Raw genomic sequence first — 57,671 nt, forward strand, 5'->3', positions numbered from 1 at the left:
TGCCACACTTCCACATTAGGAGAATTTTTTTTACTTGGGAAGACCAAATCCTGGAAAGTGCTTGAACTTTTTCGTTCCCTTTAATTCCTAACGTTTCATGTTAGATTTTACGCATGGCTAGTGCAGAGTATTGAAAAAAATGAAACCTAAGAACCAAAAAACTCGTAATATGTGGTAATATGTAGAAAAGGGGGAGTAGAGTTTTGAGAAAAACTAGTTTGGGAATTTTACTTTTGGCAATGTTATTACTGGTTACTGCATGTGGAGGTGCTGCGCCTACATCAACGGGAACGCAGAATGCTAATACTTCTGCAAAGGATCAAGGCACTGCAGAGAACGTAAATAATGAGCAAAAAGGTGACGCTGATACATCAGAACCGGCTAAGGAGCCTGAAGAGCCGAAAGAGGTTGTTTACAAAGTAGGGGACAAGTTCAATTTGGGCAATTGGGAAGTTGTGCTGGACTCCTTTGAATTCAATCAAAAAGTCAGTGATGAGTACTTTTCTTCTAGTGCTGACGAGGGCAATAAGTTTTTAATTTTAAATTATACGGTTTCCAATGAAGGAACGGAAGCAGACAACTTTACGTCAATGATTGGCGGAGTCGAAATGAAGGCAATATTTAAGGACAAATATGAGTATACATATACGATCACGATGATAGATAAGGACCTTAGCAATGAAAGTATTAAGCCACTATCTTCAAAGAGCGGATTTGTTGTAATGGAAGTTCCTGACGAAGTAGCTAAATCAGAAGATGGATTGATTCTAAACCTGGCAAAAGATAAAGACAAGGCCACTATTAATTTAAGATAGCCGAAGTTGCCACTATTATGAAAGAAACCGCAAGCGTAAGGGATTTCTCCCCGGGGCTTGCGGTTTTTTGGAGTTCCATCGTTTTAAGGAAACCTGCATCCCTCTTTCGTTCGTTAGTGAATCTACCCCCAACCCTAGCCTAAAGTCCAGGTTCAGACACCCCCTAAGACGGTTATGCCGGGCAAATAAGGTAGTTATAATGGGGTTATAACTCAGAGCGTGACTTATGAAGCCAAAGGAGTGTTTGAATTGAAGGCAGTAGAAGCGACGACAATGGCGCGGGCGGGTAAGGTGAATTGGGTGCTTTTTAATCCTAAAACCTATGCGACGATTCTCTATTTATTGCTGTCCCTCCCGTTAGGGATAATCTATTTGACACTAGCGATCACGGGGCTTGCCCTATCCATCGGTTTGACTCCGATATTTATCGGGATACCGCTGTTTTTTGGAATAGCTAAGCTGTTGAATGGGATTGTAAATTTTGAACAAAGCCTAATTCGGCATATTTTAGGTTTACCGGTCCCTCCTGTTTCGGTTCCAAACCATCTACAGTCTGAAGTTGGGCAGAATTGGTTGAAGCGAATGGTGAAGGGGTTTGACGGTGGACTATTCATTAGAAATCTGATGCTCGTATTACTAAGATTTATAACAGGTATTGTCTTCTTCGTTGTGATGGTGACGGTAATTGCACTAGGACTCGGACTTATTGCTCTTCCCGTCGTGCATATCATTTTGATGAATGAGATGCAACTGGATATTCTAGAGAATAACTTGTTTCGTTATTTTCATATCGATTGGACCTATAATCAGCAATATCTGCTATACGTAGGCGTTGGTCTTGTACTTTTTTGGATTGCGCTTCGCGTCGTGAATGGGCTCATGCAAATTCAGCGTAGAATCATGTATGTGGACGAGTCCTATCAGCCGTCGCCAATGCCAGTTGAAGCACAATTCCATGCGCCCGATCAGTTGCATTATGATGCGTATCATGGAGATCAGCCCACGCAAGAGAAGGTGTGGCTCGCTTAAAGAGAGCTTTAGAAGCTAGTAATAAGACTCAACGAGTTCTGTCACGATGACAGGACTCATTTTTCTATTACATGCTGCAGCCGCGCCGCTGTATCCGCTCAATATGGATGGATGTGAACTTGGATATCAAACTTGCTTGCGGTAAGTGACCGTTACCTTAGATGTGCTATAATCATATGTAGACAACAGATCGATTTCTATCTGGAAGTGTGGGATGGCGCTGTTGACTTCCATTTGAGGAGACGTCCTTATGAATAGGCAAGAGTTGCGCTTTTGAGCGACACTACACCACCCATTATGTGGCGAACAGGCATAAAATGCCGCCGCAGTTGCCGGCGGCTCTAGGGAACCTGCAGCAAAATGACGATTTATGATAAGAAAGGGAAGTGTTTATGTTCCATCCTGAACAAGTAAAGAGTTATATCTTGCATCCGGAGCATATTGTAAGCAATACCGCTCTTAAATATTTTGAAGACAGCTTTTTATATGAAAATGATACTGCTTTAATGCCGCTTTTGTTAGAAAAACTGAAGCAATCTAAGCAGGCCCAAATTCATTTGTTCCGTGGATATAAGTTCCCGCAAACCGAAGAGACGATCCGCGAGTTGCTGGCATTGTGTCAGTCAACGGCATACGATGATAATACGAAATTCCACTTGAAGAATATGTTGTATCATAGCGATCCCCAGTTGTTGGACCCCTTTGTGGAGTTCATCGATAAAGATCCGCTTTGGAAAAAACGGGTGCAGCAAAAGCGCAATCTTTCGATTATGGACGATCAGGAACTAGTAAGCGCCTTCCAATTGTTTATTGAGCAAACCACCGATAAATTTGTAAATGAGTTTGATACAACGTATGGTGACGAAATCGTGAATGAGTTGTCTCGTCGGACGTGTATCGATCCCGATGCTGTACTGCAGAAGCTGGATGCTTATAATCCGGATGACTTAAGTTATGAAACCGCCTATTTTGTTCAGCTGGCGGGTGCAATGAAGCTGGAAGCGGCCATTCCTTTGCTGTGCGGTTTATTGGGAGCGGAGGATGATTGGCTTCCAGAGAAGGCTGTAGAGGCGCTTGTTCATATCGGGACAACCTCGGTTGTGACGACGCTGGCCGACCGGTATTTTGCTGCTAACGGGGAATATTTCCGGTTGTATGCTTCCGATGTGTTCGGTAAAATCAAGCTGCCCGCCTCGGAAGAGGCATTGCTAACGCTGCTGCCGGAAGAACAGAATCTTACCTATGCGACCAGGTTGGCGGATGGTCTATGCGAGCTAGGATCAAGCAAGGGCCTTCCGTTAGTCCAGGCGATGGTGGAAGGAGGTTACGACCGGGGACTAATGAGCCTTACGGAGTCGATTTATGCTTACTGCGTAATCTCAAACACGCCGCATCCTTCATTACCGCAATGGAAGAAGGAGCTTGATATGGAAGAAGCGCGGCTGGCCAGGCGTAAGAAGGAACTGGAACAAATGTTCACCATCCCCGGACTCCAAGGTGGTCTGAACACACCTTATACTAATCCGAATAAAGTAGGACGCAACGACCCCTGTCCTTGCGGAAGCGGGAAGAAGTACAAGAAATGCTGCGGTGCGTAGGCGGATACTAATCGAACCTATGGAGATGCGAATTGGAGGAAACATCCAAGTAAAATAGTTCCCTGTGGCGAATTATGGATTTGCCAAGCCGTGGTTCGCCTCCATATGCAGTATTAGAAAAGCGACCTTAACAGGTCGCTATTTTCTACTCTAAAAACATGTAAATGACACAATGCTTCTTAGATCTACTCCAGAAAACACCCATCTTCGACCGGTCCATCTAAAACCTGCAACGGATGTACGCCCTACAAAGGTTGGGAAGAACCAGAATGCGCTCCCATTTCTCAGCCACACAAATGTGTTGCGAAATAAACAACCGGAAATAGCTCCGGGGTCGATGGCGAATGCTGTAGCAGCGGGCTGCGGTGGTGTGAATGCTGGAGGAGGGGAGGATGGTGGCCGTTGTGTTCCTTGGGGTCCAAAAGGCGGCGTAAAAGCCATAAGATTTCACTCCTTAATTAGAAGGTTAGGCTTGATCAGGCCTATAATAATGAAATGGCGAGTAAGTTGAACAGCACCAGGGGTAAAACGGAATCATTGTAGAAACCAGGAACAAAACCTCGACTAGTCTCATGGCTGGGTAGTCTTAAGTAAAGAATCCCCCTTTCGCATTGGATAAGCAACCCTTCAAACACATCGCCATCTACGGTCTCCACTCGAACAAGTGTATTAACATGGTTGTTACATATATTTGCTATATGATCTTGAATGGATTTTAAGTTATGCATAGTAATTGGATCCATTCGATACAGTGTTTGTTCTTTTTGCCCCTGCTGTTGCAAGTTCATGGTCGTGACCTCCTTTTAGATTCATTCATTTTCTCCATCGTATGCAGAAGCCTATAGGGGTGTGATTACCCGTTATAGCTTTTAGCTATAGCTAGTTATGACTTTTGAGTGTTACGTACAAAATCCTCTTCCATGCTACAATCAAAGCATTACGATTTAACATGAGACAGATCGAGGAGGTTTTTTGGATGAGCAGTAAATTCCAAATCGTAGGTAGCTTGTTGCGACCGTCTGAACTATTAAAATACAAAACACAAATAGAACATCGTGATGATATCAGCTATCCATTTTATCAAGATTTTGAGGGATATGAACAGTGTGAAACGGAGGCAATTCAGGCTGTCATTGAAAAAGAAATCGAGCATGATTTGTCAATTATTACTGATGGTGAATATTCTAAATCCATGTGGCATCTGGATTTTGTTTGGGGATTTCAAGGAATTAACCGCTATATTGCGGATCATGGATATTTTTTCCGTGACGTTGATGGAAGTTCGAAATATGAGACACGAAAAGATATTGGTTTGCGCATTACAGGTGAATTGAGCGGAAAGAACCATCACTTCATTGGAATATTCAAAAAATTCCAAGCTCTTGCTGGCGACCGTGAAACGAAGCTGTGCGTACCTTCTCCATCACATATTTTTGGTGAGTTGTCCTGGTCGGATAACATTGGCGGCAAAGATGCGGTTTATAAAAATAGACATGAGCTTAAAAATGGCCTCGTCAAGGCATATAAGGAATTTGTTGAGGAATTTGCTGCTGCTGGCGGGAAAATTCTGCAATTTGACGATTGCTTATGGGAACTGTTTGCGGATGACAACCCGAATTCTCCGTATACCGGTGAAAATATCAACCAAGAGGAAGTACAAGCTCTTGCTACAGAATTTATCGACATTAACAATACATTGATTGATTTTGGCCATAGTTTAGGGTTGAAAATGTGGACGCACAACTGCCGTGGCAACTATGATTCCCGTAATATGGGGGGCGGCTCCTATGTGAAAATTGCTAATCTGTTCTTGAAGCAGCTTAAATATGACCGTTTCTTCCTTGAATGGGATGATGAACGTGCAGGTTCACTTGAGGCGCTTGCAGTCTTCAAGGATAAGCCGGAAACGGAAATTGTACTTGGCTTGTTGTCATCTAAAACGAATACGCTTGACGATGAAGAGCGTGTATTTAGATTGCTTGATGAAGCATCGAGCATTATAGACAAGGATAGATTGTTGCTATCCCATCAATGTGGATTTGCCTCTTGTGATGGTGGTAATGAATTAACCGAGGCTGAGCAGTGGGCAAAAATTAATCAAGGACAAAGAATTGCCCAGCAATATTGGAACAAATAATGTTTGTCGTTAGAAGCCTGTGTGGCGTTGCCTTCGGACAGGGGTTCTTCTTGGTTCTAAGCATGACCGTTTCTTATGGTTATGCTTTTTGTATGATATAATATTTTGCAAAAAGCAGATGATAACGATTGAGTAGGGGTACTAGTAGGAATATTGTCATTATAAGGGGGGAATATATGACCTTCACTTGTGTTCTTTGTAACGGTGATTTAAAGAAAGATGAAGTTGGTATTTACTGTTTTGATTGTGGAGAAGAATACGTTATGGTTGATTCTTTAGAGAAACTCAAAAAGTGTGTTCTTCCTAATGAAAGTATTGACTATATACATACTACCAGAATTGGTAGATTTCCTTGTAACATGAGTCCTGTTATAGTTCAAAAGTGTAAACTCAAAAAATACAAAGTAAGGTCAGCTGAAGAAAGAGCGAAGTTAGATGCAAGAAATGAGCAGGCACGTCAAAAACGTGCAGAAAAACGGCCCCTTCCCGAATTCTCCAAATTGCTGACCTCCCATAAGAACATCAAGCTACCTCGTCAAACAACCTAAGCATCACGCGGCGGCGAATTGTGGTTTTGAATAGCCACGTTTCGCCTCTACCATGTAAATCCACAACCGCATGGGGTTGTGGATTTTTGCTGTGGGAGAACAGAAAACAAGCCAGATGACCTCGACGAATGTGACGATACAGGACGCGTGTGACTCAATCTATTCTTATTCCAATATTACCGAATTGATCCCCCTGTTGCATTCGCTGAAAGGCGCGAAAGGTGTCTTGTAAAGGATACACACTATCAATGATAGGGCGTATCGAGTGAAGTTCCATAAATTGAAGCATAGCCATAAACTCTTCGCTGCTGCCCATTGAGGTGCCGATGATACTGATTTGGGGGTAAAATATGGACCGTACCGCTAATTCCACTCGGTCACCTGAGCTTGCGCCAAACGTGACGATCCGGCCATTCGGCTTAATGATATCAAAGTACTGTTGGAACGTAGCCGGCCCGATGCTGTCCAGGATGAGATCCACTTTTTCGCCTTTCATACTTTCCTTCCAATCACTATGACTGTCAAAGGCATGATCTGCCCCAAGTGCAAGAGCGGCTTGCCTTTTTGTTTGACTGCGTGATGTGACACTGACGCGTGCACCCGCCGCTGAAGCCATAAGCATGGCATAGGTTGCCACACCGCCACCAATCCCTGGAATAAGGATATGTTCGCCTCGCTGTAAGCGGCCTCTCGTGAACAAAGCCCGATAGGCCGTCAAGGCAGACAAGGGCAACACCCCAGCTTCTTCCCAAGACAAGTAAGCGGGTTTGCGGACGGCATTTTGTTCATGGATGATGATAGACTCGGCGAGTGTACCATTCGAAGGACCGCCTACTATAGCTGGAACGGTCGGGACATTGTGGGTGAATTCCCATCCGATACACGGATTAATGATTACATCGGAACCTACTGTAAGGTTCGTTACGCCTTCACCTACCGCTTCAATTCTTCCCGCGCCGTCAGAACCCATAATCAAGGGAGCATCCTCATTTGTTCGATCCGCCATGAGAAATAAGTCTCGATGATTCAACCCTGCAGTTTTCAGCTTTACTTTTACTTCACCGCAGCCTGGCTGTTTGTCAATAACATCATCATATGTCAAACCCTTTAAGCCGTTCATCCCAGCATGTACGATTGCTTTCATCCTTAATCCTCCAGTAATTCGTATTTTGATAAATCTATATATTTTGAATTGTACAGAGTGGGAATCATACAGTAAAATGAACAAAACCGAATGTGAGTATCATAACTGATCATACCAAGCAGGTGACATAGAAATGGAAAGCGGAGACTTAAGAATATTTCAAGCTGTAGCTCGAGAGGGGAGCATAACCAAGGCTGCGCAAATGTTGAACTACGTACAGTCTAGTGTGACGACTCGTATTCAGTACCTTGAGGCTCAACTGAGAATCCCTCTTTTTCGGCGATCCAATCGAGGGATGACGCTAACTCCGGCTGGCGAGAATTTACTGGGATATGCGGATAAAATACTGACTCTGCTGGACGAAGCTGTGAAAACTACACAATACTCCGACCATCCTGCAGGGCCTCTTCGGATAGGTTCTATTGAAACGGCTGCAGCCATTCATCTGATCCCTCTATTAGCCGAATATCGATTACAATACCCGGATGTGAATTTATCGCTCACTACGGGTGTTACACATGCTCTCGTGCAAAAAGTGTTGAATTACGAGCTTGATGGAGCGTTTGTCTATGGTCCGGTTGACGATCCGGATATAGAACATGCAGCGGCCTTCGAAGAGGAGTTGGTGCTGATCTCGGAGCCGGGAAAAAGCGACTTGCACGAGTTGCTTTCGAAGCCGATGTTGTTTTTCGATGTTGGTTGTACGCATCGGGCAAAAGCAGAGAGCTTTCTGAGAGAGACTGGTCTGACCACCTATCAGATTATGGAGTTTGGAACATTAGCAGTTATTCTAGATGGGGTTTCCGCGGGGCTCGGCGTGTCTATGTTGCCACGATCGTCGATTGCTAAAGCGGAAGAGGCAGGCAAAATCGCTTTCCACAGTTTACCTGAAGAGTACCGAAATTTGGAGGTATGGTTTGTGTATAGACATGGCTCAATATACTCTAGTGCGTTGTCAAGATTAATACAATTTATTGAAACGAAGCAGTAATAGTTAACCCACAACGATCAATAGCGCCTAGTGTACCAAAATTGAGAAAGCAGCTGTCGCAGAGTCTCCTCTGTGATGGCAGCTTTTTATAGTTTCTTTTCCAATTAAACCCAGGAAATATTTTGGAACACATGCTACAATTTAGGATGTTGAAAGGAGGCGGATATTGACGAAAGCTGACGAATTAGTTTGAATGAATTGATTACACGGGGGAGGCGAATTATTAAGAAACTTGACGGTAACAAATCAAATTTGGGAGGATTATAAATGAAGAATCGGGCTACAAAAGTATTGAGTATGGTTTTATTTTTTTCTCTTGCCATATCTTTAATATCGGGAGGACTGCAAAATACTAAAACTTATGCTGCCGGTCTTTCGATCATCGGCGGTGGAGGCTGGAATGAAACGGCGTATGTAGAATGGTCTCCTGTTAGCAATGCGGAAGGATATAATGTATATGTTAAACCTGAAAGTGCAGCGGATTCTTCCTATCAACAAATTGACAATGAATTGATCCGTAAATACCCTTCCTATTGGAGAGCTGATGCTGTTGGTCTTGCAGCCGGAGATTATGTAATGAAAGTTGAAGCCAAGCTAACGGACGGTTCAAAAGTTAGTGCTGTTTCCAATGAGCTATCCGTAGCGTCACATGATAGATCGGGGTTTGCTTTCTCAACAGATTCGCAATATGGCACAGGCTCAGGTGCGTATAATGATGATGGAACACTAAAGAGTGGTGCCCAAGTTCTTTACGTAACATCCGAGACCGCACAAACCGTGACCCTTGATGTGAAAATCAATAGCTCAGGCCGTGTTCAAACCGGTGTTGGTCTTGGTGAGATTTTGGCTCTAAGACAAAAAGGCTATGATACGACCCCGCTTGCCATCCGATTTATTGGAAAAGTTACGGATGATGACATGAAAGGACAACTAAATAGCAGCGGCTATCTTCAAGTAAAAGGCAAAAAAAATTATGCGGAAATGAATATGACGGTTGAGGGGATCGGAGACGACGCTTATGCTTACGGATGGGGCATACTGCTTAGATATACCGGAAATGTGGAAGTAAGAAACCTGGGGCTGATGTTGTTCCCTGACGACGGGATTTCGTTGGATACAGGCAATGCCAATGTTTGGGTGCATAACAATGATTTATTCTATGGAACTGCAGGTGGAGATGCTGACCAAGCAAAAGGCGATGGTTCCACAGACCTTAAAAAGGGATCGACAAATATTACGATCTCGTATAATCACTACTGGGATTCAGGAAAAGCCGCTCTGGTCGGCTTGAGTGAATCGGCGGAATTTTTTGTCACCTTCCATCATAACTGGTTTGATCATTCAGACTCTCGTCATCCGCGGATCAGAGTGGCATCCGTTCATATCTATAATAACTTCTATGATGGAGTCTCAAAATATGGTGTCGGGGTTACAACGGGAGCTTCGGCCTTTGTTGAATCCAATTATTTTAGACATGCTAAATATCCCATGTTGAGTTCCTTGCAAGGTACGGATGCTTTAGGGGAAGGTATATTTTCAGGCGAAACCGGCGGTGTGATCAAGGCCTACAACAATAGTATAGTTGATGCGGCCAGTCTGATTTATGCCAACTCCAATAACGGGACAGCTGCGGCAAATGAAAAATCATTTGATGCGTACTTAGCTTCGTCGAGAAATGAAACCGTACCAGGCTCCTACAAAGCATTAAAAGGTGGAACAGCTTATAACAACTTTGATACAAGCGTCGATACGGGAGTAAATGTTGCAGACATCGATGACGCAAGCGATGTTGAACAAATGGTTACTGCCAAAGCGGGGCGCTTGAATAACGGTGACTTTACATGGAAATTTGATAATTCCGTGGATGACACGTCGCATGCGCTCAATTCAGCTCTAATGGCCAAAATAAGAAGCTACACAACTCAACTTGTATCTGTAGGGGGAAATTCAACTTCACCGGAACCGACACCAGAGCCCACGCCAGAACCAACACCAACACCGGAACCAACACCAACACCGGAACCAACACCAACACCGGAACCTACGCCAGAGCCGACACCAGAGCCGACACCAGAGCCGACACCAGAACCCACACCAACGCCAGAACCTACACCCGAGCCAACACCGACACCCGTTCCGGAACCAACAACTGGAGAACAAGTTCATAACTTTACCGTAGCTGGAACCGACAGTAACTTCTTTGATATTGAAGGGAATCTTTCGGCAAGCAAGGGAACTGTGGAGTATAATGGTCTGACTCTAACTCATTGTTTAAAAATCGAGACCTCAACCCGTATTGGTTTCACTACTACGGAAGATTCAACATTAACGTTAGTGTTTAATTCAGCAGACGGAAAGAAGATCAAGATCGATGGAAACAGTTATCCGATCACTGATGGTATTGTCAGCGTATCACTTGCTCCTGGCGCACATACCATTACAAAAGATAATCCTGTAAATCTTTACTACATGGAATTGAAATAGATGATCTGATGTTTTATGTGACCAGTTGCCGGAATTAAACCGGCTACTGGTTTTTTAGTTTTGTTTAAATATGAATTGATTGTAGCCGACCGCATAAGATTCATGATCGAGGGGCCCGCTTATCAACGCTCTATTTTGCATTCTTATCCGGCTGATGAACACCAAAAATATTCCCCTCAGTGTCAATATAATACCCCTGCCACGCCATTCCTGGTAGTGCATACTTTGGCAATGCGACCTTGCCTCCAAGATTAAGAACTTTTGCTTCAGTAGCATCATAGTCCTCTACTCCCATAGTACATGCATAACCATTCATAGCCTGACCGGGTTGGGGAGAAGCACCTTGACGTTGCATCAAAGCCCCGTTGATTCCGGGTTCATTTGCATCGCCTGTCACAGCTCCGAAATAAGGCATTCCAGCATAACCGCTCCAATCCTCAAATGTCCAGCCAAATACCTCACCATAAAATTTCCTAGCACGTTCCATGTCATCTACATGAATTTCGAAATGAACTAGTCGGGCCATGATTTCCTCCTATGTTTTGACTTCCTGCATGGTTATTAATTATACTTTCCTTTTTCGCTAAATATATAAAAATTTAATTAAAAATTCTTCAATCCTTGCAGCTGCCAAAGTAAGATATTGACAAAGTTAATATGTCGGAATATTATATACCTAAACAACATATATCTAAACAACATATGTGGAGGATCAAATGTTAGAGAACATTATCTTAGGCTTTTTAATGTACGGTGAAATGAGTGGTTATGACCTAAAGCAGCGTATGGTAAAGAGTACATCAAACTTTTTTGATGCAAGCTTTGGAACTATTTATACTGCGCTAAAAAGAATGGAGGTTAAGGGCGCCATAAGTTCACGCGAGGTTGTTGATGGAGGGAAGTTAAAAAAGTTGTATTCCATAAGTGAGAATGGAAAATCTGAATTTATGAATTGGCTGGAACAGCCGGTAGAGTTTACAAGGACAAAACCCGACCATCTCATCAAGGTTTTCTTTTTGGGATTTCTGCCCAAGGATAAGGCCATAGAGAAGCTGAGAGCCTTTATCGAAGAGGTTGAGAAAGTCTACCTTAGTCTAAAAAAACATGAAAACCAAGTAAAGGAGGTGTATGATACTTATCAGTTTTCTACGTTGGTTTTCGGAATTAACTATTATAAATACGTAATTGACTGGAGCAATAATCTGTTGAGCGACTTGGAGAATAGATAAACAAAGAGGTGTGCGATGTGAAGATTGTGGTATTGAATGGAAGTCCCAAGGGCGATGATAGTGTAACTGTACATTACGTAAAATATATTGAGAAGAAATTTCCGCAACATGAATTTACTTACTTGAATATAGCACATTCTATAAAAAAGCTTGAAAATAAATTAACATTTTTTGATGAGGTTATTGAGAGTGTGAAAAGTGCTGATGGAGTAATATGGGCATTCCCTCTATATTTTTGCCTGGTGCATTCGAATTACAAACGCTTTATCGAATTAATCTGGGAGAGGGGCGTGCAGGAGACGTTCAGGGGTAAGTATGCTGCATCTATTGTTACATCCCTGCATTTTCATGATAACACTGCAATAAGTTATATTCATTCGATATGTGATGATTTGGGAATGAGGTATATTGATTTCTTCTCTGCTCATATGAATGATTTGACAAAAGAAGCGGTGCGAAATAGCTTGATCCTTTTTGCGGAAAACTATTTTGAAAGTATAGATAAAAAAATAAAGACATTGAGAACGTACATGCCAATTGAGTACAACATAGGAGAATATATACCTTCGGAAGTGAACTCTACAGTAGAAAAGGAAGGACAAAAAATTGTTATAGTAACCGATTCCGTTGATCAGACGAAAAATATCGGTAGAATGGTTGAGCGTTTCAGAAAGCTTACTCAAGCAGAACTAATTGACATATCTACAATAGACATAAAGGGTGGCTGTGCAGGATGCATTAAGTGCGGATTTGATAATCAATGTATGTACGAAAAAAGTGACGACGTCCAAAAGATATACGAAAAAATAAGGGGGTTTGACATCATTGTCTTTGCGGGGGCCATGAAGGACAGATATTTATCTGCCAGATGGAAAATGTTTATTGATCGCAGCTTTTTTCGAACTCACCAGCCCCAGTTTATAGGCAAGCAAATGGGATATCTGATTTCCGGGCATTTACGCCAGAACAACAATTTAAGCGAGATTCTGCATGCGATCACAGAGTATGATGGAGCGAATCTTGTGGGAATTCTTACAGATGAGTACGAAAATTCAAAAGAAATCAATGCAATGATGGAAGCCTTCGCACAAAACCTTGTTCAATTCTCTATTAAGCATTACATCAGGCCTCAGACCTTTCTCGGGATTGGTGGTATGAAAATACTCAGGGATGATATATGGGGGAACCTCAGATTTGTATTTCAAGGCGATCATAGATATTACAAAAAGCATGGATTGTACGATTTTCCCCAAAAAAAGTATGGGATGAGAATGGTTAATTCCATAATGATGATTCTAACAAAGCTGCCGCCAGTAAAGAAAACCATTCGACAAAACATCAAGAGGTTTATGGTCATCCCCCATAAAAATGTCTTGAAGAATAAGTAATCTGATATCGTTGAAGGGAGATCTTTATGAATATACTAACCATTTCAGGGAGTCCCAAAAAAAGTGGCAAAACTATGAAGACACTTAACATGCTTGAAGAAAATCTCATCTGTCAAGGACATGAAGTGCAAAGGATACAGATTAGTACACATCATATAAAGGGATGCATCGGGTGTTACTCCTGCATGGCAAATAACGATGGACCTAGCTGTATTTTAAAAGATGATGCAAAATCTATATTCGAGCGAATGATAACTGCGGACGCCATTGTATATGCTTCACCAATATATTTTTTTGATTTTACCTCCCAGTTTAAAACCTTTCTGGATAGGCATTATTGCCTTACGAATGATTTCGGCACTCCTAACCAGACATCATTGCTTGCTGGCAAGAATGTTGCGCTTTTAATTACTTGCATGGGTTCGGAAGAAGGAAATGCAGACCTTGCTCAGGATATCTTTGACAGGTCCATAGGTGGTGTACTTCAGTGTAATATTGTTGGCAAGTACATCCTCCCATTGAGCGAGACACCTGATTTTAACTTGAGGGCTAAAGAAGCGGCTGATCAATTGGCAAAAGAAATTATCGCGTGAAGGTCCATGTTGACGCTTTCAAAATTATGATATATAATTCAAGTAATCAAATAAACCCATTAGACATGTGACTGGTAAAGCAGGCAGGATCTAAAATGACAAATCTTTTATTTGTCGTTTTAGGTCCTTTTTTATTTGCATAAAAGCCTGCCTCCTTTCACAAATTTACAAAAGGAAGGGGCATTGGACATGGATTACAAACATACCGCCGCAGAAGTTCTGAAGCATGTGGGCGGCAAGGAAAACATCGCCCATTTTGAACACTGCTCGACAAGATTGCGGTTTTCTCTGATCGACAACAGTAAAGCCGATGTCAAACGGCTCGAAAGCATTCCCGGCGTGATCGCCGTAAAAATGACCGGCCAGTGCCAGGTTGTCATTGGGAATGAAGTTGTTGAAGTTTATGATGCGGTCAACCAATTGCTGGGCTCGCCGAACCCGAACTCGGAATCCGCTGCTGCGGCATCCGAGGCTAAACCGAAAGAAAAGAGAAAGCTCGGCAGCGTTATTTTGGATTTTATAGTCGGTGTGTTTCAGCCGCTGATTCCGGCGATTGCCGGGGCCGGGATGTTAAAGTCGCTGTTGCTGCTGCTTGGGTTGATGAATGTTTTGGACCCGGACGGCCACACTTATAAAATCTTGGTGCAAATTGGCGACGCGGCTCTGTACTTTCTTCCATTACTAGTGGCCGTTACCACCGCCAACAAACTGAAAGTAAATACTTTGGTAGCCCTGGCTGCCGTCGGCGCTTTGCTTCTGCCGAACATGACGGCCATGCTCGGGGAAGGCGCCCAGTTGTTCGGCCTTCAGGTCAAAAGCATCGCCTATGCCTATCAGGTCTTTCCGGCGATTCTGACCGTATTGCTCTACGCTCAAATGGAGAAATGGTTTACGCGAATATCGCCGAAAGTGATCCGGATCTTTTTTGTCCCGATGATGTCGCTGCTTATTACCGTTCCGGTTTCGCTGCTCATTTTGGGCCCGCTCGGTTATACGCTCGGCGAAGGTTTCTCAGCCATCATTTTAGCCTTGTTCGCTAAGGTGGGCTGGATTGCCGTAGCGCTCTTGGCCGCCGTATTGCCGCTGATGGTATCCGTCGGCATGCACAAAGCGCTCATTCCTTACGCTCTCTCCGCGATGGGAAGCACCGGCAAGGAATTGCTCTATATGCCCGCTTCGCTGGCCCACAATATCGCCGAAAGCGGCGCCTGCTTCGCCGTTGCGGTGCGGACCAAGGATAAAGCGCTAAGAGCCACGGCCATCTCCGCGGGAATTTCCGCCTTATTCGGCATTACCGAACCGGCTTTGTACGGGGTCACTTTGCAAAATAAAAAAGTGCTCGGCAGCGTCATGTTCAGTTCGCTGATCGGCGGGGCGTTTACCGGCATCGTCGGCTTGCAGGCTTATGTGCTGGTCGGACCCGGATTAGCCAGTTTGTCCATGTTTATCTCGGAAGATTTGCCGCGGAATATCATCAATGCCGTCATCGCGCTCGTTATTTCCTTTGTGGTTGCCTTTGTGTCGGCTTTTATCCTTGGCAAGGACAACAAGGCCAAAGCGGAAGAGCGCCCAGCGGTTAACCAGCTTACCACGGTGAAAGAGTTCAAAAGCCCGGTGATCGGGGAAATGATTCCTTTGTCCGAAGTGAAGGATGAGGTCTTTTCCAGCAAAGCGATGGGCGAGGGGGTTGCGGTCATTCCCGCCAAAGGCGAATTGTACGCGCCCGTGGACGGCAAAATTGAAGTCATTTACAGCAGAAACCATGCCATTGCCATGAGTACGGCGAACGGCATCGAGATGTTGTTCCATGTAGGGATCGATACTGTCCAGTTGCGGGGCAAATATTTTGAACCCCAGGTAAAGGCTGGAGATGAAGTGAAAGCCGGCGATTTATTACTGAAGTTCGACCTTGAGAAGATTATTGAAGAAGGCTACGATCCGGTAACCATCGCCATCGTAACCAATAAGGACAAATACGCGGTAGAGGTTGCGGATTTGAAGCAGGTGAGCCGCCAGGATACTTTGATGGTTGTAACCGCTTTAGAAAATTAAACCAAGGGAGAGAATAGAAATGAGCAAAGGATTTCAGGAGAACTTTTTATGGGGCGGCGCCATTGCCGCCAATCAGGCGGAAGGTGCTTGGAACGTGGATGGGAAAGGTCCGTCCGTCGCTGACATAGCCATGTATAGACCGCATTTAAATGTTGAGGATTACGAAGCGCACCAGACCGTTACCACCGAAATGATCGAACGGGCGATGCAAGATCCGGACGTCAAAAAATATCCCAAACGCAGAGGAATCGATTTTTATCATCGGTATAAGGAGGATTTGGCGCTGTTTGCCGAAATGGGCTTCAAGGCGCTGCGCGTCTCGATCGCCTGGAGCCGGATTTTTCCGACCGGTGAAGAGAACGAGCCTAATGAATTGGGGCTGAAGTTTTACGACGGTTTGTTCACGGAAATGAAACGGCTTGGCATCGAACCGATCGTCACGCTTTCCCACTATGAAATGCCGCTTGCTTTGAGCGTCAAATACAACGGTTGGGCGGAGAGGAAGGTCATTGATTATTTCGTGAAATTCAGCAATGTCTGCTTCTCGCGTTATAAGGACCTGGTGAAATATTGGCTGACCTTTAACGAAATCGACAGCATCATCCGCCATCCTTTCACAACCGCGGGCATTGTCCCGGATCGTTGTCCGGAGGGCAAGGTGGAAGAAGTCATTTATCAGGCGCTTCATCACCAGTTTGTCGCCTCGGCGCTGGTGACGGCGGATTGCCACCGCATCATTCCGGGCAGCCAGGTAGGCTGCATGCTGACGATGCTGACGACCTATCCGAATACTTGCCATCCCAAAGATGTAGAAATTACGCTGATGAGGAATCTGCACACTTATTTTTACGCGGATGTGCAGGTATTTGGAGAATATCCGCCCCTGATCGAAACCATGCTTGAGCAGAAAAATATTCATCTGCAAATGGAACCGGGAGATAGGGAGATTTTGCGGAAGCACACGGTCGATTTTGTTTCTTTCAGTTACTATATGTCATTAACCGAGTCGGCCAAAGAGGGGCTGGAGCGAACGTCGGGCAATACGATCACAGGGGTGAAAAATCCTTATTTGCCCGTAACGGATTGGGGATGGCAGATCGACCCGGTGGGCCTGAAAATTTCCTTAATCGAGTTATACGACCGCTATAAAAAACCGCTGCTCATTGTGGAAAACGGCATGGGCGCCGTGGACCGGGTGGAAAGCGACGGCTCTATCCACGATGACTACCGGATCAATTATTTTAGGGAACACTTTAAACAAATGAAGGAAGCGGTGGAAGCCGGCGTTGACCTGTTTGGCTACACAAGCTGGGGACCGATTGATATCATCAGCGCTTCCACGTCCCAGATGTCCAAAAGATACGGCTTTATATATGTCGATCAGGATGACGAAGGAAACGGTACTTTGCAGCGCAGCCGGAAGGATTCTTTTTACTGGTACAAAAAAGTGATTGAAACCAATGGCGAGGATTTGGATTAATTCCCTATCTTTCGATAAGGAAGGTGACCCGTGGTGATCAAAATCAAAAAAGTGTTGAATTCCAGCGTAGTTTTGGTAGAGGATGAGCAGAACAAGGAATACATTCTGTTTGGCAAAGGCATCGGTTACGGCCAAAAAACGGGCAATATCGTCGAGGAGCATAAGGCCGATCAAATCTTCATGCCCGTCGAAAATGTCAAAGTCAAAGAGTATCTCGGTGTATTGGACGCCATTCCTCCGGTATACGTGGAACTGACTGGGCAGATTGTGGCTTACGCGGAAAAGAAGCTGCAAACCAAGCTCAACACGGGGATCTATTTTACCCTTATGGACCATTTGCATTTTGCGGTGGAACGGTTGTCTAAAGAAATCGCGATTTCCAACAAAGTGTTTTGGGAAATTAAAAATTACTATGCCGAGGAATTTGAGATCGGGCTGTTCGCTTTGAAACTGATCAAAGAAAAACTGCACATCGACATGCCCAAAGAGGAAGCGGCCAACATCGCTTTTCATTTGATCAATGCCCAAAGCGGGGAGAAGGAATCCAAGGACGGCATGAAGATGGCCAAAATGATCGGCAGCATCGTCAACCTGGTGAGATATTCGATGAATATTGATATGGATACGGAAAACGTTCATTATACCCGCTTTGTGACCCATGTGAAGTTCTTTGTGGAGCGGTTTTATACGGATAAAATGCTGGAGGACACGGACAACATCCTGTTTGAGCAAATCGCCAGCCTGTATCCGCAGGCGATGGACGGGGCTTTCAAGATCAAGGAGTATATTCACCAGGTATACGGAAAAACCATTCCAAACGAGGAGCTCACCTATCTCGCCGTGCATATTCACAGGCTGATCTCCTATAACCAGTTGGCTTAGACTAGATGGAGGATCTTTAACATTGAAAGCAGGCAATATCATTATTTCGTTCATTGGGTGTTTTATTATGGGCTTAGGCGTCAACGCAGGATACGTCCCTGTTCATTTATTTAGCACAGGTTTTCCGGGCATCGGGATTCTTACGCTCTATACTTTGAATTGGAATCCGGGGGTCGTCGTGTTTGCTCTCAATATTCCTTTGTTATTCCTGGCTTGGAAACGGATTGGGCGTTCCTTTGTGATTCAGACCATGATTGTGGCAGGGGCTTTGTCCGTCTTCCTTGACCTGCTCGATCCCATCCGAAATTGGGTCCACCCTCCGCTATGGTTAGGCATTGTGATTGGCGGGGCATGCTTGGGATTTGGATCGGGAATCGTTTTTAGCCAAGGGCTGACTAGCGGAGGGGTTGGACTGTTAGGCCGGTTAATTCAACTTCATTTTCCTAATCTAAAGATGGGTACGATTCATATTGCATTTGATTTTATTGTGCTTATACTTGGAGCCATGATCATGGATATCAAAACGGCATTTTTCACATTCCTGGCATCCCTCATTATGGGGCGTACGATGGACTTTACAAGGTCGGTGCCCAATCTTTTTGCAAGATTCCGCCGCACATAACCAGTTGTATCGACAAACTCCTGCCCGCAGCAAAAATAGAAAAAGCGAAAGCGCACCAGTAGCGTGCGTTTTCGCTTTTTGATTGTCAAGCAAGTTGGTCAACATTTCCGCACAACGCGTTCGAGCAACCTATACTTGTTATTTCGAAATAGCCTTAAACGCGGCGGACTGCTCCCGGATGCTCTTCTCTGCGGCAAAACGCTCGATGCTGGAAGCTCCGAAGAAGCCGTCGATGTCGGGGATATTTTGCATGATATAAGCGGCATCCGCCGGCTCGGCGATTGGGCCGCCATGGCAAATGACCATGATGTCCGGCCGGACGGCACGCCCTGCGGCAATGATATCCTTGATTTTCACGACGCAATCATCCAAGGTGAGCGCTGTCTTCGCGCCGATCGTGCCCTTCGTGGTAAGACCCATATGAGCCACCAAAATATCCGCACCGGCTTCTGCCATCGCCTTGGCCTGATCTGGATCAAATACATAAGGACAAGTCAGCATGTCCAGTTGATGCGCTTTGCGGATCATTTCCACCTCTAAGTCATACCCCATATCGGTTTCTTCCAAGTTCTGCCGGAACACACCGTCGATGAGGCCCACCGTCGGGAAGTTTTGCACGCCGTTAAAGCCCATATCCTTCAATTGCTTTAAGTAAATGTCCATAACGCGGAACGGGTCAGTACCGCAAACGCCGGCCAGCACCGGGATATTCTTTACAACAGGCAGCACCTCGGAAGCCATTTCGACCACGATCGCATTGGCATCGCCATAGGCGAGAAGCCCGGCCAAAGAACCTCTGCCGGCCATCCGGTAACGGCCGGAGTTGTAAATAATCAGCATATCTGCGCCGCCCGCTTCGCTGCTCTTAGCGGTAATGCCGGTACCGGCGCCTACGCCCAAAAGGATTTTTCCGCCGGTAACTTCCGCTTTAAATTTGGCAAGGATTTCACTTCTGGTCATCGTATTCATGTTTATATCTCCTTTTCCTGTGAATGATTAAGCTTTGCGCTCCATCATAGCAATGAGTTTTTTGGCGGCGTCAAGCGCGAACGAGTCATCGTTGATATGCGCATCCAATTCGTAGAGCTCCACCTTGCTGCGATCCAGGTTGGCTCTTAAAGCATCAAACAAAGCCCGGTCCTCCTCAGGCCCATGGAAGGGCTGACCCTCGGCGTCAATCATGGAAACGCCCTTCAGCGGCAACATTAAAACGCTTTCACCAGTGACTAAATTCAGCTTCTCCGCCAATTTCTCGCCAACGGCTCTGTTTTCCTGGGCGGTGGTGCGCATCAAGGTGACCGATGGATTATGCTTGTACAAGTTGCGATGTTTGTAATGCTCGGGCACGGTGTCAATGGGGCCAAAGTTAACCATATCGCAAGCTCCCACGGAAACTACTTGCGGCACGCCGCAAAGCCCGGCGGCTTCGCTGCGATTAGGACCGGCATTCAGCACGCCGCCAAACAGCTCGTCACACCATTCGGTCGTGGTCAAATCCAGCACGCCTTGGAAATAACCGCTGCGCACCAAATCCTCCATCGTACGGCCACCGGTACCGGTTGCATGGAAGACCAGCACTTCATAACCCCGCTCCTCCAAATAGGCTTTCGCTGTATCTACGCAGGGTGTCGTGACCCCAAACATAGTGGCGGCAACCAATGGTTTTTTCTCTACTTTCGTAACTTCATGCTCCAGCATACCCGCCATGGCAAAGACCGCATTGCTGAAAATCTTGGTGGAAATGGAGTTGAGTCCAGCTACATCCACAATCGAAGGAATCAAAATCACGTCGCTCGTGCCTACATACTGTTCGGTATTCCCGGAAGCCATGGTAGAAACCACAATTTTCGGTACGCCGATGGGCAGAGCCCGCATCGCTGGTGTGATAACCGAGGTGCCGCCCGAGCCGCCCAAGGAAATGATGCCTTGGAATTTGCCTTCCTGATAAAGCCGGGGAACGATCTTTTCGGTACCCTTTGCCATAGCTGCCGTGGCACGAGCCCGGTCTTTTTGGTCTACCAGTTCCCGAAGATTTTCGCCGACCTCGGCAGCAATTTCTTCGTTGGAGACATCGGGAACAAAGTAGGATTCAAAGGTTCCCGTATGCAGGGTCAAGGTGTTAAGGCCGATTTCCTCAAACAGCTCTTTCAAGTAAAGGAATTCCTTCCCCTTGCTGTCGAAGGTCCCCGCGATGGCTACGGTTTTCATTGATTAAGAACACCTCCTGGAATTATCTTTTCTGCCGCCCCATGGCTTTGTAACAGCTTTCAGAAATGATAATATAATTGTACGGCTTGGCGGAAATTTTGATATTGTTTGAAGTAAGCTGTTTTTGTGCTTATGTTAGATTTTGCTCCATTGGCCGTATTTCTTGCGAGGTGCCGCCTTTTCGATAACCGGTAGGCGTCGTGCCTTTATATTTCTTGAAAATTTTAGTGAATTGAAAATAATCTTCATAGCCAACCAGCTCCGCTACCTTCCCCACGGGCATGCCGGTCTCCCTTAGGAAGTCCCCCGCCTTGTTCATCCGGAAACGGATTAAATATTCCGTAAAGCTGCAACCGACGATCCGTTTGAATTTGGCACTCAAATAGGAAGGCGACACATGAGCCGCCAAGGCCAGCTCGCTGAGGTAGATGGGCTCATCATAGTGGTTGATGATATGTTCTTTGATAAACTCCACATAGTCGTAGTCTTGGGCTTGCCCATTAAGCACCTTCATGAGGCTGTTCTCTTCTTCGGCGCTTTGGGATATTTTAAAGGATTTGGTCGTGTTCAAAATGGCCTTTTCCGCCGGAATCCGTTCGAAGGAAGAACCGCCCACAAAGCCTTGGCAAGCAGAGTTGTCGTAAAAGTACCGGGCATCGATGGAAGATTTGATCGGGCCGCCGTAGACCATTTTAATCGCCTCAGGACGAATCTGATTGCAAGTATCAAAAATCTGCTGGGCAAACCTCCGGCCTCTGTCCAAGGACTGCACTTTCTTCGCGCCCAAAACGCCACCGGTCGTCAGTCCCAAATGGGCGCAGATAATGTCTGCTCCGGCCTTTAACATTTGTTCCGCCTGCCAGGCATCAAAGACGAAGGCCAGGGTAAACAGCCCCTGCTCATGGGCTATGCGGATCGCCTCGATTTCCTGGCGATACGAAATCCCCTCTTCCTCCAGCGCCTCGCGAAACTTTCCGTCAATGAGTCCGACGGTGGGCCAATTATTGATCCCGTCAAAGCCGGATTTTTTGATATGCAAAATGAACTCCGGAAGGGAAATGCAAGGGTCCGTAGCGTTCAGTCCAAATAAAATCGGGGTATCCCGCAGAAGAGGCATCAACTCGCGCGAGGCAAAATCCATAACGATTTCATTGCTGTTGGAATAACAAAGATAACATCCCAAAGACGCCCGTCCCATCTGCCGAAAGCGTCCGGCACTGAGCGCCAGAATAATATCCGCCCCGCCCAAAACGCTGTATTTGGTCGTCATGCCGCTGCCGGCAGCGACACCTATAATATGTCGATTGACTTTGATTTGCGCATTCAGCCGTTTGAGTATTTCCTGTCTTGATATTTGCATGGCGAAACCTCCCTTATGCAAACTATACAAAATCAACTGGCCATTCAACAAATTTTGATACGGAACTTCTAGATGTATTTTTTACAGCCGTTGAAAGCCTGCCAATAGAGTAACAGTTCGGATGTCTGGAAAGCGACCTTAATCGGTCGCTTTTTGCTTGCTCGTATTAGAAGGTAAACGAACACTCCTAAAACGCTCTAGCATTGTATCAAAGCTGATCTGACAAGATACGTTTTCTAGCCACAAGTATTCTAACGGTTGCCACAAGCGCTATTTGTACCAAAAACGTTAATTTCAAATTGTAACGGTTGCCATGGAGCTTATTTCACGGAAATCCGGCTATTTTTGCTTAGATTCAGGCAAATAACGGCGATCACAACCGTTAGAATTTAGAAAAGGGCTTTTTTCGGAAAATAGCCGCTATTACAACCGTTAGATTTCCGGGTAGCTTTTACGGGAAATCTTGAGCAACGTTTTTTAGCCCATTTTATACAGAAATTGTGGAAATTTTATGGAAAATATATATTACATCTCATTAATTAACAAAAAACGTCGATAAAATCTATATATAGATCATAGAGTAATAAAATGTAAAAAATGAAGCCAGGACGGACTGAAAGCGTTGCCTTCCTTCGTATAAATAGGTAACGGGGAACCTGTCAAAATTTGTCCGGCTTGAGAGAAGGGTGGTGACATGGCTAAAGCAACTTTGCAGACACGAAAGCTTATTTAGGAAGGATGAGAATTTAATGTATTCCGAGTTGTACGATCCAACAAAGAACCAATTTGTGGGTTGGAGTAAGGTGACGCTGTACCAAAACGATAAGCTCGTTTGGGGTCAGGAGCCTTAAAGTCCTGACGAAGCGGGGCCCGTATGGGTGTCGCTCTTTTCAAATTGAAGGGAGGAAAACGGGATGAAGGTAAGAAAGAGCAACAGTAATATTTTGTTCAAACGTTCCAAATGGCTGCCTGCCGTTATGGCATGCGCGGTTACATTAAGTGTTGCACTGCCGGCTCAAACTACAGTTCACGGTCAAATGGCAAAAACCGTTTCCATACAAGTCGATACGTCTAAGGATCGGAATCCTATCAGCCCTTATATATACGGGACGAATCAGGATTTGGCAGGGGATGAAAATCTGGCGGCCAGACGGCTTGGCGGCAATCGGATGACCGGCTACAACTGGGAAAACAACATGTCCAATGCGGGCAGCGATTGGCAGCAATCCAGCGATAATTATTTATGCACCAATGGCGGTCTGACAGATGCCGAATGCGGCGAGCCGGGAGCGGTGGTGACTTCGTTTCATGATCAATCGCTGCAGCTTGGCGCCTATTCTTTAGTCACGCTGCCGATGGCCGGATATGTGGCCAAGGATGGAAACGGAAGCGTGCAGGAAAGCGAAAAGGCCCCTTCCGCTCGTTGGGATCAGGTCGTAAACGCTAAAAATGCACCGTTTGAATTGCAGCCCGACCTAAGTGACAATCAGGTTTATGCGGATGAATTCGTCAACTTTTTGGTGGATAAGTACGGCGATTCTTCAACAAAGACAGGTGTAAAAGGATACTCGCTGGACAATGAACCGGCTCTCTGGTCACATACGCATCCGCGCATTCATGGTGAACCGGTCGGAGCGAAAGAGTTGGTGGACCGGGCAGTAAGTTTATCCAAAGCCGTTAAAGCGGTTGACCCGGGAGCGGAAATTTTTGGCCCCGTTCTTTACGGTTTTGCGGCCTATAAGGATCTTCAATCCGCACCTGACTGGAACTCCGTAAAAGGCAGCTACAGCTGGTTCGTGGACTATTATCTGGATCAAATGCGCCTCAGTTCGGAAGCCGAGGGCAAGAGATTGCTGGATGTTTTTGATGTGCACTGGTATCCCGAAGCAATGGGCGGGGGCATCCGGATTACGAATGAGGTCGGCAACGACGAAACGAAGAAAGCCAGAATGCAGGCGCCTCGTACTTTATGGGATCCGACCTACAAGGAAGATAGCTGGATCGCTCAATGGAACAGCGAATATTTGCCTTTGCTGCCTCGATTGAAGCAGTCGGTGGACCAGTATTACCCGGGAACCAAGCTGGCTTTGACCGAGTATAGCTACGGCGGCGAAAATGATATTTCCGGCGGCATCGCTATGGCCGACGTGCTGGGCATCTTGGGCAAAAACGGCGTTTACATGGCAGACTACTGGAAGTTGAAGGATGGTGCCAACAATTACGTTAGCGCCGCTTACAAGCTTTATCGCAACTATGACGGAAATCGCTCTACTTTCGGCGATACCAGCGTTAAAGCGCAAACATCGGATATTGAAAATAGTTCGGTGCATGCTTCCGTAACGGATGCAACCTACAATGAACTGCACCTCGTTGTCATGAATAAAAGCATGGACAGCGCACTCAACGCCGAATTCAATCTTTCCGGCGAGACGACTTTTGGTTCCGGTAAAGTTTGGGGCTTCGATCAAACCAGCCCGCAAATTAAAGAAGCAGCACCAATCACACAAATTTCCGGCAACCACTTTACCTATACAGTACCGCCTTTGACGGCTTATCACATCGTATTGACTGCCGGCGGTGACAATCCCGAGCCTCCTAAGGAAGTTCCCGGAAGCTTCGCGCTGAAAGCTGAAGCGGGTGATGGGAAAGTCGATTTGTTCTGGGACGCTTCCAGCAGAGCTGTGGGTTATAGCGTACAGCGGGCAGCGGCTGCAGACGGTCCGTTTACCACTGTAGCATACAACTTGGCCGCAACGTCTTATACGGATAACAGCGTAACGAATGATACTTCTTACTATTACAAAGTCACCGCAAGCAACAGTGCGGGAACGACCGACTCCAATGTCGTAAATGCGGTTCCGCAGGTGCCTAAAGACGGCCCGGTTCGCTATGAAGCCGAAGACGGCACACTGAGTGGCGGAACCACGGTGTCATCCAGCGGGTCCGGTTTCTCCGGCACCGGTTACGTAACGAATTTCCATAATCCAGGGGATTCGCTGACGATGACGATCCAGGCTCCAGAGGCAGGCTTGTACGATCTTACCATCGGCTACCGTTCTCCTTATGATGACAAACGCACGAACTTCTCTTTAAACGGCAAAGCGTCCGGCGAGCTGGTGCTTTGGACATCGGCTGATTTTACGGAAACTTCCGGCGGGAAGCTGCTGCTGAATGAAGGGGCGAATACGATCGGTTTTGAAACGGGCTGGGGCTGGTACGATATCGACTACGTCAAGCTGAAGCCTGCTGCCGACCGTCCGCCGCATGCGGTAACCAAAACGCTCACCAATCCGAACGCGACGGTAGAAGCAAGAGCATTGATCAACTATCTGGTGGATCAATACGGTCAGAATATCCTCTCCGGTCAAGAGGATATAGCCGAAATTGATTGGCTGCAAGCCAATGTAGGCAAAAAACCGGCGATCGCGGCGCTTGACCTGATCGACTATTCGCCAAGCAGAGCGGAACGCGGTCTTACTTCCACAGAGACGGAAAAAGCGATTGAGTGGGATAAGCAAGGGGGCATTGTTAGCTTTGCATGGCACTGGAACGCGCCGAAAGATTTGATTGATGAGCCGGGAAAAGAATGGTGGAGAGGCTTCTACACCGATTCGACTACATTCGATGTGGAATATGCGATGAATCATCCGGAGTCCGAAGATTATAAACTGCTTATTCGCGACATCGATGTGATTGCCGAGCAATTGAAGAAGCTGCAGGATGCGAAAGTGCCTGTCCTGTTCCGTCCTTTGCACGAAGCGGAGGGCAAGTGGTTCTGGTGGGGCGCTAAAGGTCCTGAACCCGCCAAAGAATTATATATTTTGATGCACGACCGTTTGACGAATGTGCACAAATTGAACAATTTGATCTGGGTCTGGAATTCCGTTTCTCCCGATTGGTATCCGGGGGACGAGTATGTGGATATTTTGAGCTATGACTCTTATCCGCAAGCCGGTGACTACAGTCCGCAAATTGCCAAATACGAAGACCTTGTTACTTTGGGCAAAGACAAAAAGCTCGTTGCCATGAGCGAAAACGGCGCTATTCCGGATCCTGATCTGGCGAAGGTGTATCAAGCCCATTGGAGCTGGTTCGCTACTTGGTATGGGGATTTCCTGAGAGACGGCAAACACAATAGTCTTGAGCATCTGCAAAAAGTGTACAATCATCCGAACGTCATTACGTTGGACAAGCTCCCGCCCAACTTAAAAACGTACGGCATTTCCGACCAGCCGTCAGTACCGGGCAGCTTTACGCTGAGCGCGGCGGGCGAAACGGGAAAAATCACGCTGAACTGGACAGCATCGGCGAATGCGGCAAGCTATGAAGTGACGCGTTCGACGGCTGCAGACGGCACGTTTGCGACAGTAACCGATGCAGCATACGGCACCAGCTACACGGACACAGACGTAACGGCAGGCACGACGTACTACTACCAAGTCGTGGCGAAAAACGATGCGGGCCAAACGGTTTCGAACACGGCCAGCGCAACGCCGAAAGTGGATGATCAGCAGCCGGCAACGGGACTGGTGCTCCAGTATCGCACACCGGATACCAGTGTGAACGACAATCACTTTAAGCCGCATTTCCAAATTGTAAACAAAGGTACAACCTCCGTACCGCTCAGCGAGTTGACCCTTCGTTATTACTACACGATCGACGGCGACCGTACGCAGGTATTCAACTGCGACTATGCGGCACTGGGCTGCTCGAAGCTGAACGGCAAGCTGGTCAAAATGGATGAAGCTGTAACCGGCGCTGATTATTATTTGGAAGTCAGCTTCAACCCGGATGCAGGCGTGTTGGCGCCTGGAGGCAGCACGGGCGAAATTCAAACCCGTATCAATAAAACAGACTGGTCAAACTATAACGAAAGTGACGATTACTCGTATAAAGGCACGCAATCTTCATATGCCGATCATACGAAAGTGACGTTGTATCAGAATGGCGTACTTGTTTGGGGAACCGAACCGACAGCTAATTAATGGTCATAAACCACCACACTACAAAAAAATGAAGTGATTACAAAGTGGAAAGTGATTGCCAGATGAACAACTTATCCGAAGAATGCTTGCCGCAGATTCGCGGTGACGATGAGCAGGCACGGTCGGCTCTGATTGGTCAATATCGGCCCTTTATATTGAAGGTTGTCAAACATGTCTGCAAGCGCCAGGTTGGATGGAATGATGATGAAGCTAGCATAGGTTTGATCGCCTTCAATGAAGCTGTCGATCGATACCGTACGGAGTATGGCAAAACATTTAATAATTTTGCGTTTCTTATGATCCGCAGACGATTGATCGATGATTTTCGGAAAAAAATAAAAATTTTCCAAAACGAAGCTGACTGGAAAGAAATGCTGTGCATTGCCGATAATGCGAGCTCGCTGGATGCCTTTGAAAGGCAGGAACGAGCTGCGGCGTTGGCGGAGGAATTGGCCAGCTATGACGAAAGGCTCCGGGAATTCGGCATCTGTCTTCGGGAGCTGGAAGAGATCATGCCAAACCACCGGGATACCCGGCAAATGCTGGTGCGGATTGCCCGCTATTTTTGCAACAAACAGGAATGGCTTAACGATCTTTTGCACAAAAAGAAGCTTCCCTTGAAGGCCATGACCAAAGAGATCAACGTCAGCCAAAAGACGCTGGAACGCAATCGCAAGTATCTGATATCGCTAATCCTAATTTTCGGCTGCGAGGATTTTACAAGGATTCGCGAGAGCCTCTCTTTTACTAGGATGGAAGAGGATGCACGGTATGTAGAGCAATTGTAACGAGTTTAATATCGTTCTAAGTTGAAGAGCGGCCTTAGCAGGCCGCTTTTTTGCGTTAAGTACTTCGGACTTGGCAATATCCGTATCCTGAACCAGGCCTTTATCATCTTCCATTGGACTATGGCACAGGAATTTCTAGGTGTATGGCATACAGTAACATGAGATTGTGAACAGAAGGGGAAGGAGGTTATCCATGAAGATACCGGTCAAGGGAGTTGTGATTTCATCCACGGAATCGGATGGAAGCCATTCGCATAAGCTGTACATTACGTCGTGGGGAGGAAGGCCAGTTCACTCGCACGAATTTAAGGGGATCACTTCATTTGACGTAGGGCATCGTCATGCCTACGCGGGATTGACGGCCCCGGCCCCCAGCGGGGTGCAGCACACCCACCGTTACCATACGGTTACGTCATTTGATGACGGGCATTCTCATGTGATTACAGGTGTCACCGGCCCGGCTATTCCCGTCCATGGCGGAGGGCATATTCATCATTTTGAAGGGGTGACGACGGTCAACGGCGCTACGCCGCATACTCATTTTTATCACGGAAACACAGGAAATGAAGTCATCGGCGATTAAGAGGCCTACTGATCCCGCAGCAATTGATAAGCAGGAGGGGACGGAAAGTTCTCTCCAACAAGAGAAGAGGATGTCAATGTCCATTGGGAAAATGAGAAAGCATCAGGAGATGTTACGTAACCCTGTCTTGCATGCGTATTTGCCTGAAACTTACTGGATGACGGACTCACGGACCTTACGAATGCTGAAAAACTATTCCTCCGTCTTCATAAAACCTGACCAGGGAAGCGGCGGCAGCGGAATCATCCGTGTCAAGAGGTTGCGCGGGGGATATGAGGTCCGTTGCGGTCCAAGTCTGAAGATTGTCGGAGCTGGTGCTGTCATAAAAGCGATTCATTCCTATCGGAAACCCAAGCACCGGTATTTGGTACAGAGGGGCCTGCGATTGGCGAAGTATCATAGGATGATCTTTGATATCCGTGTATACCTGCAGAAGCCGAAGAATCATTGGATCATTGCGGGGATGGCCGCCCGTGTTGCCGCTCCTCGCAAGTTTGTGACCAACTATCTTAAAGGGGGGCATGCGGAACCTTTGCAAAAGGTTCTCTTAAGCACTTTTCACAACAACCAAACCAAAGTGGACGCCTGTTTTCGCAAAATAGAGGAGCTGTCCATGGCCATTGCCAGAACGATTAATAAACGGCATTCGATTAATGAATTAGGCGTTGATCTAGCCATAGACGAGAATGGCCGCATTTGGATCATTGAAGCCAATTCACATCCGGGCCATAGGTTGTTTACTCAACTCTCTGATCGTACCATGATTAGAACCATTATGGAAAACAAGCAAAGCATCGGGAAAAAACTATGAAAGAGGATCGCCCTGCTCCTTAACGGAGTGGGACGTTCCTCTTTACGTTTATCTCGGACTTCGTTGATCCCCTATTTTTCCCCGTCCCACTCGGCGTAAAACTGCTCCAGATATTCCAGCATAAATTGATGCCTTTGTTCGGCCAAGGCCTTCCCGTGCGAGGTGTTCATCAAATCCTTCAGCTTCAACAGCTTTTCGTAAAAGTGATTGACCGCGGTATCCTGCCCATTTCTATATTCGCTTTCCGTCATGGCGGCTCTGGGCTTCACCGCGGGATCGTGCATCGCTCTCCCCTTCGCCCCGGAATAGGTGAAAACGCGCGCAATGCCGATTGCTCCGATCGCATCCAATCGGTCGGCATCCTGTACCACTTGGCCTTCCAGGGTTTTCATGGGGCTGGAATTTCCGCCCTTAAAAGACATCGTCGAAATGATCTCCATCACGTGCCCGGCATCTTCGGGCTCCACGCCATGCTCCTCTAACCAAGCGCTTACCTTCCGAAGACCGTGCTCCTCGCTGGGATTCAGTTTGGCATCGGCCAGATCATGAAGAAGCGCGGCGAGCTCACAAATATACAGATCTGCGCCCTCCTGCAAAGCGATGGTTCTGGCTAACCGGGTGACCCGCTGAATGTGCCCCCAATCATGGCCAGTGCTTTCCTTTTCCAGCGCTATTTTCACGTCGGTTTCAGCTTGGGCGATGATCAGTTTCTTAATATTTTGCTTCATTAATAGGTACTCCTTTTTTGAATAGCAGAGGAACGAAATCCTCTTATCTGAACTAAGTATATATTATATACCCTGATAGATTCCTTGGGGGTCTCTGCGCGGAAAATTTCTGGCAATACAGTAGTACGTAATTTTTTAATTGTAACAATTCAACAAGCAGCAATTTATAACGCGACGAAAGACAGCAAAACGAATACCGCAACGAAGACGATTACGGTAGACACGAAGCTTCAAGCCAAATGCCTATGCATCGCGCGCCGAAGCGGTAGTGATGCTCAACCGGATGTTTGAACGCGGTCCGCTGCATGGCGTAACCACGTCATCTTTCCCGGATGTGCCGGTGGCACACTGGACGTTCAAAGATGTCGAAGAAGCAGCGACGGCGCATAGCTACATCATTGATCAAGAGCAGCAGGAAGTTATTGCGCAATAGTTCTTACTTCAAGGAGCCGAGACAGCATGGGGAATGCCCTGCTGTCTCGGCTTTTTTAGATTATAGACTTATAAAATGATCGGCGGGGTAGAGGAGGATGGGCAGGTAGAGAAGGGAGGAGAAGAGGAATCTGGAGGCTAAGGGACACCAGTGACGTTATTTGCGGAAAAACGCAGGTTCGAGAAATGTAACGGGCACAGATGACCTTATTTACCTCAAATCGGCCCGATTGAGCTCGTTTAGAGCGAAATAGCGTCATCCAGGTCCGTTAGGCTGGGAAATATCCGGGAAATGGGCGGATAAGGTCGCTGGTGTCCGTTAATACCTTTTTGGATGCAAATGGAATCTACTTCCAATAAACGGAATTTACCCAGCATAATGCGACAGAAAGTGGCGAATTTACGTGGATTTAATCATTAATTTTATGTCAAAACATAGGTTTCTCTGTTGAAAATAGTTTATAATCTAGTAATAAGGCACTATCTGGAAGGGGGTGAAAAGCGTGTCAATTTCTCTTGTTAAAGGCCAGAAAGTTGACTTGACCAAAAACAATGCGGGACTGTCCAACATTATCGTAGGTTTAGGCTGGGATCCGGCGGAAACCGAAACGCGCGGATTTTTCGGGAGAAAGAAGAAAGGAACAGCCAATATCGACTGTGACGCTTCGGCACTCCTGTTAAATGCCGACGGCAAGCTGGAAAAGAAAGAAAATATCGTATGCTTCTATAATTTGAAGAGTCCGTGCGGCTCCGTACAACATACGGGCGATAATTTAACAGGAGAAGGGGATGGCGATGATGAGCAAATTATCGTTGATCTTGCCCATGTCCCTTCCAATGTGGAAAAAATACTGATGGTAGTTAACATCTATCAATGTGAGGCTCGCGGCCAGGATTTTGGAATGATCAAATCGGCGTTCATCCGGGTCGTAAATCCGGCAAACAACCAGGAACTGATCCGGTTTAATCTAACGGACAGCTACGCGGGGATGACAGCGTTACTCGTGGGCGAAATCTATCGTCATAACGGCGAATGGAAGTTTAACGCTCTGGGCGAGGGCGCACATGCTGCACATATTAATGAATTGGCAAGCCGATACGTTTAATAAATTTAACAAGGGAGTTGCTAATCTATGTCTATCAGCTTGGAAAAAGGCCAGAAAATCGACCTCACGAAAACAAACCCCGGTCTCACGAAAGTTATTGTGGGGCTTGGTTGGGATACAAACAAATATGACGGCGGCCAGGATTTTGACTTGGACGCTTCGGCTTTTTGCCTGAACGCTTCCGGCAAAGCGGCGAGCGAAAAGGATTTTATTTTCTATAATAACACGCAAAACAGCAACGGCTCTGTGCTACATACCGGTGACAACCGTACTGGTGAAGGTGAAGGGGACGACGAGCAGCTGAAGGTGGATCTTGCGGCCGTACCTGCGGAGATCGACAAAATCTCTTTCTGTATCACCATTTATGACGCGACGGCGCGCAGTCAGAACTTCGGGCAAGTTTCCAACGCCTTTGTGCGGATTGTCAACGAAGCTAACAACGAAGAACTGCTCCGTTATGATCTTGGCGAGGATTTCTCCGTTGAAACGGCGATCGTCGTGGGCGAGCTATACCGCAATAACGGCGAATGGAAGTTTAATGCGGTAGGCAGCGGCTATAAGGACGGCTTGGCCGGACTTGTGCGCGATTTTGGCCTGTCCTAATACAGTTATCATATTCTACCGGCCGTCTTAAGACAGGCGGCCCTTTTTCTTACTCATAAACGAAGGGGCGAGCAAGGTGGCAGTTAATCTATCAAAGGGTCAAAAGGTTGATCTTACCAAATCAAATCCGGGTCTGACGAAAATCGTTGTTGGTCTTGGTTGGGACACGAATAAGTACGACGGCGGTAAAGAATTCGATCTGGACGCATCCGCCTTCTGCCTCAACGAGAACGGCAAAGTCAATTCGGATGCTGACTTTATGTTCTATAACAACCCCGCCAACAGCAACAACTCTATCGTCCTCTCGGGTGACAACAGAACGGGCGAGGGTGCGGGCGACGATGAAACGATTAAGCTCGACTTGGCTAACATACCTGCGAATATTAACAAAATTGCCTTCTGCATTACGATCCACGAAGCTCAAGAAAGAAACCAGAACTTCGGCCAAGTGGCAAACTCTTATGTGCGCGTTGTGAATGAAGCTACCGGCGAGGAACTGATCCGTTACGACCTCGGTGAAGATTATTCCGTGGAAACGGCCGTGGTCGTAGGCGAGCTCTACCGTCATGGAACGGAATGGAAGTTCAGTGCCGTCGGCAGCGGCTTCAAAGACGGCCTGGCCGGACTTTGCAGAGATTTTGGAATCAGCATCTAACATATACACAGGGAGGGATCCGGATGACCATCAGCCTGTCAAAAGGCCAGCGTATTGATTTGACGAAAACGAACCCAGGACTAAAAAAAGCACTCATTGGTCTAGGATGGGATATCAATAAATACAGCACCGGACAAGACTACGACCTTGACGCCTCCGCGTTTCTTCTGCATGCGGACGGGAAGGCAAAAGGGGTCGAGGACTTTGTATTCTATAACAATCCCAAGACTCCAAACGGCTCTGTCATACATACCGGAGATAACCGGACAGGAGAGGGCGACGGTGATGATGAGCAAATTATTATCGATTTTTCCCTGGTCCCTCCGCATATTCATCGTGTCGGTATTTCCGTAACCATCCATGATGCAGCGCTTCGAAATCAAAACTTCGGACATGTATCCAATGCTTTTGTGCGGGTTGTAGATGCGGAGACCGATCGGGAGATCGCCCGGTATGATCTGGGTGAAGACTTCTCTCTGGAGACCGCGGTTGTGGTTTGCGAGCTGTACCGTCACGGAGAAGAGTGGAAGTTCCAGGCTATAGGTTCCGGCTTCAACGGGGGCCTGGCGGCTCTATGCAGAAACTACGGTTTGGACGCGCAATAATCGTGCCCTTTATCTTCATATATGAAAGGTTGGTACATTCGTGACGATCTCCTTGATTAAAGGTCAGAAGGCAGACCTGACGAAAAACAACCCAAATTTGAATAATGTCATCATTGGAATGGGTTGGCGCAATGCTAACAGCTCTTTAGAGGTGGATTTCTCAGCCTTTTTATTGGCACAGAACGCGAAAGTGACGAAAGATGAAGATCTGATTTTCTACGGTAATCCCACCGGCCCTAATCAATCGATATCCGTACTGTCAAATAACAAGCAAGTCTATTCCGGAGTGGCGGATCAAGCACAGTTAGCCGTTTCGCTTAAGAACGTGCCGCCGCACTACGAGCGAATAGCTTTTGCCCTAACGATCTACGACGGGGAAAAAAGAGGACAAAACTTCTCCCAGCTTGATGATACCTACATTCGCATCGTCGATCCGGCGAACGGACTCGAAATGATCCGTTATAATATCGGAAAATCCTTCACTGTAGAAACGGCCATCATTGTAGGGGAATTGTACAGATACAATGGCGAGTGGAAATTTAATGCTCTAGGGTCCGGTTATTCGGGAGGATTGGCCGCGCTGTGCGGCAGCTTCGGCATTGAGGTGAAAGAATCGCCCTCCAATCAACCGTCGCCTGCTCCAACACCAACACCAGTGCCGGCACCAGCACCAGCAACACCGCCTCCTGCTCCGACGCCCGCTCCACCTTCGGCTCAGCCGCCGTCCTTATCCAAAATTGAGCTGAAGAAACGCGGCGATGTGATCAACCTGGAGAAGAAATCCGGAGATCTCGGCGAAATCCTGGTCAACTTGAACTGGAACCAAAGAAAGCAAAAAGGGTTCTTTGGGAGCAAAGGCGTCGATCTTGACCTAGGTTGTTTATTTGAGTTGAAGGATGGAAGAAAAAGCGTAATTCAAGCGCTTGGCGAAAGTTTCGGCTCCCTCAACCGATTGCCGTATATCGCTCTTGACGGGGACGATCGAACCGGCGATGTCGCAACCGGCGAAAACCTGAGAATCAACGGCCGGTATGTCTCCGAAATCGAAAAAGTGCTGGTGTTCGCGTTTATTTACGAAGGCGTAACCAACTGGTCGGAAGCTGACGGCGTCGTAACCATAAAGCAGCAGGGCGGGCCCGACATTGTCGTGCGTTTGGACGAGCATAACAACCGTAAAGGGATGTGCGCCATCGCCATGATCCGCAATGTGAACAACCAGACCTTCAGCGTTGAAAGAATTGTTGAATATTTTTCGGGTCATTTGGAACTCGACCGCGCCTTTAATTGGGGAATGCGATGGACTCAAGGCTCTAAATAAAATTTTGGGGGAATTTTAGGCAATGTCCGAATTTATCAATAGTTTTGTAGAGAATTTTATGTCCTTTTTTGACTGGAACAACCTGGGCGCTCTGTTGTCCGATCCGGTAACCTGGGGCATTATCGCCTCCCTGGTTCTGCTAGAGGGCCTGTTGTCCGCCGACAATGCGCTTGTCTTGGCGGTGCTTGTAAAGCATTTGCCCAAAGAGCAGCAAAGGAAGGCCTTGTTCTATGGGATTATCGGCGCCTATATCTTCCGCTTTCTGGCGATCGGTGTAGGTACGTTCCTTGTTAAAATTACATGGGTTAAAGTCTTGGGCGGTTTGTACCTCTTATGGATCGCCTGCAGCAATCTGTTTGATTTGGAAGTCAAGTGGGTTCGGGCGGGCAAAGTGCCGGTTATTCCTTACATCGGCAGGAAAAATGACGAAGAGGATGAAATTGAAGCCAAAGCCTACGGGTTCTGGCGTACGGTTCTTACCGTAGAGTTAATGGACATTGCCTTCAGCGTAGACTCCGTGATTGCCGCGTTTGGCGTAAGCGATCAGGTATGGGTTCTCTTCCTCGGCGGAATTCTGGGCGTGCTGATGATGCGGGGGGTAGCGCAAGTCTTCCTGAAGCTCATTGACCGTTACCCTGAGCTGGAACGGGCAGCTTTTATTCTCATCATTATTATCGGCGGCAAAATGCTGGCGGCCGTATTCGGATTCCATATGAGCCACGTGATGTTCTTTGGGCTTTTGATCGCCGTATTGGTGGGCACGATCATCATCAGCTCCATCCGCAAGAAATCGAAATCGGAAGAATCGAAACCTCAGTCCATGTAACATATAAACACACAAAAGATGAATCCCTTACCGAATTAGGACCGTATAGAATATATCCCTCCTCAATTATAGGGGGGGATATTTTTTGCTCATTTCCCGATCATTGATGATTTGCTGGTGAAGGAGGGGAACGGAATGTACTACTTCAGCTATTTAAAAAATGAGCAGGACGCCGAGATCTTTTATCTGAACCCCCAGCCGTTTACGAATAAGTCAAGCAGGGAGATCCTTTCCCATGCTGTTGGGGCCGCGCTTTATATGCCTGCCACACGGCCGAACATTGCGGATGAATTGGTTTCCGGAAAAATCCGCGGGCTGGTCACGGCGATTATTGACCTGGAAGACGCCATAGGCGACGTTCAGGTCGAGGCGGCTGAAAAAAATCTATGTCTGCAATTGAAGCATATTTTCCAATTCAAGCAACAAGAGCAAATCACGGATGAGGATACTCCTTTAATTTTTATCCGGGTTCGTACTCCAAGGCAAATGAAGAGACTGATTGCGCTGCTGGAAGATTCCATCGAAGTGATCTCAGGATTTGCGCTGCCCAAATTCTCTTTGGAGAATGGACAGCAATTCCTTGAATTGATCAAGGAGTATAACCAAACCAAACGTTCGCAGGCTCCAACGCTTTATGGGATGCCGATTTTGGAAACCGCCGATGTCATTTACCGGGAGTCGCGTTTGGATACGCTGTTGGGGATTCGGCGTCTGCTTGATGGTCATAAAGACCATGTTTTGAATGTGCGGATTGGCGCGACCGACTTCTCCAGCCTGTTTGGACTGCGAAGAAACCCGGATATGACGATTTACGATATTGGCGTTATCCGTGATTGTATCGCCGATATCATCAACGTATTTGGACGAGCCGCCAACCAATATGTGATTTCCGGGCCGGTGTGGGAGTATTTTAAGAGCAATCGTGTGCTGAAGCCGCTGCTGCGGCAGACTCCTTTTGAGGAGGCGGCGGGCAAGCAGGGACGGATCCTGCGTATGGATTATATCAACGGTTATGTCGACGGGCTGATCCGGGAAACGGAATTGGACAAGGAAAACGGGATCCTCGGCAAAACCATCATCCATCCGTCCCACATTCATCCGGTTCAGGCGATGTACGTGGTTACCCATGAAGAATACATGGATGCAACGTCCATTATTGCCAACAGCAACGGCATTACGGGCGTGCTTAAGAGCCAATACGAAAACAAGATGAATGAAGTGAAACCGCATTTAACTTGGGCCAAACGCATTATTTTACGATCTCAAATCTATGGGGTGTTACGTGAAAACCAAAGCTATACTTCACTGCTCGTCGGAACCAAAGGCATTGAACAGGCGCTTATATAAGATTTTAGGGGATTTGGAAGTCGAGATCGAAATCCTGGATAATCCGTTTCAGTTGCCGCTGGAAGCTCTCTTTCAGATGGCGGCGCGAATTAATAAGAAACGCAGCTTTCTGTTTGTCAGCAAAGTGCTCGGCAAACACATTCCGGTGGTGCCCGAAGTTTCGCTGCTAAGCGGGGCGGCATTGGCTTACCTATACCAGAAGCACTGCGGTGGGGAAATCACCGGCGATATAGCGGGAATTGTGCGGGGGATCGTGAACCCGGAGGAAGCGGCGGCCATCTATAAGGGGGTCAAAGCGAATTTGCTGCCGATCCCGGAACCCGCTTTGTTCATCGGGTTTGCGGAAACCGCGACCGCGCTGGGGAACAGCATGTACGATATCTTTAGCGGCCCGGCCCAATATATTCATACGACCCGGGACGTCATGGTCGAATCGGAGCCGACGCTTACCTTTGAAGAAGAACATTCGCATGCCACCGCCCATCGTTGTTACCCGTCCCATGTTGATTTTTTTCGCGGGGACGAGCCGGTGGTGCTTGTGGATGATGAAATAACGACAGGCAAAACCGCCATCAACATCATCAGAGACCTTCACCAAAAGCATCCAAGAAGCCGTTATGTCTTAGCCAGCTTATTGGATTGGAGGTCGGACGAGGATATAGCCCGCTTTAAGGAAACGGAAGCTGAGCTTAAGATTACGATTGATTGTCTATCACTTGTCCGGGGCCAAATCAAAGTTAGAGGCGCTGCACCAGGTCTGGAGCACTGCGGAGAAAGCACGGTGTCCAAGCCTTCCAAGGAACCGCAAATCTATCATTACGAGGCAGGGCGGTTTTTCAGTCATGTTCCGTTCTCGTCGATGAATTCTACGGGTGCAGTGAATATCAAACCTTACTTGGCGTTTACGGGCCGATTTGGCTTGCAGGGTACGGACAATGAAAAACTGGACCAAATGATCGCCCAAACGGCGGCTTTACTGAAAAGCAAACGCGCAGGCGGCAAAACGCTGTGCCTGGGGACAGGAGAATTTATGTACATACCGATGCGGATTGCCGCGGAAATGGGGGACGAGGTTTATTATCAATCAAGCACACGAAGCCCGATCCATCCGTTCGACAACGCCGCTTACGGTATTAAAAACGCGTACTCCTTTCATTACCCCGATGACACGGAGATCGGTTATTTCTTCTATAACATCAGTGAAGGGCAATACGATGAAATTTTCGTGTTTGTCGAGCGCTCGCATCAAGCCAGTCTGGAATCATACGTCAATGCTTTGAAATTAACGGGGACACCAACGCTTCATTTTGTACACTTTAACTGAAAAGGGAGGCGTTAGACATGACTCTTAACAATAAATCCATGGCCTCACCCGTTCCGCTCGGTAGCTACAGCCGGGAAGATGTCATTTTTTTGCTAAAGGATCTTAGCGATATTGCGCTGGAAAAAGGAACCGAAGATCGGGAGGGAGCGATCCAAGCGGGAACGCATTATTCGGAAATGCTGCCTGTGGAATATCAGCCTTCCAGCGAGTACATCCAGCTATTCCACGATACATTGGCGGCGACCGCGCGTAAAGTAGCCTTGGCGGTTGCGGTAACGGCCGAATTGATCGTCAAGAAGCGCGGATTTAATACGGTTCTGGCTTCGCTGGCCAGGGCAGGCACCCCGATCGGGATTCTCATTAAGCGGTATATTAAAATGCTGTACCATCAAGAATTGCCTCATTACAGCATTTCGATCATCCGGGGCCGCGGTATAGATGAAAATGCCGTGCTTTATATGCTGCAAAATCACCCGGGGCTGGACATCCAGTTCGTGGATGGGTGGACGGGAAAAGGGGCCATCCGCAAAGAACTCATAGCGGCTTGCGAGAGCTTTCGTTCGAAATACGGAGTGCGCTTAAGCGATGATCTTGCCGTTTTGGCCGATCCGGGCTGCTGTTCCAGTACTTTTGGGACCCGCGAGGATTTTCTGATCCCCAGCGCTTGCTTGAATTCCACGGTGTCCGGGCTGATGAGCAGAACGGTGCTGCGACAGGATCTGATCGGGCCGGATGATTTTCATGGAGCCAAATTTTATAAAGAATGGCTGCCTAACGACTTATCCAACTTTTTTGTCGATCAGATCTCTTCCCGCTTCGATGAAGTGTCCGCAGAAGCGCGCGGCCAAGCGGCGGCGATTCTGCCAAACCATGCCGATCAATTGGAGACCTGGAAGGGGATGAGCGATATCCGGAGAATTCAGCTTGATTTCGGCATTGACGACGTTAACCTGGTCAAACCGGGGGTGGGGGAAACCACGCGTGTGCTGCTGCGCAGAATCCCTTGGAAAATCCTCGTGGACCGCTTGGATAATCCAAGTCTGCAGCATATTCTTTTGCTCGCCAAGGAGCGGGGCGTGCCGGTGGAAACTTACGATGACCTCACTTATTCCTGCTGCGGCATTATCAAACCGCTTAAGGCAGGTGAATAAGCGTGATTTTTGCCAGCGATCTGGATCGCACCCTGATCTACTCCCAAAGGGCCATGGGATTGCCGTCTGACGCGGCGCAGCATCTCCCGGTTGAGCTGTACAATGGCGAGTACATTTCGTTTATGTCGAAGAAGGCGCTGTCCCTGTTGCAGGAATTGCAGCAATTCGTCACATTTGTGCCGGTCACCACTCGTACCATTGAACAATATAAGCGGATATTTCATATCTCGTCGAATATTAAGCCTAAATACGCGATCACGAGCAATGGGGGAAACATCCTGATGGATGGCGAACCCGATCCCGTTTGGGCCACGAAGATTCAGCAGCTCCACGATCACTATTTGGACCATGAGGCTCTAATGCGGCGTTTTCGTGAGATCGCTTCCCCGGATTGGGTCCTGCGGGAGTATTTGGCGGACAACCTGTTTTACACCGTCATTATCGATCGGGAGACAATCCCCTTGGAATTAGTCCGGTCGTTCGGCAAAGAGATTGCATCTTTGGGCTGGAGCCTCTCCATCCAAGGCAGAAAGCTGTATTTGATCCCTGCGGAAATCAATAAAGGCAGCGCCATGTTATATATTAAAGACAGGTTATCCTCGGCGTTTGCGGCGGCTTCCGGGGACTCCCTGCTGGATGAAAGTCTGTTAAAGGCCGCGGATTACGCGTTGGCTCCGGCGCATGGGGAGCTTTATGCCGCCTATGCAGGGTTGGGGGCCTACAATTTTACCCAAGAATCGGGAATAGCCGCCTCGGAGGAAATCCTGCGTACGGTTCTTGAAGTATTTCGAAAGAAGGAATCTACCCGTGAATATTTGGTTTAATCGGACATTTTCCACCGCAAGCCATTATGTTGAAATGATTCGTCACAATCCGGACAACAAACCGTTTAAAATATTCGCCACCCATCCATCACCCCACTCCATCATGCTTCAGGCGGCTGACTATGCCGAACTGGAGCCGGCCGTGCCTGCCCATGAGTATGCGGCTTACTGTGTAGATTTCTGCGCCAGACATAAAATTGACATCTTCATTCCGCATTATCGCCTTGCCGAAGTTGCCAAACACCGGGATGAGTTTGATAGAATAGGAACGAAGGTTATGCTGGCCGGCACCGCCGAGATGTTATCCAGCGTGGATGACAAGGGTCGGCTGTTCGAGTTTCTAAGCGGTGTGCCTGGCCTTCAGCTTCCCGATTATGACGTGGTCACCACTTTGGAAGAATTTGAAAAGGCATACAAGCTGCTTACGGACAAAGGCCATAGGGTTTGCCTTAAGCCTGTCTCTGGAGAAGGGGGCGCCGGGTTCAGAATCATCACGGACGAGCCCAACACGATTCAAAGTTTATATGAGTGGGCCGGGGCGGCCATGCATATTGAAGAAGTGGTCAGGCTGCTGGGAAGTGAGCCCAGCTTTCCGCCTCTGATGGTCATGGAGTATTTGGAGGGCAGTGAATACAGCGTGGATTGTCTGGGATCTGCGGAAGGGATCGTTGCGGCGGTTCCCAGAAAGAAGGTAGAGGGGCGGGTTCGCTTGCTGGAACACAACGAAACGTTGATACGTTTGGCTCACGAGATTCACCGCGTTTTGCCGCTTCAGTACAATTTCAACATTCAATTTATCTATCAAGGGGATACACCCAAGCTATTGGAAATTAACCCGCGTACCTCGGGAGGGTTATATACGACTTGCCTATCGGGGGTAAATTTCCCTTATCTAGCCGTTAAATTGCTATTGGGGGAAGCTTTTGAGAGGCCAGCGCCTGAGTTTGGCATTTATGCTACTCATCTTGAGAAAGAATACGTGATCAAGCGGCCGTTCTAAAGTTCCCCAAGAATTGACAGGATACGAGCGCAGGACTTAAGATACAGATATTATGAGGTAGGGAAAGGAGGAACCGGTTCATGACTCGTTATAAACTTGCGGGTGGAATTTCGCTGCTTGGCTTCGTTGCCTCTTTGTTTACCGCCCGGTTTTTACCGGAGGTTGTGAATTTACTGATCCCCACACTATTCTCTCTCGCCGCGATCGCTTTGTTAAGCCGGTTATCAAGACCAAAGACGCAAGGGCCGGAAACCCAAATCAACGAGCGGGTGAATCATACCGGAACATCCGGCGCGCCAACTCAGGCTCAGAACCAGAATCCGAATCAGGCTCAAGATCAGGCTCGTCCTGCATCGGAAAATGCTGCGGAGGTCGAGAAGGATCCTTTTTGGGGACCGATTATGGAGTACATTCAAGTTACTGAAGAAATGGTGATTTCCGAGGGGCAAAAGAACAACCTCGACGATGAAATTGTCGAAAAAACGCTCAGTTTGCTGGCCAGAGTCAATCGGCTGATTCCGCAGCTCAAGACGCTGCATGACGGGAACGTTAATCACAATATTCAGAGACTTATTTTCAAAGATTTAAACGGCGCGATCAATCCATTCTTAAACTTAAGCGGGGAGGCCAAACGCCAGAACCGTAGACTCCTGCTTAACGGGATCAAAGATATCAACACCAAGCTATCATCCTATGTGGAGACGATTGAGCATAGAGACCTTATCGAACTGCAAACCCGTGTGGATCTGATTCAGCAGCGGTACCGGTCTAACTAAATAAGGAGGGCATTCTATGTCTACAGTACAAATGGTTCAATTAAAAGAGACGGATCTTGCGAAAGTAGAGCAGGAAGCGAACCAGCTGATCCAAAAGGTGGCCACCACCGATTCAATGGAGCTGGAAACGCTCATGGACAGCATCGGCCGTATGGGCCAAAAAACGATGGAGCAGGCCAGCCAATCCCTGGGTATGCTGCAGCGGCCCATCAATGAGCTGATGTCCGGCCAACGCTCCGAAGTTTCCAACAACATTCTCAAGCTAAGATCGGAAATTGATTCGCTCAGCAAAAGCAAACAGCTTGGCTTTTTTGAAAAAATGCTGAAGAAAACACCGCTGAAAAATTACATATATAAATATCAATCGGTGAAAACCAATGTGGATGCCATCGTCCAGACCTTAAGAAACGGGAAAGAGACGCTGGAAGAGAACATCGTTTACATGAAAAATCTGAAACGCTCGTCGCTGGAGTCGGTGTACAACTTGCAAGTTCGCATCACGATGGGCCATAAACTGAAAGAGCTGTTCGAGCAGGAAATCGCCAAGCCGGAAAACGAAAACCGCAAAACCCACCTGGAGCGGGGGCTGCGGAAAGTGGTCACCCGGATTCAATCGTTCGAGGAAATGGTCATGCTCTATCAGCAAGCGATCGCCGGTACGGACATTATTAATGATAATAATGACAAGCTGATTGATTCCGTGGAAGCAACGATCGACAAGACGCAGCATCTCCTTTCCGTATCCGCGATGATTACGATGGCGCTGCAAGACCAGTTGGATACCATTGAGGCCGTGAATTCCGCGAACTCGACGCTGCAAACGATGTTTGAGGAGAATTCCCGCATGCTGAAGGAAACCACGCAGAAAACCAATGATCTGCTCGGGAAGCCTGGCCTGCAGATGGAATCGATCGATCGGGCCATGACGGATCTGTTCACCGCCATCGACTTGTACGAGCAATCCAACCGCACCATTATTCAGACGGCGACCGAGCAAACGAAACACTTAAGCGAAATTAACAGCAAGCTGCATAACCGCCTCGGATTAATGCCCGGAAATAACGCAAACGGCGAGTTGAAAACGGGTGATCCGCTGAACACCAGCTTATTGGATTAATATCATTTATGTACAAGGGATGTGTCCTTTCTCGGGCATGTCCCTTTTTTCCCCTCTCATGGAGTTTTTCATGTCATATCCGAACGATGAGGTTCATATGATTGAAGAAAAAATAGAGGGGCTAAAAGATGATAGGAGCATGGATTTGCGGGATTCTCATTGTGGCCTTGATCGTTTCGGCCAGCTTTAATAAAGCCGATGATATTCATAAGCTGAACAAGTAACGGCTTAGGAATAGATGACTACACCTGCCGGGTTTTGGTATGATAGCAATATCAGTGCATTCTGGGTGTAGGGGTGTGTTTTTGCGTGGAGGATTTTAGCTATTCTCAACTATCTCCAACGACTTATACTATTAGATACGTGTACGGAGGAGAGCCGTTTAATTTCAACCTGTTCCGCAAAGAAGGGGTTTGGGTTTTGCACCCTTTTGAAGGAATCCTGATCGCGAACCGGGAGATGTGCTACCTGGTGATGAGCGAGCTGTTTAAGCATAAACCGTTTCAGGTAATGCTCGCCAAGCAGCAGATTCCGTTCTCGGATATTCGAAGCTCCATCGATCTTCAGAATATAAACGAACCTATTTCGATATTTAATGACCGGGATGCCGCCCCGGATTATCATAGAGATGAGATTACGGCCTTCGTCGAGGAAAATACGGTCGAAGACGTGATCGACATCGAATGCAACCATCTTCGCGATCGCATCGATTTTTACGGCACGATCCTGGAAAGGATGTTTATGAGCGGGCTTGGGCCGGGCGATCAGGAATTTGATGCGATTAAAAATATTGTGAGTACCTATAAAAATGCGGAGTCGCAGCTTTCAGACGGATTGGGTCCAGAGTTCAATAACAAGGACAGAAGACGGTGGTGAGAAGAAGCCAGCTTGGCAGCTGGCTTTTTGCTTGTCGAGAAATCGTAAAGATTCCTATGGCAAAATAAAAAGATTAGGGATGTGGAAAAGGAGGGAGACCGCTTGGGAGGTTACAATGATACGTCGCTGCATTTGATCGGGCGAAAAGTCAATAAAGATATATTTAGCGAAGCCGGCGCGTTACTGCTGTCCGAATCGATGGTCATTACGCAGGAGCATCTCACGATGCTGGAGAACCGGGGCATTTTTCTGACAGAGGATGATCTGGCCGCAGAGATTTTCGCTCTCGAAGACCTGTCTTCCCCCCAGGCGAAGATCGTTGATGACGCGGTGCAGTATGTTAACGAGGTATTTAATGAAGTGCGGGAAACGAAGAAAGTGCCTCTGGCGGAAATCCGCAAGAACGTCATCCCCGCGATTCACGAGGTGACGCAAGCCACCCAACTGATCCGTTTGTTTGCCGCTTTGCAAGCGAAGGACGATTATACGTATCGCCATAATATCGCGGTTGGGGCCATGTCCAATCTGCTCGGCGGGTGGATGGGGCTCGACCATCGGGATCTGCTGCAATTGACCGCCGCGGCATTTCTGCATGACATTGGCAAAACGCTGGTTCCCGACGAGATTTTAAACAAACCGGGGGCTTTGACGACGGAAGAGTTCGCGATCATGAAAAATCACACGGTGTTCGGTTATGAAATCCTGAAGGACACGGTTGGCGTCAATCACAGGCAAGCTTTGGTAGCGCTGCAGCACCATGAACGCATGGACGGCAGCGGCTATCCGCTGGGCATCACCGGCGAAAAAATCGACCTCTTCAGCCGGATTGTCGCGGTGGTGGATATTTTTCACGCCATGACTTCCAAGCGAGTGTACCGTGATCCGGCTCCTTTTAATGAAGTGCTGGGTCAAATGGAAAAGGACGCCTTCGGCCCGCTCGATCCCGGGATAACGAAGTTGTTCGTGGAGAAAATGATGCATTCGCTCATCGGCAACCCCGTGGTGCTGACGGACGACCGCAATGGCGTCGTTGTCATGCTGAATCCCCACGACCTGACCCATCCTTTAATCCGCACGGAAGACGGCTACATCGATTTGAGCAAGGACTTATCGGTGCATATTAAACGGATTTTTTAACTAACCATTGTCAAAATAAACACGTTGTTGTTGAACCTTTAGAACCTTTGACGAATGCAAGATTTCCGGCGATTAATAAATTATAATTGTAAAAAAATAGTTCGGATGAGCATTAAACAGGCTAGATGATATAATAGTGTCGAATAATATCCTATGTTGTAACTTGAGGTATTATATTTGTAGGAGGCTGCAAATGAAAAGTCTTAATATGCTTCTCGCTCCTCCTCTTCAGTTTGAGGTGTTAGAGCATGATCGGGTAATTGCTAAGGTTAATTTAGATTATAGGAATCAAAAAGTTGATGTTTGGCAAGATGATAATGTACCGCCAATTTTCTTGCCTTTCCCCGGTAAGCAAAAAGTGCTTGTTAGCGATGTATTGGACTACTTTGAGTCTCGCTGCTTACCACGTACCAGGCATCACATCGAAAAAGTATTGCAATCATTAGGACTGCACGATTACGTTCCTACCGATATAGTAAAGCTAACGCATGGCGTGCTATATGATGATTATATTTGGATTAGATTCTCTGGTGAGGAGTTGACTTGTGTCGATGTCCATCCCCGTTTTGCAAGTGAACAAGGACTTTCGTCAGACCTTTGTAAGCAGTAGTAAAGGCGACCAATTGAAGTGGAAAATCGGAAACTTATGGGGGAAAGCCAATAAGTTCGGATACGAGGGCTTGGCAGAGTGGGTAGCATTTGAACTGATTACTCGTTCGAATATTGATCCCCAGTTAACAGTTCCTTATCAACAGTGTATTTTGGTTGAAAATGAAACTAAGTATCCGGGTTGTTATTCCGAAGACTTCCTCCTGCCCGGGGAGAGCCTTATCACTTTGCATCGTCTTCTAGAAAGTTATGGTGTTAAGTTTGATGATGTACTTCGGGATCAGAGTACGCGCGATTCGGTACTGTTCATTATAGAATTTCTTCGTAAGGTGATAGGTTTAGATACATTGGAGTATTTCTCAATTATGCTGCCGCTAGATGCTTTTCTGTTAAATGAAGACCGTCACTTGAACAATATTGCTTTTATTTATGGACCAACAGGATACAGACTTTGTCCGTTTTTCGATCACGGATTGAGTCTTCTGTCAGACACAACGGATTATCCATTAACTATGCCCACAGATGTTGCCATACGTAATGTCAAAGCCAAACCATTTAGCAGTGATTTTTCGAAGCAAGCACGTGCTCTGGAAACAACTCTTCAATTTGACCGTTCCTCAGTTCTGCAATTTATAGAGGAGCATGGTGCTGAGCTAGGGAGAGTTTCAAACATTCTTAAATCACAGATTCGCAAGTATGATCATTTATTTGTGTGAGTACATTTTAAGAGGTTTCAATTTAAAAGTACCCTCCACACAAAAAATGTACGTATTTACAATCACGGTGAAAGCGATTGCTAATATAGGCATTCGAGACGTAGAGTGTAGATAAGTTCATTTTTTTTGTGGAGGTTTAGCGATGAAAACAAAGGTCCGATCAGCTTCTAAGGGATGGGAGTTTTTTCAGGGGCTGGGGAAGACATTTATGCTGCCTGTGGCGCTTCTCGCCTTTATGGGATTATTGCTTGGCATCGGCAGTTCGTTTACCAGTCCAACAACGATCGAAAATCTTCCTTTTTTGGATCATCAGATCATACAAGTGGTTCTCCGGTTTATTTCTACCATCGGCGGATTTGCTTTTACGTATTTACCCTTGCTTTTTGCTATGGCGATCCCGCTTGGTTTGGCCCGGTATGAAAAAGGGGTAGCGGCATTTTCCGGTCTGATCGGCTATATTGTGATGCATTTATCGATTAATTTCTATTTGGTGGAAACGGAGCAATTGGCGAATCCGGAGGTCATGAGGCAGGCAGGCCAGGGCATGGTTCTGGGGATTCAAAGTCTCGAGATGGGCGTGCTCGGAGGCATTGTTGCCGGACTTATCGTTTATTTTCTCCATCAACGCTTCCATAATATTAAACTCCCGCAGGCCTTCGCCTTTTTTGGAGGACCCAGATTTGTCCCGATCATTACGGCGATAACTTTATCGATTGTTGGTTTGATCATTCCGATGATTTGGCCTTTCTTTACCATGATCATCAACGGCATTGGCTCCATGATTCAAGGGGCGGGCGTGTTTGGCCCATTTTTGTTTGGAGCAGGGGAAAGATTGCTGCTGCCGTTTGGACTTCATCATATTCTGGTAGCGATGATTCGGTTTACGGAAGCGGGCGGGACGGCGGTTGTAAATGGGGAAACCGTTTCGGGGGCGCTGAATATTTTCTATGCAGAGCTCAAAAGCGGCTCACCGATTACGGCTTCCGCGACCGCTTTTCTTTCGCAGGGAAAAATGCCGACTTTTATGTTTGGTCTGCCGGCTGTAGCCTTAGCCATTTATCATACGGCGAAAGCGGAAAATCGCCAAAAAATCAAAGGCTTGCTCATTTCCGGGGTCATTGCGACCTTTGTGACCGGGATAACAGAACCTATTGAGTTCTTGTTCCTATTCCTTGCCCCTGTTCTTTACGGGATTCATGTCGTCCTTACCGGACTTGGATTTATGGTGATGGCCCTGCTCGGCGCGAAAATCGGCAATACCGATGGAGGCATCCTGGATTTTCTCGTATTCGGAGTTCTGCAAGGAACTGATACGAAATGGTATTTGGTGCTGATCGTAGGGTTGATCTGGTTTGCGGTCTACTATTTTGTATTCCGCTTTGCGATTACTAAATTTAATTTGAAAACACCGGGTAGAGAAGATAACGACGATACTGAAACGGTAATCGCGGGGTCCTCTGAAGATCGCGGGAAAGCTGCTACCAATAGTCAAGCGGCTCAGCTATTAAGCGCCTTGGGCGGTCCGGAGAATATTCAATCGTTGGATAATTGTATTACCCGACTAAGATTAGTCGTTGATGACATGGAAAAAATAGATGAACCAGCGTTAAAAAAGCATGGAGCATTGGGTGTTGTCAAATTGGATGCCCATAATCTTCAGGTGATCATCGGAGCGCAAGTCAACCATGTGCGGGTAGAGATCGGCAAACTGATGGAATCGCAAGGATATAAAATCAGCGGATGAGTAAAGAGGGATAACATGCGGAGTCATTTTGATCAAAGGGTTAACCGGATGGGGACCTATTGTACTCAATGGGATTTTATTCAAGATCGATTCGGGGTGAACGATTTATTGCCATTCTCCATTTCCGACATGGATTTTCAAAGCCCGCCTGAAATTCTGGAAACCCTTAAGGAACGCACGGATCATGGGATATTTGGGTATACGAGGTGGAACCATGTTGACTATAAATCCTCCATTACCTACTGGTATGAGACGCGTTTTGGCGCCAACATTGAAATGGATTGGATTGTATATAGTCCAAGCGTGATTTATTCGATCGCAAGGCTCATTGAAATTTTAACATCGGAAGCGGATCATATTGTCATGCAGACCCCAGCCTATGATGCGTTTTTTCCGTTAATTCGTGAAATGAAGCGAAAGCTTGTGAGCAATCCGCTGCTTCTTAAAGAAGGAAGCTACGAAATCGATTTTACCGACTTGGAGCACAAGCTGTCCGACCCGAAGGCGAAAGTGTTTTTACTGTGCAATCCGCATAATCCTACGGGCCGGCTTTGGACCAAACCGGAGCTAACAAGAATAGTCGATTTATGCAAGCGGTATGGGGTTAAAATCATTTCGGACGATATTCATATGGATATCACCTATAATCAGCGGACTTATCTTCCAATGACCAGTGTGGCCAACGATGCGGAAAATATCTTCATCTGCTCATCGGCAAGCAAAACCTTTAACACCCCTGGTTTGGGCGGCTCTTATGCGGTTATTCCTAATGAAGAAATAAGAGAACGATTTTTGCGGTTATTAAAGGGGCGGGATGGGGTATCCAGCGCCAATATTTTTGGGGAGATTGCCGTCATCGAGGGGTATCGGCGCTCCAGCTATTGGGTTGATGAGCTTTGTTCCTATCTGTATAATAATATGAAAATAATCAAGGAATATATCGCTACGGAGCTGCCAACCCTACAGTTTACGCTCCCGGAATCTACTTATTTGGCATGGATCGATTGTACAGGCCTGCTCAAGACGCAAAAAGAACTGCAACACGCGCTTGTGAATGAAGGTAAAGTGGGGATTATGCCCGGTGATGTGTACGGAGAGGACAGAGGTGTTTTTCTGCGGATGAATGTTGGATGTCCCCAATCCAAGCTCCTGGAAGGTTTAGAACGTCTGAAACGTTCTGTTCTTTACATGAAAAGGTGATGAACATGCAGACCCTTATGAAGAGGTTAGTACAGCAACGGGAAAATTTAAGCCAGCTTGAAAAGCAAGTGTTAGACTATTTTATTCGTTACCCGGAACGGTTAGTGTCCTTGAAATTGGAAGAGGCGGCCAAAGAAATGTTTGTTTCCACCGCAACGATCAGCCGTACCTGTAAAAGGCTGGGCTTCCAAGGGTTTCAGGATTTTAAGCTTCAGCTTCACTTATACATACGCGATGAGGATCCAACGAGAAATGAAGGACTCTCCGCCTCTTTATCCGCTTATGTCAAACGCTATGAAAAGGATATTCAAGGGGTTTTACAGCATATCGATGAAAATAAATTGAAGCAGGCCGCCTCCATGCTCGCGGAAGCAAGACAAGTCGAGTGGTTCGGAGTCGGCCATTCCTATTCCGTCTGCTGGGACGCCTCCAAAAAGCTGTTGATGTTAGGGAAAAACAACATGGCCCGAATGGATTGGGACGATTTACGATGTGCCGCGCAAAACTTGGGCAAGGATGACCTGGCCATTTTTGTTTCCTATAGTGGAGAGACTCTTAACATTTTAGAATATGCGCATATCGTCAAACAGCAAGGCACGCCGATTCTTTCCCTGGTCGGAACCAAATTCAACCGCCTGACCGAGCTATCCGACCTTGTCTTCTACACCCCCATCGAACACTGCTACTTCAACGGTGTCGACATGTGCTCCCGAGCGCCTTTTCAAATTTATTTGGATATGTTGGTGTTGGAGTATGGGAACCATTCGCTCAAGGAATAGGCCGTGCCTCTGTCAGGCCTTTCAAAGGTATTGATCTTTGGTTCGGCAGAGGCTCTCGTTTTTCATGGGAAGAAGGGTGGCCCGATGGCATCAACTGCAAAAGTGCATTCTATTTTTCGTAGATTACCATTTTAGAGCGATTGAAGTGCAAAAGTACATCTCATTTGAGGCTATCCGATAAAAAAGCAGTTTTTGACCGGAAATGAACTGCACTTTTACCTTTGAACCACCGGTTTAGAGGAGTTTCGGCAAAAGTCGCATGCACTTTTGCATTTCGTGGAATTTTTCTCATCGTTGTGGGGTTTCTTTACAATGCTGTTTAATCACCTGCACAAGTTCCTGAAATTCATAATGATGGTTCACCATGTCAACGGTAAAATCTTCAGCCGCTTTCTGGTCCATGACAAAGGCATAGCCGTTCAGCCGCAAAAAGATCACCAAAGCGGTAAAAGCGGTCCGTTTGTTTGCATTTTGAAAGGGATGATTTTGTCCCAGGGATTGAAACAGCCGAAATACCGCAGACTAACTCCGACATCTTCCCCGGGACTATATTTCTGTATCATGGCGACATTAATGGCAATAGCCTCTTGGACAGACAGGTATCGCACGGTCATATCAACGATCCTTCAGGCCTTTCAAGGTTTCATCGTATTCCTCCATCACACCCGAGAGCGTTTCAAGAAATTCGGCACTTATTCCTGCCGGTAAAGTCACTTTATGCTCCATTTCGATCCCCTCGTCCATTTAGTTATTCTTGCTATACCAACTGTTATAACAAAAAGTATAAACTACAGAATATAAAGAGATGCACAGTTACGCCGGCTTGCCGAAAAACTGCTGGGAGGAGAAGAGGAAAGCTAAAGGACCTCAGAGACCTTATTTGTGGAAAAACGGAGGTGCGCAATATGTAACGGACACAGATGACCTTATCTAGCTCAAATTGGCCCTGGTGAACTCGTTTAGAGCGAAATAAGGTCATGTGCGTCCGTTAGGCTGGGAAATACCCGGGAAATGGGCAAATAACGTCGCTGGAGTCCGTTAGAGTAGCATTCCTTCCCCTTGCATCCAGCGTATGGGTTTGCACGACAAAGGCCCTCGCCGGTGGCGGGGTTTTTCTTGTTTGGCAATGGCCCTTTTACCTTGTTAATATTTTCGCTTATTTGCGCTCACAATAGACGCTCATTTCCGAATATTTCCTCAATTCAGGAAAATAGCCTAAACAGCAGAGCGGCCTGCTACATATGCTTTTGATAGCTGAAACACAGGAGATGAGAATGGCCATGGCAAACGAAGGAAAACAGGAAGCACAAATGAGCAAAACGAAGCAGCTTAGACAATTGATCAACTCCAGAAAACTGGAATTTATCATGGAGGCCCATAACGGCCTGTCCGCCAAAATTGTCGAGGAGGAAGGCTTTAAAGGGATTTGGGCCAGCGGGTTGTCGATCTCCGCGGCATTGGGCGTTAGAGACAATAATGAAGCCTCCTGGACCCAGGTTGTGGATGTGCTGGAATTCATGAGCGACGCGACGTCCATCCCGATTTTGCTGGATGGGGATACGGGCTACGGCAACTTCAACAATGCCAGACGCTTGGTCAAAAAGCTGGAGCAGCGCGGGATCGCGGGGGTATGTATTGAAGATAAGCAATTCCCCAAAATGAATTCCTTCATCAACGGTCAATTCCAGCCGCTGGCGGAGATCGAAGAATTTTGCGGTAAAATCAAGGCGATGAAGGATGCGCAAACCGACGAAGATTTTTTGGTTGTGGCCAGAGTCGAAGCTTTTATTACGGGGAGAGGGCTTGACGAGGCGCTGCGGCGGGCGGAGGCTTACCGGAAGGCGGGGGCCGATGCGGTGCTTATCCACAGCAAAAGGCCGGATATAACGGAAATTGAGGCGTTTATGAAGGAATGGGCGGGAAGGTTGCCCGTAGTTATCGTGCCCACGAAATACTATTTAACCCCAACCGATAAGTTCCGGGAGCTGGGGATCAGCCTGGCGATCTGGGCGAACCACAACTTGCGTTCCTCGATTGCGGCCATGAAGCAAGTATCCCGCAGCATTTATCGCGATGAGAGTCTCGCCCAAATCGAAAATGAGGTTGCCCCGCTGGAAGAAGTTTTTCGGCTTCAAGGCGCGGAAGAGCTGGAAGCTGCGGAACGGCAATATCTCCCGGCGCCGCAGTTCAGCCTGAATGAGGGGATGTAATTGGACACGAGGATATTTGGAGAAGAGCTTCGAGAATTAGGCTTCACCTTTTTCAGCGGGGTACCGTGCTCCTATCTGAAAAATCTAATCAATTATGCCATCAACGAATGCGATTATGTTGCGGCGGCTAACGAAGGTGACGCGATTGCCATCGCCTCGGGCGCTTATCTAGGAGGGAAAAAATCCGTGGTCCTGATGCAAAACTCAGGGCTAACCAACGCGGTTTCGCCGCTAACCTCCCTGATTTACCCCTTCCGCATTCCGCTGCTCGGGTTTGTCAGCCTTCGCGGTGAACCGGGTGTCCCCGACGAACCTCAGCATGAACTGATGGGCAGGATCACGGCGCAGCTGCTGGAATTGATGGACGTGGAGTGGCAATATCTTTCCAAAGATTTGGAGGAGGCCAGGAAGCAGCTGGTTCAGGCCCATGAGCAAATCGCCCGGAATCGGCCGTTCTTCTTTGTCGTCAAGAAAGGGACCTTTGACACTGAGCCTTTGAAGAAGCAGCAAACCTCTCTACATTCAAACCAGTTTATACAGCATGCCCATCAAGAAGATCAGATGCCGGCGCGGTATGAGGCATTGGCCGTGATTAATGCGGTGAAAGACGAGGACACGGTACAACTGGCCACAACGGGCAAAACGGGGCGGGAATTGTATGAAATTGAAGACGCAAGCAGCAATCTGTACATGGTGGGATCGATGGGGTGTGTCGGTTCTTTTGGACTGGGGCTTGCTCTAAGCCAGCCCAACAAGAACATCGTTGTGATTGATGGAGACGGGGCGCTGTTGATGCGCATGGGAAGCCTCTCGACAAACGGGTGTTATAACCCCGGCAATATGGTGCACATTCTGCTCGATAATAACGCCTATGAATCAACAGGGGGACAAAGCACGGTATCCCATAATGTTGATTTCGTAAGCATTGCCGCTGCCTGCGGGTATACGAAGTCGATCCACGTTCACAACCTCGAAGAACTGAAAGCTTGCTTGCTAACTTGGAAAGAGACCCGAGCGCTTACTTTTCTGTATATGAAAATCTCCAAGCAGTCCAAAGCGCAGCTGGCCCGTCCGGGCATAAAGCCTTACGAAGTAAGGATGCGCCTACAGCGGTTTTTGCAAAACGATCCCATTAAGTTCAAGGAAGTGGATGGCTCGTGAGCTCTGACGTAAAAAGAAATATTTTGCTTACCCCCGGACCGGCAACGACTACGGATAGTGTAAAACGGTCACAGGTGGTTCCGGATATATGCCCCCGTGAAGCCGAGTTTGGCGCGGTCATGGAGCACATTTCCACCGAACTCACCCGTTTGGTTGCGGATCCGGACCGCTATCAGGCCATTTTGTTTGGCGGATCGGGCACCGCGGCCGTTGAATCCATGATCAGCTCCGTTCCTGGCAGCGAAGTTATGGTCATTGTTAATAACGGCGCATATGGCAGACGGATGTGCGAGATCGCCGAGATCTACGGAATCGACTATTTGGAATTCAAGAGTCCTTTTGATGAGGCCATTGATCTCGATGAATTAGAGCGGTGTATCCGCTCCTCCGGCCGCAGGATTTCCCATCTCGCGGTGGTGCATCATGAGACAACAACCGGCCTGCTGAACAGGGTGAAAGAGATCGGGGAATTATGCCGCAGGTATCACATCGACATGATGGTGGACGCCATGAGCTCTTTTGCCGCGGTTCCGATGGACATGAAGGAAATGAACATTTCTTTTCTGGCGTCCAGTTCCAATAAGAACCTGCAGGGAATGCCCGGGGTTTCGTTCGTGATCGCGGAGAAGAGCAAATTGGAGAATTTAAAGGATCGGAAGCCACGAAGTTATTATTTGAATTTGTACGCGCAATATCGTTATTTTGCCGAACATGCGCAAATGCGGTTTACACCGCCGGTACAGACCTTGTACGCGCTTAAGCAAGCTATCCGGGAATTAAATCAGGAAGGTATAGTCAAGCGTTACGCAAGATACACCGCATCCTGGAAAACTTTAATCAGCGGTCTAAACAGGCTCGGTTTGACCTACATCGTCCCCGAAGAGCATCACGCGAAGCTCATCACTTCCATTCGTGAACCTGATGCGGATTTTGATTTTCAGTCCATGCATGATTTCTTCTACAGCAAAGGCATAATGATTTACCCCGGCAAACTGGAGGGGCTAAAGACGTTCCGGGTCGCCAATATCGGGGACATTACGGCTAAGGACATCGAGGTTTTTCTGGAATGGCTGGAAGAGTATCTGGATGGCGTTCGATCGAAGAGGAGAAAGGTGGAGTCCCGTGGGAAACGTAGCGAAGAATAAATGGGCAAAATATGTGTTTATGAAAAAGGATGCCTCGTTGGCGCCTTATATACCGGAAACAAAGAGGATGAACTGGCCATCCTTATGGAGTCTTGTGAAAAAACACCGGCATGTCATGGTTAAACCGGTTTGGGGAAGCCGCGGCCGCGGGGTGATTCAAGTTTCGGATCTGGGGAATGACAAGTACGCCGTACATTACGAGAATCGGGTACGGGTGATACAGGGAAGGGAGAACACCTACCGCTATATCCAAAAAATAATGGGGTTCGCGAGTTACATGGTTCAACGGCGGATTACCCGCCCCACCATTAACAATCGCCCCTTTGATATGAGAGTCATCGTGCAGCGGAAAAAAAGTTCATCCCAGTGGGTAGTTACGGGCAAGCTGATCAAGGTGGCCGGCAAAGGCTACATTGTTTCCAACAATACGCGGAGCAAGGGAACGCTGCTCAGGTTCAAACCGGGGCTTCAGCGCTCCTCCATCAGACACCTGTCCGCCTCGGCATTGGAATCTCAAATCAATAAAGTCTCGCTTCTTTCCGCAAGAAGGCTGCAAGCCTTGTTCCCCGGACATCGTATTTACGGCCTGGACGTCGCCACCGATCAAGGGGGGCGTGTGTCCATCATTGAAGCCAACCTGTATCCGGCCATGTCCCATATCCACAAGCTGAAGGATACAGCGTTGTACCGCCGAATCCTCGCTTATAAAAGAGGTTGATGAACGCCTAAAGCCCGCTAAATGAAGCGGGCTTTTTATTTGCGCTGGGCGGCCCCCGCCCTTTTCGAAGCCGGGCCGCCCGGCGCCGCGCGCCGACTACGGTAGCCGAGTTAGTCCGTGTATGCGACGGCGCGGATTTCGACCAGTTGCTCAGGGGATGCCAGGTAGGTCACGCCGATGCAACTGCCGGCTGGCCGGTGTTGTCCCATGTATTCCTTGAACAGCCGGATGCATGACTCGAAATGCTCTTCCGCCTTTGTCAGATAGAGCTCTACATAAGCGAGGTTCGACTTCGTGACGCCAAATCCCGCCAGCACGCGATCGAGATTCTCCAGCGTCTGCCGGGTCTGCGCCTCGATATCGCCCACGCCAACGAACGCACCCTCCGTATCGTGGGAAAATTGCCCCGAAATGTAGATGGTGCCGTTAACACTGTAACCCTGGGAGATGCCGTGATCCCAAAGATCGTGATTGTAGGTTTTGACATTCGCCATTTTTTTCTCTCCTTTACTTCAAAGTAAGGCCAGTATAAAATGAACGCAAACAAAAAAATAGTACGCACTTTATTGATAGGTACTACCAGAAAGGATAGTGCAAATATGAGCGTGGCTGACTATAAAGAGAAAGGTAATATTCAAGAGACCCCTTTTGGCTACACCTTGTCCGTGATCGGCGGCAAATGGAAAATGCTGATTATTTACCTCCTCGCAGAAAACCAAACGGTTCGCTTTAATGATATGAAAAGACGGATAGGAGCCATTACCTATAAAACATTGAGTGCCCAACTAAAAGAATTGGAAGCGGATGGTATGGTGAACCGCAAAGAGTATCCCCAAGTTCCCCCTAAAGTCGAATACAGTCTCACAGAGAAAGCGGAGACTCTGTTGCCTGTTTTGGAACAGTTGTGTGAGTGGGGGGTAAAGAATCAGAATAGTTAAACGGAATAAGAAAAGAACGGGCGGCTTGCAGGGATTCTCCTCTAGCACTGCCCGTTCATTATTTTGGTATGAATTTTGTCGAAATTCCTTTTTCAAGTGAATTGGATAGCGAATTAAAGTGTAAAAGTCATATTGACTTTATAGCTGGAAGTGGAATACGATGATCTGGTTGTAAGGTTAGAACTGCTAGAGAGGATCAGAGTAGTTATGAAAAATAGAATTGCGGATATCGCTACTATAATTGTGGGTGCCTTTTTATTTGCATTGGCCGTCAATCTGTTTGTCATCCCAAATGAGTTCGGCGAGGGGGGCGTTACAGGGGTCACCATTATTTTGTACTACTTGTTTCAGTGGTCACCCTCCATCGTTAATATAGTGATCAATGGCTTGCTGCTGATTGTCGGCTACAAATTTCTCGATCGGCAAACGACGGTGTATACGGTGATTGCGGTTGCTTTTAACTCGTTGTTTCTGCATCTAACGGAAAACTGGGAGATCAATTCGCATGAGCCGACCATAAATGCGGTCTTCGCCGGCGTGCTGGTGGGGATCGGAATCGGTCTGATCGTGCGGGTCGGGGGGACGACAGCGGGGACCGTGATTTTAGCCCGGATCGCCAATAAATATCTCGACTGGAATATCAGCTATGCGCTGTTGTTTTTCGATCTGATCGTGGCTTTTTCCTCCTATTTTATTATCGGTGCGGAAAAGCTGATGCTGACCATCGTCATCTTGTATGTCGGTACGAAAGTGATGGACTTCATGATTGAGGGGCTGAATCCCAAAAAGGCCGTTACAATCATCTCGGAGAAGCAAAACGACATCGCCGAAATGGTCATTACTCACATGGACCGTGGCGTTACGGTGCTGTCGGGCCATGGCTACTATACGAAAAATCC

At 47.3% G+C, this 57,671-nt stretch carries 53 protein-coding genes and 1 pseudogene (1 of these 54 running past the window's edge); 45 read left to right on the forward strand and 9 right to left on the reverse strand.

Annotated elements, in window-relative coordinates; genetic code table 11:
• Nucleotides 1-203: 203 nt before the first annotated feature.
• The 3 genes from ACLD72_RS25905 (at nucleotide 204) to ACLD72_RS25915 (ending at nucleotide 3,442) form a co-directional block, all read left to right on the forward strand.
• Nucleotides 204-815: a DUF4352 domain-containing protein gene (locus ACLD72_RS25905; protein WP_411001523.1), complete on the forward strand. Its 612-nt coding sequence runs from the start codon at nucleotides 204-206 to the stop codon at nucleotides 813-815.
• Nucleotides 816-1,064: 249 nt separating this feature from the next.
• Entirely contained in the window at nucleotides 1,065-1,844 is a 780-nt protein-coding gene (locus ACLD72_RS25910) for a sensor domain-containing protein (RefSeq protein ID WP_411001522.1), read from the forward strand.
• Nucleotides 1,845-2,236: 392 nt separating this feature from the next.
• On the forward strand, nucleotides 2,237-3,442 hold the full coding sequence (locus ACLD72_RS25915; RefSeq protein ID WP_411001521.1) for an SEC-C metal-binding domain-containing protein: 1,206 nt from the start codon (nucleotides 2,237-2,239) through the stop codon (nucleotides 3,440-3,442).
• Nucleotides 3,443-3,924: 482 nt separating this feature from the next.
• Here ACLD72_RS25915 and ACLD72_RS25920 read toward each other — a convergent pair whose 3' ends face one another.
• Nucleotides 3,925-4,230, reverse strand: coding sequence for a hypothetical protein (locus ACLD72_RS25920; protein ID WP_328269539.1), 306 nt, complete (start codon nucleotides 4,228-4,230; stop codon nucleotides 3,925-3,927).
• 188 nt (nucleotides 4,231-4,418) lie between these two features.
• Between ACLD72_RS25920 and ACLD72_RS25925 the strand changes: the two genes are divergently transcribed.
• Both ACLD72_RS25925 and ACLD72_RS25930 read left to right on the forward strand, forming a co-directional pair.
• Nucleotides 4,419-5,579, forward strand: a complete 1,161-nt coding sequence (locus ACLD72_RS25925) for a cobalamin-independent methionine synthase II family protein (RefSeq protein ID WP_411001520.1) — start codon at nucleotides 4,419-4,421, stop codon at nucleotides 5,577-5,579.
• Nucleotides 5,580-5,755: 176 nt separating this feature from the next.
• Entirely contained in the window at nucleotides 5,756-6,127 is a 372-nt protein-coding gene (locus tag ACLD72_RS25930; protein ID WP_411001519.1) for a hypothetical protein, read from the forward strand.
• Between the two features lie 154 nt (nucleotides 6,128-6,281).
• Here the strand turns inward: ACLD72_RS25930 and ACLD72_RS25935 are convergent, their stop codons facing one another.
• Nucleotides 6,282-7,271, reverse strand: coding sequence for a zinc-binding dehydrogenase (locus ACLD72_RS25935; protein WP_411001518.1), 990 nt, complete (start codon nucleotides 7,269-7,271; stop codon nucleotides 6,282-6,284).
• Nucleotides 7,272-7,404: 133 nt separating this feature from the next.
• Between ACLD72_RS25935 and ACLD72_RS25940 the strand changes: the two genes are divergently transcribed.
• Entirely contained in the window at nucleotides 7,405-8,262 is an 858-nt protein-coding gene (locus tag ACLD72_RS25940) for a LysR family transcriptional regulator (RefSeq protein WP_411001517.1), read from the forward strand.
• Nucleotides 8,263-8,529: 267 nt separating this feature from the next.
• Complete coding sequence (locus ACLD72_RS25945) at nucleotides 8,530-10,746, forward strand: pectate lyase family protein (RefSeq protein WP_411001516.1); 2,217 nt, start codon at nucleotides 8,530-8,532, stop codon at nucleotides 10,744-10,746.
• A 130-nt stretch (nucleotides 10,747-10,876) separates the two neighbouring features.
• On the opposite strand, the gene ACLD72_RS25950 is transcribed toward ACLD72_RS25945, so the two are convergent.
• On the reverse strand, nucleotides 10,877-11,272 hold the full coding sequence (locus ACLD72_RS25950) for a VOC family protein (RefSeq protein WP_411001515.1): 396 nt from the start codon (nucleotides 11,270-11,272) through the stop codon (nucleotides 10,877-10,879).
• 190 nt (nucleotides 11,273-11,462) lie between these two features.
• On the opposite strand from ACLD72_RS25950, the gene ACLD72_RS25955 reads away from it, so the two are divergent.
• The 7 genes from ACLD72_RS25955 to ACLD72_RS25985 all read left to right on the forward strand — a co-directional run bounded on the left by ACLD72_RS25955 (nucleotide 11,463) and on the right by ACLD72_RS25985 (nucleotide 18,992).
• The gene (locus tag ACLD72_RS25955; RefSeq protein ID WP_411001514.1) at nucleotides 11,463-11,975 is read left to right on the forward strand and encodes a PadR family transcriptional regulator; all 513 of its coding nucleotides are present in this window, start codon (nucleotides 11,463-11,465) and stop codon (nucleotides 11,973-11,975) included.
• 17 nt (nucleotides 11,976-11,992) lie between these two features.
• The gene (locus ACLD72_RS25960; protein WP_411001513.1) at nucleotides 11,993-13,363 is read left to right on the forward strand and encodes an NAD(P)H-dependent oxidoreductase; all 1,371 of its coding nucleotides are present in this window, start codon (nucleotides 11,993-11,995) and stop codon (nucleotides 13,361-13,363) included.
• A 26-nt stretch (nucleotides 13,364-13,389) separates the two neighbouring features.
• Nucleotides 13,390-13,956, forward strand: a complete 567-nt coding sequence (locus tag ACLD72_RS25965; protein WP_411001512.1) for a flavodoxin family protein — start codon at nucleotides 13,390-13,392, stop codon at nucleotides 13,954-13,956.
• A 189-nt stretch (nucleotides 13,957-14,145) separates the two neighbouring features.
• The gene (locus ACLD72_RS25970) at nucleotides 14,146-16,008 is read left to right on the forward strand and encodes a beta-glucoside-specific PTS transporter subunit IIABC (protein ID WP_411001511.1); all 1,863 of its coding nucleotides are present in this window, start codon (nucleotides 14,146-14,148) and stop codon (nucleotides 16,006-16,008) included.
• Nucleotides 16,009-16,027: 19 nt separating this feature from the next.
• Entirely contained in the window at nucleotides 16,028-17,488 is a 1,461-nt protein-coding gene (locus ACLD72_RS25975) for a glycoside hydrolase family 1 protein (protein WP_411001510.1), read from the forward strand.
• A gap of 33 nt (nucleotides 17,489-17,521) precedes the next feature.
• Nucleotides 17,522-18,370, forward strand: coding sequence for a PRD domain-containing protein (locus tag ACLD72_RS25980; protein ID WP_411001531.1), 849 nt, complete (start codon nucleotides 17,522-17,524; stop codon nucleotides 18,368-18,370).
• Between the two features lie 22 nt (nucleotides 18,371-18,392).
• Nucleotides 18,393-18,992: a YitT family protein gene (locus ACLD72_RS25985; protein ID WP_411001509.1), complete on the forward strand. Its 600-nt coding sequence runs from the start codon at nucleotides 18,393-18,395 to the stop codon at nucleotides 18,990-18,992.
• Nucleotides 18,993-19,130: 138 nt separating this feature from the next.
• Here the strand turns inward: ACLD72_RS25985 and ACLD72_RS25990 are convergent, their stop codons facing one another.
• The 3 genes from ACLD72_RS25990 to ACLD72_RS26000 form a co-directional block, all read right to left on the reverse strand.
• Nucleotides 19,131-19,961, reverse strand: coding sequence for a phosphoenolpyruvate hydrolase family protein (locus ACLD72_RS25990; protein WP_411001508.1), 831 nt, complete (start codon nucleotides 19,959-19,961; stop codon nucleotides 19,131-19,133).
• A gap of 27 nt (nucleotides 19,962-19,988) precedes the next feature.
• Nucleotides 19,989-21,200: a Tm-1-like ATP-binding domain-containing protein gene (locus ACLD72_RS25995; protein WP_411001507.1), complete on the reverse strand. Its 1,212-nt coding sequence runs from the start codon at nucleotides 21,198-21,200 to the stop codon at nucleotides 19,989-19,991.
• A 130-nt stretch (nucleotides 21,201-21,330) separates the two neighbouring features.
• Nucleotides 21,331-22,560 (reverse strand): phosphoenolpyruvate hydrolase family protein, encoded by a 1,230-nt coding sequence (locus ACLD72_RS26000; protein WP_411001506.1) that lies wholly within the window; start codon nucleotides 22,558-22,560, stop codon nucleotides 21,331-21,333.
• Nucleotides 22,561-23,474: 914 nt separating this feature from the next.
• Between ACLD72_RS26000 and ACLD72_RS26005 the strand changes: the two genes are divergently transcribed.
• The 4 genes from ACLD72_RS26005 (at nucleotide 23,475) to ACLD72_RS26020 (ending at nucleotide 29,727) form a co-directional block, all read left to right on the forward strand.
• Nucleotides 23,475-27,545: a glycosyl hydrolase gene (locus ACLD72_RS26005; protein WP_411001505.1), complete on the forward strand. Its 4,071-nt coding sequence runs from the start codon at nucleotides 23,475-23,477 to the stop codon at nucleotides 27,543-27,545.
• A 62-nt stretch (nucleotides 27,546-27,607) separates the two neighbouring features.
• Entirely contained in the window at nucleotides 27,608-28,333 is a 726-nt protein-coding gene (gene sigI, locus ACLD72_RS26010) for an RNA polymerase sigma-I factor (protein ID WP_411001504.1), read from the forward strand.
• Nucleotides 28,334-28,526: 193 nt separating this feature from the next.
• Nucleotides 28,527-28,916, forward strand: a complete 390-nt coding sequence (locus ACLD72_RS26015; RefSeq protein WP_411001503.1) for a YmaF family protein — start codon at nucleotides 28,527-28,529, stop codon at nucleotides 28,914-28,916.
• 76 nt (nucleotides 28,917-28,992) lie between these two features.
• On the forward strand, nucleotides 28,993-29,727 hold the full coding sequence (locus ACLD72_RS26020; RefSeq protein WP_411001502.1) for a YheC/YheD family protein: 735 nt from the start codon (nucleotides 28,993-28,995) through the stop codon (nucleotides 29,725-29,727).
• A 71-nt stretch (nucleotides 29,728-29,798) separates the two neighbouring features.
• Here ACLD72_RS26020 and ACLD72_RS26025 read toward each other — a convergent pair whose 3' ends face one another.
• Entirely contained in the window at nucleotides 29,799-30,455 is a 657-nt protein-coding gene (locus tag ACLD72_RS26025; RefSeq protein ID WP_411001501.1) for an HD domain-containing protein, read from the reverse strand.
• A gap of 271 nt (nucleotides 30,456-30,726) precedes the next feature.
• Here ACLD72_RS26025 and ACLD72_RS26030 point away from each other — a divergent pair, with 271 nt between their 5' ends.
• The 21 genes from ACLD72_RS26030 to ACLD72_RS26130 all read left to right on the forward strand — a co-directional run bounded on the left by ACLD72_RS26030 (nucleotide 30,727) and on the right by ACLD72_RS26130 (nucleotide 50,600).
• Nucleotides 30,727-30,888, forward strand: a complete 162-nt coding sequence (locus tag ACLD72_RS26030) for a hypothetical protein (protein WP_411001500.1) — start codon at nucleotides 30,727-30,729, stop codon at nucleotides 30,886-30,888.
• Nucleotides 30,889-31,390: 502 nt separating this feature from the next.
• A complete protein-coding gene (locus tag ACLD72_RS26035) occupies nucleotides 31,391-31,993 on the forward strand; it encodes a TerD family protein (protein ID WP_411001499.1) in 603 nt (200 codons plus the stop codon).
• Between the two features lie 27 nt (nucleotides 31,994-32,020).
• Entirely contained in the window at nucleotides 32,021-32,596 is a 576-nt protein-coding gene (locus tag ACLD72_RS26040; protein ID WP_411001498.1) for a TerD family protein, read from the forward strand.
• A 76-nt stretch (nucleotides 32,597-32,672) separates the two neighbouring features.
• The gene (locus ACLD72_RS26045; protein WP_411001497.1) at nucleotides 32,673-33,251 is read left to right on the forward strand and encodes a TerD family protein; all 579 of its coding nucleotides are present in this window, start codon (nucleotides 32,673-32,675) and stop codon (nucleotides 33,249-33,251) included.
• Nucleotides 33,252-33,274: 23 nt separating this feature from the next.
• The gene (locus ACLD72_RS26050; RefSeq protein ID WP_411001496.1) at nucleotides 33,275-33,856 is read left to right on the forward strand and encodes a TerD family protein; all 582 of its coding nucleotides are present in this window, start codon (nucleotides 33,275-33,277) and stop codon (nucleotides 33,854-33,856) included.
• 40 nt (nucleotides 33,857-33,896) lie between these two features.
• On the forward strand, nucleotides 33,897-35,174 hold the full coding sequence (locus tag ACLD72_RS26055; RefSeq protein ID WP_411001495.1) for a TerD family protein: 1,278 nt from the start codon (nucleotides 33,897-33,899) through the stop codon (nucleotides 35,172-35,174).
• A gap of 22 nt (nucleotides 35,175-35,196) precedes the next feature.
• Nucleotides 35,197-36,000: a TerC family protein gene (locus ACLD72_RS26060; protein WP_411001494.1), complete on the forward strand. Its 804-nt coding sequence runs from the start codon at nucleotides 35,197-35,199 to the stop codon at nucleotides 35,998-36,000.
• A 135-nt stretch (nucleotides 36,001-36,135) separates the two neighbouring features.
• Nucleotides 36,136-37,347, forward strand: coding sequence for an HpcH/HpaI aldolase/citrate lyase family protein (locus ACLD72_RS26065; protein WP_411001493.1), 1,212 nt, complete (start codon nucleotides 36,136-36,138; stop codon nucleotides 37,345-37,347).
• Nucleotides 37,348-37,360: 13 nt separating this feature from the next.
• Nucleotides 37,361-38,671: a phosphoribosyltransferase family protein gene (locus ACLD72_RS26070; RefSeq protein WP_411001492.1), complete on the forward strand. Its 1,311-nt coding sequence runs from the start codon at nucleotides 37,361-37,363 to the stop codon at nucleotides 38,669-38,671.
• Between the two features lie 17 nt (nucleotides 38,672-38,688).
• A complete protein-coding gene (locus ACLD72_RS26075; RefSeq protein WP_411001491.1) occupies nucleotides 38,689-39,822 on the forward strand; it encodes a cysteine protease StiP family protein in 1,134 nt (377 codons plus the stop codon).
• Nucleotides 39,823-39,824: 2 nt separating this feature from the next.
• On the forward strand, nucleotides 39,825-40,646 hold the full coding sequence (locus ACLD72_RS26080) for an HAD family hydrolase (protein ID WP_411001490.1): 822 nt from the start codon (nucleotides 39,825-39,827) through the stop codon (nucleotides 40,644-40,646).
• The gene (locus tag ACLD72_RS26085) at nucleotides 40,630-41,646 is read left to right on the forward strand and encodes an ATP-grasp domain-containing protein (RefSeq protein WP_411001489.1); all 1,017 of its coding nucleotides are present in this window, start codon (nucleotides 40,630-40,632) and stop codon (nucleotides 41,644-41,646) included. The genes ACLD72_RS26080 and ACLD72_RS26085 overlap by 17 nt, the downstream gene beginning before the upstream one ends.
• A gap of 80 nt (nucleotides 41,647-41,726) precedes the next feature.
• Nucleotides 41,727-42,422, forward strand: a complete 696-nt coding sequence (locus ACLD72_RS26090; protein WP_411001488.1) for a hypothetical protein — start codon at nucleotides 41,727-41,729, stop codon at nucleotides 42,420-42,422.
• 16 nt (nucleotides 42,423-42,438) lie between these two features.
• Nucleotides 42,439-43,539 carry a toxic anion resistance protein gene (locus ACLD72_RS26095; protein ID WP_411001487.1) on the forward strand — a complete coding sequence of 367 codons (1,101 nt, stop codon included), beginning with the start codon at nucleotides 42,439-42,441 and terminating at the stop codon, nucleotides 43,537-43,539.
• A gap of 309 nt (nucleotides 43,540-43,848) precedes the next feature.
• Nucleotides 43,849-44,415 (forward strand): hypothetical protein, encoded by a 567-nt coding sequence (locus ACLD72_RS26100; RefSeq protein ID WP_411001486.1) that lies wholly within the window; start codon nucleotides 43,849-43,851, stop codon nucleotides 44,413-44,415.
• Between the two features lie 102 nt (nucleotides 44,416-44,517).
• Nucleotides 44,518-45,552 carry an HD-GYP domain-containing protein gene (locus tag ACLD72_RS26105; RefSeq protein WP_251593530.1) on the forward strand — a complete coding sequence of 345 codons (1,035 nt, stop codon included), beginning with the start codon at nucleotides 44,518-44,520 and terminating at the stop codon, nucleotides 45,550-45,552.
• Between the two features lie 193 nt (nucleotides 45,553-45,745).
• Nucleotides 45,746-46,162, forward strand: coding sequence for a hypothetical protein (locus tag ACLD72_RS26110; RefSeq protein ID WP_411001485.1), 417 nt, complete (start codon nucleotides 45,746-45,748; stop codon nucleotides 46,160-46,162).
• Nucleotides 46,119-46,877, forward strand: coding sequence for a hypothetical protein (locus ACLD72_RS26115; RefSeq protein WP_458476225.1), 759 nt, complete (start codon nucleotides 46,119-46,121; stop codon nucleotides 46,875-46,877). The genes ACLD72_RS26110 and ACLD72_RS26115 overlap by 44 nt, the downstream gene beginning before the upstream one ends.
• A 142-nt stretch (nucleotides 46,878-47,019) precedes the next feature.
• Nucleotides 47,020-48,621, forward strand: a complete 1,602-nt coding sequence (gene malX / locus ACLD72_RS26120; protein WP_411001483.1) for a maltose/glucose-specific PTS transporter subunit IIBC — start codon at nucleotides 47,020-47,022, stop codon at nucleotides 48,619-48,621.
• 15 nt (nucleotides 48,622-48,636) lie between these two features.
• Nucleotides 48,637-49,821: a MalY/PatB family protein gene (locus ACLD72_RS26125; protein WP_411001482.1), complete on the forward strand. Its 1,185-nt coding sequence runs from the start codon at nucleotides 48,637-48,639 to the stop codon at nucleotides 49,819-49,821.
• 17 nt (nucleotides 49,822-49,838) lie between these two features.
• Nucleotides 49,839-50,600, forward strand: coding sequence for a MurR/RpiR family transcriptional regulator (locus tag ACLD72_RS26130; protein ID WP_411001481.1), 762 nt, complete (start codon nucleotides 49,839-49,841; stop codon nucleotides 50,598-50,600).
• Between the two features lie 288 nt (nucleotides 50,601-50,888).
• Here the strand turns inward: ACLD72_RS26130 and ACLD72_RS26135 are convergent.
• Nucleotides 50,889-51,214: pseudogene (locus tag ACLD72_RS26135) on the reverse strand (type II toxin-antitoxin system death-on-curing family toxin).
• Between the two features lie 696 nt (nucleotides 51,215-51,910).
• Between ACLD72_RS26135 and aepX the strand changes: the two are divergent.
• The 4 genes from aepX to ACLD72_RS26155 are packed head-to-tail and all read left to right on the forward strand — an operon-like array spanning nucleotide 51,911 to nucleotide 55,834.
• Nucleotides 51,911-52,810: a phosphoenolpyruvate mutase gene (gene aepX / locus ACLD72_RS26140; protein WP_411001529.1), complete on the forward strand. Its 900-nt coding sequence runs from the start codon at nucleotides 51,911-51,913 to the stop codon at nucleotides 52,808-52,810.
• Nucleotides 52,811-53,971: a phosphonopyruvate decarboxylase gene (gene aepY, locus ACLD72_RS26145; protein ID WP_411001480.1), complete on the forward strand. Its 1,161-nt coding sequence runs from the start codon at nucleotides 52,811-52,813 to the stop codon at nucleotides 53,969-53,971.
• The gene (locus ACLD72_RS26150) at nucleotides 53,968-55,116 is read left to right on the forward strand and encodes a 2-aminoethylphosphonate aminotransferase (RefSeq protein WP_411001479.1); all 1,149 of its coding nucleotides are present in this window, start codon (nucleotides 53,968-53,970) and stop codon (nucleotides 55,114-55,116) included. The genes aepY and ACLD72_RS26150 overlap by 4 nt, the downstream gene beginning before the upstream one ends.
• Nucleotides 55,094-55,834: a YheC/YheD family protein gene (locus ACLD72_RS26155; RefSeq protein WP_411001478.1), complete on the forward strand. Its 741-nt coding sequence runs from the start codon at nucleotides 55,094-55,096 to the stop codon at nucleotides 55,832-55,834. Before ACLD72_RS26150 ends, ACLD72_RS26155 begins: the two co-directional genes overlap by 23 nt.
• 110 nt (nucleotides 55,835-55,944) lie before the next feature.
• Here the strand turns inward: ACLD72_RS26155 and ACLD72_RS26160 are convergent, their stop codons facing one another.
• Complete coding sequence (locus ACLD72_RS26160) at nucleotides 55,945-56,328, reverse strand: RidA family protein (protein ID WP_411001477.1); 384 nt, start codon at nucleotides 56,326-56,328, stop codon at nucleotides 55,945-55,947.
• Nucleotides 56,329-56,433: 105 nt separating this feature from the next.
• Here ACLD72_RS26160 and ACLD72_RS26165 point away from each other — a divergent pair, with 105 nt between their 5' ends.
• Both ACLD72_RS26165 and ACLD72_RS26170 read left to right on the forward strand, forming a co-directional pair.
• On the forward strand, nucleotides 56,434-56,772 hold the full coding sequence (locus tag ACLD72_RS26165) for a winged helix-turn-helix transcriptional regulator (protein ID WP_411001476.1): 339 nt from the start codon (nucleotides 56,434-56,436) through the stop codon (nucleotides 56,770-56,772).
• A gap of 207 nt (nucleotides 56,773-56,979) precedes the next feature.
• On the forward strand, nucleotides 56,980-57,671 hold the 5' portion of the coding sequence (locus ACLD72_RS26170) for a YitT family protein (protein WP_411001475.1). It continues 145 nt past the right edge of the window; only the first 692 of its 837 coding nucleotides appear in the window; it begins with the start codon at nucleotides 56,980-56,982; its stop codon lies beyond the right edge, outside the window.

The organism is Paenibacillus lacisediminis (assembly GCF_046567315.2).

Excerpts from the sequence above, each read along its gene's own strand:
- ACLD72_RS25915 (WP_411001521.1), top strand. The coding sequence starts at position 2,237 with ATGTTCCATCCTGAACAAGTAAAGAGTTATATCTTGCATCCGGAGCAT.
- ACLD72_RS25920 (WP_328269539.1), bottom strand. The coding sequence starts at position 4,230 with ATGAACTTGCAACAGCAGGGGCAAAAAGAACAAACACTGTATCGAATG.
- ACLD72_RS25925 (WP_411001520.1), top strand. The coding sequence starts at position 4,419 with ATGAGCAGTAAATTCCAAATCGTAGGTAGCTTGTTGCGACCGTCTGAA.
- ACLD72_RS25930 (WP_411001519.1), top strand. The coding sequence starts at position 5,756 with ATGACCTTCACTTGTGTTCTTTGTAACGGTGATTTAAAGAAAGATGAA.
- ACLD72_RS25935 (WP_411001518.1), bottom strand. The coding sequence starts at position 7,271 with ATGAAAGCAATCGTACATGCTGGGATGAACGGCTTAAAGGGTTTGACA.
- ACLD72_RS25940 (WP_411001517.1), top strand. The coding sequence starts at position 7,405 with ATGGAAAGCGGAGACTTAAGAATATTTCAAGCTGTAGCTCGAGAGGGG.
- ACLD72_RS25945 (WP_411001516.1), top strand. The coding sequence starts at position 8,530 with ATGAAGAATCGGGCTACAAAAGTATTGAGTATGGTTTTATTTTTTTCT.
- ACLD72_RS25950 (WP_411001515.1), bottom strand. The coding sequence starts at position 11,272 with ATGGCCCGACTAGTTCATTTCGAAATTCATGTAGATGACATGGAACGT.
- ACLD72_RS25955 (WP_411001514.1), top strand. The coding sequence starts at position 11,463 with ATGTTAGAGAACATTATCTTAGGCTTTTTAATGTACGGTGAAATGAGT.
- ACLD72_RS25965 (WP_411001512.1), top strand. The coding sequence starts at position 13,390 with ATGAATATACTAACCATTTCAGGGAGTCCCAAAAAAAGTGGCAAAACT.
- ACLD72_RS25970 (WP_411001511.1), top strand. The coding sequence starts at position 14,146 with ATGGATTACAAACATACCGCCGCAGAAGTTCTGAAGCATGTGGGCGGC.
- ACLD72_RS25975 (WP_411001510.1), top strand. The coding sequence starts at position 16,028 with ATGAGCAAAGGATTTCAGGAGAACTTTTTATGGGGCGGCGCCATTGCC.
- ACLD72_RS25990 (WP_411001508.1), bottom strand. The coding sequence starts at position 19,961 with ATGAATACGATGACCAGAAGTGAAATCCTTGCCAAATTTAAAGCGGAA.
- ACLD72_RS25995 (WP_411001507.1), bottom strand. The coding sequence starts at position 21,200 with ATGAAAACCGTAGCCATCGCGGGGACCTTCGACAGCAAGGGGAAGGAA.
- ACLD72_RS26000 (WP_411001506.1), bottom strand. The coding sequence starts at position 22,560 with ATGCAAATATCAAGACAGGAAATACTCAAACGGCTGAATGCGCAAATC.
- ACLD72_RS26005 (WP_411001505.1), top strand. The coding sequence starts at position 23,475 with ATGAAGGTAAGAAAGAGCAACAGTAATATTTTGTTCAAACGTTCCAAA.
- sigI (WP_411001504.1), top strand. The coding sequence starts at position 27,608 with ATGAACAACTTATCCGAAGAATGCTTGCCGCAGATTCGCGGTGACGAT.
- ACLD72_RS26015 (WP_411001503.1), top strand. The coding sequence starts at position 28,527 with ATGAAGATACCGGTCAAGGGAGTTGTGATTTCATCCACGGAATCGGAT.
- ACLD72_RS26020 (WP_411001502.1), top strand. The coding sequence starts at position 28,993 with ATGTCCATTGGGAAAATGAGAAAGCATCAGGAGATGTTACGTAACCCT.
- ACLD72_RS26025 (WP_411001501.1), bottom strand. The coding sequence starts at position 30,455 with ATGAAGCAAAATATTAAGAAACTGATCATCGCCCAAGCTGAAACCGAC.
- ACLD72_RS26030 (WP_411001500.1), top strand. The coding sequence starts at position 30,727 with ATGCTCAACCGGATGTTTGAACGCGGTCCGCTGCATGGCGTAACCACG.
- ACLD72_RS26040 (WP_411001498.1), top strand. The coding sequence starts at position 32,021 with ATGTCTATCAGCTTGGAAAAAGGCCAGAAAATCGACCTCACGAAAACA.
- ACLD72_RS26050 (WP_411001496.1), top strand. The coding sequence starts at position 33,275 with ATGACCATCAGCCTGTCAAAAGGCCAGCGTATTGATTTGACGAAAACG.
- ACLD72_RS26060 (WP_411001494.1), top strand. The coding sequence starts at position 35,197 with ATGTCCGAATTTATCAATAGTTTTGTAGAGAATTTTATGTCCTTTTTT.
- ACLD72_RS26065 (WP_411001493.1), top strand. The coding sequence starts at position 36,136 with ATGTACTACTTCAGCTATTTAAAAAATGAGCAGGACGCCGAGATCTTT.
- ACLD72_RS26075 (WP_411001491.1), top strand. The coding sequence starts at position 38,689 with ATGACTCTTAACAATAAATCCATGGCCTCACCCGTTCCGCTCGGTAGC.
- ACLD72_RS26090 (WP_411001488.1), top strand. The coding sequence starts at position 41,727 with ATGACTCGTTATAAACTTGCGGGTGGAATTTCGCTGCTTGGCTTCGTT.
- ACLD72_RS26095 (WP_411001487.1), top strand. The coding sequence starts at position 42,439 with ATGTCTACAGTACAAATGGTTCAATTAAAAGAGACGGATCTTGCGAAA.
- ACLD72_RS26110 (WP_411001485.1), top strand. The coding sequence starts at position 45,746 with ATGAAAAGTCTTAATATGCTTCTCGCTCCTCCTCTTCAGTTTGAGGTG.
- malX (WP_411001483.1), top strand. The coding sequence starts at position 47,020 with ATGAAAACAAAGGTCCGATCAGCTTCTAAGGGATGGGAGTTTTTTCAG.
- ACLD72_RS26125 (WP_411001482.1), top strand. The coding sequence starts at position 48,637 with ATGCGGAGTCATTTTGATCAAAGGGTTAACCGGATGGGGACCTATTGT.
- ACLD72_RS26130 (WP_411001481.1), top strand. The coding sequence starts at position 49,839 with ATGAAGAGGTTAGTACAGCAACGGGAAAATTTAAGCCAGCTTGAAAAG.
- aepX (WP_411001529.1), top strand. The coding sequence starts at position 51,911 with ATGAGCAAAACGAAGCAGCTTAGACAATTGATCAACTCCAGAAAACTG.
- ACLD72_RS26160 (WP_411001477.1), bottom strand. The coding sequence starts at position 56,328 with ATGGCGAATGTCAAAACCTACAATCACGATCTTTGGGATCACGGCATC.
- ACLD72_RS26165 (WP_411001476.1), top strand. The coding sequence starts at position 56,434 with ATGAGCGTGGCTGACTATAAAGAGAAAGGTAATATTCAAGAGACCCCT.